The following is a 56,167-nucleotide window of genomic DNA, read 5'->3' on the forward strand; positions in this document are numbered from 1 at the left end:
TGAATATATCCAGTGCAGCCACTCTCACGCTCCAGCTAGTTTCTACAAATTGAGCTATTTGCTACCGTCAACGGTGCATTACCAGCTAAAAGCCCAGTATACATCAACACGATCCCCATCAAAGGGGCAGCAAATATTCCAGCAATTGAAACGCCCACCGCAAGCATTATCAAACCACCTAAACCGGCACAACGATGATCTATGGCCCGGTAATCAAGGAGCAAGTCGACTAGGAGCAATACCGTAATTATTGCTGCCACATAGAACAAAAAGCTCAGTGCTACCGTACTGATCGCGCCAGCTACAAATCCTAACCACGTTAAAGTTCCCGCCGCATCATCAGATAAGAAGCCCCCGTTGGCCCCCCCAGAAATTTTATACGCCCCAGCCCCAGAATCCTGATCATAAATCACATACCCAGAACCATGCCATGTGCCAACCTGAACAGGACGCTCATGCAATAGCACTGTTTTTCCTGCCTGAACAGCGATGAGAATTTCACTCCTTGCCTGACTATCAATTGTCACTTGTTGTAAAGAATCCAGGTTGGACTGGGTCAGGGTATAGATCTTTTGTCCTAAATTGGAAGCGATGTTTAACGCAGCAATTGCACTGACACCTTGTCCAGTATTTCCTCCCTTGGTCAATAAAATTTCCGGAATACGATTTTCCAGATAAGAAGAAATACCACCGATATGCTTATTAAAAGTATGCCATGTATCCCAGCAATTAGTACTGGATTCGGTGTTGTTGCTCAATTGATCTACATCCATCGTAAAACCAATTGGTTCAACACGAAAAGGAACTCCAAACCGGTAACTCACAGATAAATTGGTTGAAAATGTGCCATAACTTGGCTGACGGTAAGTCACCATCTCATCTACTACGCTAGCGATGACGTTTTGTGCTTGTGTGCTAGCAAAATAGGTATAAATCCCAGCCTGGAGAAAACTGCCTACGGCCTCGTGACGAGAGATATTACTCGTCTGCCCACTTTCCAGTCGCTCTTTTAAGCGTATGAACTGATTTTTCACATCTCCCATTATTTCTCTGCTAACACCATGCGCATCTATACCAATCCCATGGTATTCACCCGCAATGAGGGGACTGGCACTCAATTCCCAGCCAAATCGGGGGCTCCAAAAACCCATAGATGCCTGCAATTCATCGCCAATTGCAAAATTGCCCCCGGATACAACTGTATTGCCAGAAATACTAATTTCAGCTTTAACGTTCGCTAATCCATAAGGAAATGTCTTTGGTAATTGTGACACATCACTCAAATCTGAGGGCAAGTAGTTTCTTAAGACCTCACTGTCCGCTCTTGTTGCCGGGGTAAAGGACAGTGCTGTTTGATAGCCCAGAATCTCAGGTAAACTTTTCTCCAGCCTAATATGAGTTTGAGGCAGGCCAGAAGCACCCGATTGCAACTCATACTTGAACTTGTGACGTAAGTTATCAGGAATGTGTTTTAATGCCTGACTGGCCCGAATAGTATGGTAGGGCAGAGTGGGTAATACCACTCCATTTTGCTGAAGTATTACTTTTTCCCCCAACACCTCCTGAACAGTAGCACCGGGAAAAGACTGTTCTAAGGCATTTTCCAATTGTAACTTTGCGCTTTGCAACTTTGACTCAAGCCCTCCCCGGTTTAGGTGTTTAACCCAACCTTCAATCTCATTCTGCTCAGCTCCATCCAGTAACGAGTCTGTCAGGCTGCGCCCATCCAACTGTAGTGCAGCCTTTAAATCCACGCCCTCACTATACTCATACTGCTTAAAACTCGGATCCGCCGCATGCCACTGACCATCTTGGTAAAACTCCACCCAAACGTGTTCGAGACCGTAGGAAACCACAGAGTCTTCGGCACCTTTAATAATCACATTAGGGACACCGCCTTGCCCGAGCAGGTTTTGTGCGGCTTCAATAACCGCCACACCGCCTACCCAGTTTTTCACCTGTTCGGGATCTACCTCGACAGAGCCATATACATAACGGGCAGGCACACCCGACAGGCGCAGCAGCGATATCATCAGGCTGGCCTGATCAAACGCATTGCCTCGCTGGGTCTGACGCGTATAGTCCGCCCCCTGAATGGAACCAAAAGCCGGGACATATTCAATATGGTTGTATACATATTGGTAGATTTGCACGGGATCAGAGTTCAGGCTTGCTGCCAGCTGTTCAAGCTCAGCCGTACGTGCGGTATCCACATTCAATGCCAGATAGGCACTGAGGTCCTGAGACTCAGCCCGCTGCAATGCAGACATTGCCAGGCTCTGAGGTGCAATGCCTAACCGCGCCTGCAGTGCCTGGATACTGTCTGCCGGACGGTGTGCAACGTTTGGCAAAGGGCCAAAGGGAAGCTGGTCATTGTCGTATTGATGGTGCGAACGACCAAACTGAATATTACTCAGGTACCTCTCCAATGCCTGTGCATCCGCGAGGTTTGCACGCTCCGCCAGGGTCTGGCGCTTGAGGTTGTCGGCAATCACCGGCCAGTGCGCCTCATAGGCGGCCAAAATCCGCTTGTTCAATGTCATTGCAGTCTGATCCTGCTCAGCCATTGCCTCAGCCAGTTGCTCGTGGATCTCTTTGTGACTGAGCGCGGCCAATGTGCTCAGCTGTGCTCGCATCGCCTTCAGCGACTGGCGATATATGGTCAGCGCCTGCGCTCGCTGAGCGGGCTTATCGGCATACTTGTTCACGTAATAAAGCGCTTTTTCCGTGTTGTCTTTAAGCACCTCGAGCTGCGTCATGAGCTGATCGGTATATGCTACCTCGTGGTCCTGCTGCCCCATGGCATGGCGCATCGCCAATGCCGAAGGTGAATAAAACACAAACAGCATACATAACACCAGGCTGTAGGTGATGAGCGCCAGAATACTCCGCCGGGCGCGTATATCTTCTAACTGAATTGAATTATTTGTCATAATCTTTTCCCTGTTAACGACACTTGCGGCGATTGAACGGTCCTGGTGCCGTCACCGCGATATTAAACTGCTGTGAAACAGACTGGCCGGTAATATCACGCACGCTTACTGTCACGCTGTGGATCCCGACCTGTGTGGTCTGCGGCTGCCAGGTAATAACCCCCAACGCATCAACAGCCATACCTTGCGGTGCGCTTTGCAATTGATAAATCAGGCTATCGCCATCTGGGTCTTGCGCCGTCAAGGCGTATCGGTACACTTCATCCGTTTTTGCCCTTCCCGGTGGCTCACTAGTGATCACCGGCGGTTGACTGTCCCCCTGATACCGGATGGTCAGGTTAAATTGCTGCTCGGAATGGTTACCCACAGGATCTGATACCCGGACTTGCACTGTATGAACACCTAAATCCGCAACATCAGGTTGCCAGGTGAGCTGGTTTTGTGTATCCAGCTGCATACCGGCCGGTCCATCAAGTAACTCAAAAGTTAAGGAGTCACCATCCAAATCCTGTGCACTAAGAGGATAAAGGTAATCCAAACCAGAATAGCCACTCAACACTGGCTGGCTGGTAAATGCCGGTTTATCGCCGGCATTGACGGACACATTGAACTGCTGCTGTACATAGGCCCCATACTCATCAATCACTCTGACGGTAATGCTTTGTGCGCCAGCCTGAGCCAAAGTCGGCGTCCAGCTGAGCAAGCCCTGAGCACTCAGAGTAACGCCCTGAGGCACGTCTCCTAAGCGATACAGAAGCTGGTGACCGTCTTCATCGGTGGCACCGATCTGATACAGATAAGTTTGCCCAACAAAGGCACTAAAATCTGGCGATGTATGGATCACTGGCGGATGGTTATTGGCCAGCGCTCTGACTAACACAGAAAATCGCTGTGTAACGCCTGCACCAAGTGCATCCTCTGCAAGTATCTCAAATTGCTGGCTGCCCAGTGATGCGGCATCCGGTGTCCAGAGCAGCTCATTGTTTGCATCTAATACAGCCCCTTCGGGCGCACTTAGCAACGAAAAGTAAATGGGGTCACCGTCCGGGTCTGTAGCGCTGAGTTTATAACTGTACAAAACATCCACAGCCGCAATACCAACTGGCGTACTGGTAAACCCTGGCGCCTGATTAGACGGATAGTAACTAAAGGTAAAATGTTGTTCAGCAAAGATCCCCTGCTCGTCAATTGCCCGCACGCGTACGGTATGCAACCCATCGATTTGCGCACTTTGCGGCCACACCAGCAATCCCTGAGGTCCTACAGTCATGCCTTCAGGTGCCTCAGCCAGTTGGTAGGTGAGGGCACTCCCTTCCGGATCTGAAGCCTCTACCTGATACTGTAAGCTTCCATCATCGGCACCCACAAACTGAGCTGAGCTAGTAATCACCGGAGGTTGGTTGATGCTTTCAGAGACCTGAAGTTCAAATGCTTGTACAGTGGTCACACCACCTTCACTGGTTGCAGCTATCGCAACGGCGTAAACGCCAGACTGTATCGGTGTCCAGCTCACTGTACTGGTTTGGACATTCAGAACCATTTCCTGTGGCGCGCTTATCAGCGCCAATGTAGCTGGCACCCCATCTGATGTACTCACTTGTATCTGATAGCTAAAGGTATCGCCAAGTGCCATAAAGGTAGACGGAACAGACGTGAACTCTGGCGCCACACCGGTGCTTCTGACTACCAGATTGAATGACTGAATGGCAGCCAGATTCTTATCGTCAATCACTTCGATGATCACTTCATGCCCGGCCTCAGTACTGGCCATATCCGGACGCCAGACCACCTCTCCCGTTTGCGCATCAATCGTCATTCCTTCGGGTGCAAGTGCCAGCTTGTACGTCAGCGCTGCGCCACGATCACTGCCAGCGACAACCTGATAGTAGTAACTGGCACCTACTTGTGCATCCCTGACAGGTGTACTGCTGATAATTGGCGCGCGCAAGAAATCAAGTACGGTTACTTCAAATTGAGTGGTCACAACCTCCCCCGCGAGATCCTCTATCGCCGCCTCAATAAGGTGCGGGCCTACATCAGCCTGACCAGGTCGCCAGGTGATCACCCCACTGGAAGGGTTGATTTCCATCGCCTGTGGTTTATTCACTAAGCTAAACAGCAAACCTTCACCTAAATCTGGATCACTCACTGCTAATGTTTGGCTATAGCGCTCACCTACTTCCAGCGTGACCGGTGCGACTTGTGCGATTTCTGGTGCAGCATTAATGTCCTGAACATTTACAGCAAACCACTGACTATCGGTCAGGCCTTCACTGTCGGCAACCGTAACCTGCGCCACATACGCTTCCAGCACATTATTATTGCTGACACATTCATCACTGGCCGTTGCCACCACCACACGCACTTTGCCATTAATGGCTTGTGGTGCCAGATCGCTTAACTGCACCGAAGTCATTGCTCCGACTTCGACTACCCCGGGAGACACCTGACCGAGTAACTGATCATTGCTATAAAAAGCAACCACAGCATCATCTAAACTGACTGTTAATCCCCGGTTTCTAAGCGTTACGCTTAGCGTTAAAGCGCCTGATGGGTTTTGCTTCACCGATAGTAAGTTAGGCTGCAAATCAGACTGTAGGATCGGTGGTAGCTGATCAACGATTTCTTTGACTTTGATATCCACCAAAGCCTTCGAGAATGACGAGGCCCGCAGGCCACCAGCGCGCAAAAAGTTGAGATCCCAGGCTGCACCGCCTGTTAGAATAGCCAGATCAACATAGTCACTTACCGTCGTGCCATAACCGGAGGTTGCGGTGGCATTTTCACAGGTGTAGTAATCTCCCTGCCCATCGGCAACATATCCCACACCATTGGCGGCAATGCCAATTGCAGACGTGCCGTCACCGCATTGAAACGTCGCGTTGACCACTGCATTTAAAATCACGTTTGACTCTTGAAGACGAACCAACATACCATTTATGTCCAGCGCAAGCGTATTATCCCGGTCTTCATCAGTGACCAAAATCAAGTTATGTGCGGTTTCATCACGTAAAGGATACGTATCGAGGGTCTCGGACATAGCCCGATATCCATCTTCCGTACCACCATATAAACGCAATTGACGCGACAATTCGGTAAAACTATCCGCCTCAACCACATACTGCTCCAGATAGGTTTTGTACGAAGGACGAGCTTCATAGCCGACCAAACCATACAAATTACTATACGCATTGCCAACGCCCACATCGCGTAAACCTGCTTCTAGTGCGGGCACAAGGTCATCCATCCAACGATGCTCACCACTCATAGACCCTGACTCATCAACAACCAAGAAAATGTCGGCGGCTCCACTGACACGCGTTGTTTTATCCTGAACTATGCGGCAATAGGGATTGTCAGCTAAACGCCCTTGTGGCAATAACTCAGGCGCAGGCCAGGCTACCAGTCCGTTGTTTGGGTCGATACTCATCCCCGTTGGCGATTGAGTTAAAACATAGCTCAGCTGCTGGTCCCGGTCGTCCGTAGCACTGACCGGATAGTGGTAATCTTGAAACTCATCAACCAGTTCAACGGCTTGTGATGTAATCTCAGGTGCTCGATTGCCCTGAGTAGTAAGTCGGACAATAAATTGCTGAATGCCACTAAGCCCCGGTAAGTCCGTTACCTGGACAGTAACCGAGTGTTCTCCAAGTTGAGACTGCTCGCCTACCCAATCCAGCAGCCCGGTCTGAGGATGGATCTGCATTCCTTCAGGGCCGTCAATCAGTTCAAACTTGATAGGATCCTGATCAGGGTCCTGAGCTATCACGGCATATTGATAGTGGACACCTAATATCGCCTCGGTTATGGGTACTGAAGTGATCATCGGTGCCTGGTTGCCTGGTGCGCTCACTTGAATATTAAAGCTTTGAGTATCACTGGCCTGTCCGTCAGTCACCCGCACTACTATCAGATGAGTCCCAGTTTGCGCAGCCCCGACCGGCCAAGTTATTTCACCACTTTGTGCATTAATTTGCATACCCACAGGAGCCTGTATGAGTCGATAGCTCAACGTGTCTCCGTCGGCATCGGTCGCCATTACCGGATATTCATAACGTGTATTAATATCAGCCAGTGTAGGTGGCACCGAAGTGATCACGGGAGCATAGTTGTCCGGAGCGTTAACCGTAACAACGAACGACTGAACATCGAAAGCCGCTTTGTCATCTGCGGCTCGCACAGTAAATGAATAATGCCCAGGTGTGACCTGCTCGGTCTCCCAGCCGATCAAGCCTGTCCATTCATTGATTTGCGCCCCCTGTGGCGCTAGCTCCAATTGATAAGAAATAGGATCCCGATCAGCATCTTGCGCGACGACCGCATAGCGATAAGTGTCCGGCCATTGTACCGAGATATTAGGGTCTGAGACGATAATAGGGGCTTTGTTAAAGCTGACCAGGTCTGATAAATCCCCCTGAAAACGCACACTACCCAAGTGCATAGACCCGTGCCAGCTGTTAGCGATGACGGTTGCCTGCGCATCTCCGTGTGGCGCTTCTATGTCGGCATTTGGTGCCAGCACAACACCTTCAATACTAATTCCGGCGATACTCAGCGCTGTAGCCTGATAAAAATTAAAAATCGTTCTCGACCTGTGCGGCAACAAAGTCGCCAGACTTTTATTTTTAAAGACAACGCTGTCACCAGAAACGTTAAAAATAACCGTCGCGTTATCTGGAATACACTGGACATCAAAGGTGTGAGCTACATTGGTTTGACTGCCATCCAGAGTAAACACCTGGGTGTCACTGTGACAATCTCCTTTTAGGTATAAGCCACCCCACTTAAACTCCACTGTTCCATTCGCTGTGGCCTCACTAAGTTGCGTAGAGACAGCCTGAAAATGCGGCTTACTATCAATAATTGATGTATCCAGAGGCTGATTTTCAATCTCTGTTCCGGCTGGTAATCCAGACAACACGGGATAGGCAAAGTTGACTTCACCAGCTACTCTCACCTGGCCGTGGTAAAGGCGGCCATTATCAAAAGTGGCATTGCCTTCAACCAACAGCCCATAACCCGCTGTCAGCGTGGCTGCATGTGTCGCCAGACCATAACCATTCAGTGATAGATCTCCCCCCACGGCCAGGCCACCTTCGGCATGTCCGCTCCCCGCAGTAAAATCGCTAAAAATATAAGCACTATAATGACTGGCAGCGGTGAGAACGCTATCCTCCTTCGCCTGAAGTGGCGTGAGTATAGTCACCGACAACAACATAGTAAGCGACGAAATAAGCTTCCTTTTCATCCTTTTCCTCTGTTCAAATGTTTTTGAAAGGTCAAATACAACCGTGTCTAGAAAATGTACAGGCGGTACTGTAGCAACAAAAAGCACAATTTATAAACAAAAGGATGAGGAATTAAATCAACTTTGTTTTACATCAAGTCTGAGCATGACTTCGGCTCAGGGCATATAACGCTATATGTCCTGCGCTTTTAACCAGGTCATAAATGCCTGTAAGCGAGCCAGGCGAGCCGAATTAGGGTCGTACACCAGGTAGCGCTTCACCGGGTTTGGGTGGGGCAGTTTGAATGGAATAACCAGTTCGCCACTGTCGAGTTGACGACGACATAAGTAGGGCACCGCCAGAGTCACGCCATGACCGCTGGCCACTGCGCTGAGTGCCATATCCGTGCTGTCTACATAAGTCCAGTGAGGGTGGTCGACATACCCCGTTACCTGTTGCGCCTCAAACCAGCTTGGCCAGTCGTATGCGCCGGGCAGCGCCAAAGATACCAGCCAGGTTGCCAGCAGATCGGCCGGAGTATTGAGTGGTAATGACTGTGTTAGCTTTGCCGAGCATATCGGCAATACCGGTGAAGCACCAAAATACTCGCAGGCCAGCGCGCCTGGGGTGTGCTGTTCGACCTGTGTGCCAAAGCGGATCGCCAGGTCAATGCGGGCGTGTTGTAAATCTTCAAAGCTGGCGGATGAGTGCAGGCGAATGCGGATCTGCGGATACAAACTCGCGAATTCCTGCAATCTGGGCATCAGCCACAGGGTATTAAATGCCTGGGTAGAGCTGATGCTGAGCTCTCCCGCCAGCTCCTCCTGACGCAGGCAGTTTATGCCCTGATCTATCCTAGTTAAGGCAGGTCCGGTGTGCTCCAGCAAAGTTTCACCCGCACGGGTTAGCTGCATATTACGCCCGGCTCTGACAAACAGTCGCTGCCCCAGCTGTTGCTCCAGCAAGCGCATTTGCTGGCTGACCGCAGCCTGTGAAATACACAGTTCAGCCGCAGCCAGGCTATAACTCTGGTGTCTTGCCGCGCACTCAAACGTCACCAGCAAATTGATATTTTTAAACACGACTGAGGTAATTCCGGCTTCATGAAAAGCCGTATTATAAGCAGAGCTTATAGTACAAGTCGATTTTTATCGTTGGTCTTTAAGCGCCTATATCCGCACTATGAGGTCCGTAAAACAACAACCTTATCAGCGAGACAAGATGCAAGCATTCAAACAACTCCATCAACAAACAACCCCGTTTTTACTGGCTAATGTGTGGGACGCGGCCAGCGCCAAAGCAGCGCAGCAAGCAGGGTATCAGGCACTGGGTACTTCCAGCGCGGCTGTGGCCAGCGTACTGGGATACGAGGACGGTGAACAAATGGCTTTTGAGGAGCTACTGTTTATGGTTACTCGGATCAGCAAAGCGACCGACTTGCCCCTGAGTGTTGATATCGAGGCCGGTTACAGTCGTGACCCACAACAAATTGCACAATTTATTGAAAAACTGGCAGAGCTGGGCGTGGTGGGCATTAATTTCGAAGACAGTGTGGTCATCAATGCAACGCGCACTCTGACAGATAGCGATGAATTTGCAACGCGTTTAAAAGCCGTTCGCCATCACTTAGCAACACAACAGACCAATATGTTTATCAATGTGCGCTGCGATGCTTTCTTATTGGGCCTCGACAACGCCCGCGAGGAAGCACTGCACCGGGCCCAACAATATCAGCAAGCGGGCGCCGATGGCTTGTTCCTGCCCTGTATTACCGAAAATGCGGACATTCTGGCCATAACAAACGCCTGTTCACTCCCTTTGAATGTGATGGCAATGCCCGGATTATCAGACGTTAACACGCTTGCCGGCCTTGGGGTTAAACGGATCAGCATGGGCAACTTTGCGTTTGAAAAGGCGCATACTCACTTGACTGACATGCTCACGCAGATCCGCTCGCAGGGCAGTTTTACCGCCTTATTTGGCTGATCAGCTAAACTGAACTCGCGAAGGCCAGTGCTGCGCCCAGGTGTGGGTTGGGGTTTCTTGCTGTGCTTCCAAAGCCGCGACCAAAAAGTCGAGAAAAACCCGTACTCTGGCAGGCAAATATTCTCGCTTAGGGTAAATGGCGAACACGCCGCCCTCTGGCATGGGAGCCCTGAAAGCGGGATAGAGGGATACCAGCGCGCCGCTTTCCAACCCCGCTTTGGCCAAAAAGTGTGGTAACTGCGCAAACCCCAGGCCATCGGCACATAATTGCGCCATGGCCTCACCATCATCGGTAATATGCGTGCGGTTTAGCTCACTGAGCTGATATTCACCCTGCTCATCTGGCAAAAAAATGGGTTGCAGCTGCTGCGTCTCTTTGATTTTAAAGCCAATCCATGCGTGCTCAGTAAACTCGGCATAATTGGCTGGTGTGCCATATTGCTCAAGATAGGCAGGTGAGGCGCAGACCACAAAGTCCATCGGGCTCAGACAGCGGGCAACCAGTCGGCTGTCTTTGACGTAACCGGTACGTAATGCCACATCAATATCCTGCTCAATGATATCCACATGCATATCGTCAAGAGACAGCTCCAGTGTGATCTGGGGGTAACGCTGGCAAAATGTTTTGAGTAGCGGACGCAAATATAAATGGCCATAGCAAACAGCACTGTTGACCCGCAGCCGTCCTTTTGGCGCATCATTGTGCTGCCTGAGTTCTTCTTCGCAGCTGCTCAATGCCTGGATACTTGAGCGTACAGTTTGCGCGTAGTGCCGTCCGGCTGAGGTGATCTTCAGTTGCCGGGTAGAGCGCTGAAACAGGGTCACACCCAGCTCAGCTTCGAGCCGACTCACGGCTTTGCTGATAGTTGACGGATCGGTGTTGCAAACTCGTGCTGCTGCCGCAAAGCTCTGCTCGTCACAGGTGGCCAGAAACAAGGTCAGTGATCTCAGTTTATCCATATAATCAGTCCTGTGCGTTGGGTAAGCACCACACTATACCTCACTATATCAGCAATAATTCATGAATAGTATTCACGACTAAATGGCCAAATCGCTGGTTTTTCCACCTCACCTAACCGCCTAGAGTAATCACAAAGTGACTCAGGAGGCGACAGACTATGTTACAGCACACTGCGAACCATGCAGACAACTCAGGATTCAGTTATTTTTGCCTGGCATTCGTTGCCATGGCCGGACTAGCCTATCTCAACTTTTTACCCGCCGTAGTGGATGCGCTGGCAGGCGGGATTGGTTTTTCCGCACAGCAGGCCGGTACTCTGGTGGCCAGCAATGGTTATGGCGCATTAGTGGGCAGTATCTGCGCCATCTTTGTGGTTCGCCATGTTGGCTGGAAACCCACTTTACTGTTCACCTTCATCGCATTAGGCGCTATAGAACTTAGTACATCAGCCTGGAGCACTTACACAGGTTTGCTGGTCTGGCGATTTATCGCCGGGGTACTGGGTGGTTTTAGTGTCGGCATTTCATTTGCCATCCTGGCGCGTTTAACCAACCCGGACAGAGCCTTCGGCACCTTGCTGTTTATTCAGTTCAGTATCGGCTCTGTGGTGATCTATGCTGTGCCTGCACTTGAGCGCCAGCTCGGCGGCTACGCCGTGTTTTATATCATGGCCGCTGTGGTTTTTATTGCTTTGCTTTTCTTGCCCTTGCTGCCAGCCTTGCCAGCGACACATAACCCCAAACAGCATTCAAATCGTCCGCGTTTCACAGCCAAAAGTGCCCGGTTGCTGCTGGCGATGCTGCTCTATTTGGTTGCAGCCAGCGGGATTTGGGCGTTTGCGGGCCAGATGGGCCTAAGTGCAGGCCAGTCTCAAGCCCAGATCAGCCAGATCATTGCACTGACCGGTTTACTGGGACTGGCAGGCGCGTTACTCCCCATTCTGAAACCAGGTCAGACACACCGCACACTGTATTTATGTGGCGGTATATTGCTCTCTTTTATGGCAGCCTTACTGCTCATTTATGCGCATTTTGACCTCGTCTACATACTGGCGTTAGCGCTGTTATTTTTTTCCTGGCCCGCGGTGCACGCTTATCTGCTCGCCCTCATCGCTGAGCAGGATAGCTCAGGACAGCTTTCATCCGTCGCAGCCGTGATATCCAGCATTGGGGTGGCATCTGGCCCACTCCTTGGTGCGGCGCTATTAAGAAACGATATCTATACCATGATGCTGTGTGCCTTTGCAGCCCTGTTTACCCTTTGTCTGCTCTTGCTACAGCGCCCATTAAAAAGCCCCGCGCAGCGTCAATCACAGCTAAGTACAACCGCCAACCATAAATACCAAACTACCAGGAGTACCCGATGATCAAATACCTACTGAACAAAATGCTCATATCGATGCAAAAAAAATATGACTACGACGTCACGTATATGCAGGACATTCTGTCCGCGGACCTGAGCGCATTTTTTAAATACCTGAAATTTCAGTCCATGGCAGGCTATCGTGGAGGTCTGCCTGCGGCACCTTTATATGCCGCCAGGTTACGCGCCATCTTATGGGACGACTGCGGCCCTTGTACTCAGCTGCTGGTCAATATGGCACTGGAAGCGGGCGTGCCTGCAAACCAGGTCAGCGCAATCGTCAACAAAGACCTGGCTGCATTGCCTGATGAACTCGCTCAGATAGTGGAGTTTACCGATCTGGTGTTAGACCATAATCCCGGTGCTGATGACATTCGCCCGCATATCCGTGCCATGTGGGGAGAGCAGGGGCTGATTGCCATCGCGTTTAGTATCAGCTCCTGTCGAGTCTATCCGGCCCTTAAATATACCTTAGGATATGGTAAAGCGTGCAGCCGTGTGGTCGTGAATGAGCAAACGCTGACGCCGTCAGACAAAAACCGTTCAGTAACAGGATAATGCTATGCGAAGTCAAACCACCACAGTCGTCGCCGTCGTGCTTGGACTGGCGGCGCTGGCCAACGGCGTGTTTATGCTGCTTTACCCGCAACAGTGGTACTGGAGTGTGCCCGGAGTGCCTGACCGGGGGTTCTACAATCAGCACTTTATACGTGATATCGGTATGCTGTATATGCTGATTGGCGGCGCGTTTAGCTTTGGTGCTTTTTATGCCCGCTACCGTTTTCAGCTGTGGCTGTTTCCTGCTTTATGGTTGAGCAGCCACGCGCTATTTCATTTTTGGGAGGTGCTGGTCGGGATCTGCGGGCCGATTTTTCTGCTGATTGATTTTGCTGGCGTCACCTTACCTGCATTATTGGCGCTGGGGTTGTGCTGGCAAGCAAAGAGGGCAGATGAAGATGCATAACAAGTACGCGCTATTGCTCACCCTGCTTATCGGCTGCGGGCTCGGCGTGCTGATCCCCATTACGCAACCCGTGCAACCCGGCACCGCACAGGCCATGATACAAAAAGCCGAACGTACTCTGGCACCATTTGAGCTGCAAAGTGCATACGGCCAGTTTGATCAGCATGTACTGCGAGGGCAGTGGACAATCATGATGTTTGGATTCACACATTGTCCGGATATTTGCCCAACCGCCTTGTCCCGCTTAGCAGCACTGGAAACACAATTAACCGCACTTTCCATCCCATGGCAGCCCAAGTATGTGTTTGTATCCGTCGACCCACAAAGAGACACAGTCACAGAGCTCGACATCTATGTACGTCATTTCAGACCTTCATTTATTGGTGTTACCGGTCACCCAGACCAACTCAAGTTACTCGCTCGAAGCACAGGGGCACAATTTCAGGTAGATAATGCCCCCGACAACTATCAGGTTGCGCACTCCACTATGCTCTTTTTGCTGGATCCGAGCGCGACACTGCGGGGCCGATTTGATATTAACCAAGACCTGAGCGAACTCGCAGCTCAGTTGAAGCGCTTCATTTACATGGCAGGGAGTCAACAAAATTAAGGCCGAATATTCCGAAGTGAATGAGTCTGAAATAAAAAGACGCTTTAGAAAAATAAGGTGCTCGCACTGCTTAGTTTAAATGATATGAACAAAAGGCTTAACTTATTGTGTGCGGGTTCGCTGTAAAGGGGCTTTACACTCTGTGAATGGGAAGTCTAACAGATAAGAAAAAGGCAGCCGCTGGCTGCCTTTTTTCGCGATTAATTCGCTTTTTTGATCGCTTTTTTCAGCTTTTTGATTTTCGCTTCATGTTTTGCGATCTTACCAGTACGTTTTTGTACTTCTTTCTTTAGCTTTTTAACATCAACTTTCTTAGCCATCTTGATCTCCTTTGACCGGTTTCTCTTGTTCTGGCTTGTGCTTTTTCACAAACCGCTTAATAAACTTTCTGATCTCGCGGGAAGAAGATGAATCCAGCTCATTGCACAAGGCAACAAACTCATCTCTTTGCGCTTTATTAATACGCACAATCAACTGTGCATCTTTATTATTTGCCATGCTCTACTTCCTGCTGAGAAGACAACCTGTGTGGTCACCCTCTGTGTATATACAACGTATATACATAATCGAGCACTGTCAACCCGAATAACATTAAAGTGTCATACTGGTTTGTTGTCGGCGTGCGTAGAACATGGCCAGATATGTCTTATTTACGACTCTGTTTAGGCTCTTCTGGCGGTGAGAAACCCATTAAACTGAGTCTCGAAAACATGACGACATAGACAGGAAAATACATTATGAACAAAGCACTTCTTGTTATAGACACTCAGGACTCTTTCTATCATACGCCTTACTGGTCGGAACGCGACCTTGCAGACTTTCAGCACAATCTGACTCAGCTGATAGCGGCATTTCAGTGCAATCAGCACAAAGTGGTAAAAGTCCTTCATAGCCGTGACGATATGCCGGAAAGCCCTTTTAATCCGAGATCCGGGTTTGTTAAGCCTATGGCCTTTTTGGATACGCAGTTTGATAAAACATTTTATAAGTCTGTACACAATGCCTTTACCGATACAGGGTTGGCTATGTGGTTGAAAAGAAATAACATAGACTGTGTGGCTATCTCGGGGATCCGCACTGAGCAGTGTTGCGAGACCACCGCACGTGTCGCGAGCGACTTGGGTTTTCAGGTTGAGTTTGTCACCGATAGCAGCCAAGCCTGTCACCAATGTGGCATCAGTACAAACACTGATAGACGACATGCTGGAGACTTTGTATGCCACCAGCAACGGCATTGGGCTGGCAGCAACTCAGGTGGGTCGGGAAGAAGCCGTTGTGATCATTGATCTTTCGGACGAGCGTAACGATCCCCTGATCCTCATTAATCCAGAGATAGTGAGTGGCAGTAACAAAGCAATGGGGCAGGAGGGCTGCTTGTCTGTGCCAGATTACTTTGCCGATGTTGAGCGCTATACCGAGGTCACAGTGTCTGCACTGGACCGCAATGGCAAACCCATTGCAGTACAAAGCGATGAGTTTCTGGCCATCGTGATGCAACATGAAATCGACCATTTGTCAGGCAACCTGTTTATTGACTACCTGTCGCCACTCAAGCGTCAAATGGCGATGAAAAAAGTCAAAAAATACGTCAAGGCACACAGTAAATAAAGCGCCTGAATCAATGTACAGCTCAAATAACAGCCAACCAGGGTTAATTTAACATAAAGCCTGGCTGGCTATTGAGGCTCAGCCAATTGCACCTATCCACTGATCCACCTGAGCTTTCGCCTGTTCGGTCGCCACTTCACTGCCAATATCCGGCATACTGATCCCATATGCGGTGATCACATCAATGTTCGTAATGCCAATAAAGCCAAGCACCTGCTTCAGGTAGGGCACCTGAAAGTCGACTGAATGCATTTCAGGCTGCGACATATCGGCACCGGCACTGGCAATGATCACCGCCTGTTTACCTTCCAATAGCCCTTTCGGCCCTTGCTCTGAATATGAGAAAGTCAGCCCGAACCGACAGATCTGATCTATGTAGTTTTTCATCAAGCTCGTGACACTGAAATTGTGCATTGGAGACGCAAAAACAATAATGTCGGCCTGTTTCAGCTCATCAATATAAAGCAATGATGGCTGTGCTATCTCAGTTTGCTCAGCAGTGAGCGCATTCTGATCGCCATAGAAACTATTGAGAATTTGATTATCATAAACCGGCGCCGGGGTTTTGCTCAGGTCTCGTATTGTAAAAGCCAAGGTTTCGTTTGAATTTTGCAATTGTGCTTGCAAATAGTCCGCTATCTCACTGGATACAGAAAACTCATTTGCAGGACTAGACTTAATAATAAGCACTTGTTTTTTCATAAATATAACCAAACTAACTCGATATTTTCGGTTATTATTACTATTTCTCTGATGACCAGAAAGCGCCTAAATTACAAATCAGTTTTGTCTTTATGACAAAAATAAACTAGATTACCTGAGATGAATTGCACCTTGGAACATGATGGATAAACTCAGAGCGCTACGCTATTTTAAACGTGTTGTTGAATTAAACAGTTTCAGTGCGGTTGCCGAGGAGTGCTCGGTTCCGGCTTCCTCGGTATCAAGACGCATCCGTGATCTGGAAGCATCGCTCGGGATCGAACTGGTCAAAAGAACGACTCGCCATGTCAGCATTACCGATCTGGGTCAGCTCTATTACCAGCATATCAACGAGATCCTCAGCAGGCTAAACTACGCCGATGAACTGCTCTCGCAAAGCATGGATAACCCAAGTGGCACACTCAAGATAAGCGCACCGCCCGGCCTGGCTCAGGCACTACTGGTTCCTTTGTTTCGACACTTTAGGCAACAATTTCCAAACATTCTGCTCGACCTGGATTATACCAATAAATATGCGCTATTCGGCCAGGACTCCGTAGATCTGGCTATCAGGGGCGGGCCCATCGACGACGCCCGTCTGATAGCCAGGCCGCTTATTCGCAGTGGCTTTACACTGTGGGCACATACTCAACTGGCCAATGAGCTTAACACTCAATTCGGCTCAGCCTATTGGTCGCTTGATCAGCTATCACAGTGTCCGGCCATCATGTTTCGCAATAAAGCGGCCATTGTGCCTTGGTGGGTACAAACAGAGGACGACTGGCTGCCGGTATCGACACAACCCGTTCTGATCAGTAATGACAGCGCGACCTTACTGGATGCGCTCGCTCACGGCGAAGGTTTGTTGCTGGCACCCGACTGGCTACTCCCGGCGCACCTCAAGAAGCAAGTTACGCCGGTTGCCAGACACCTTAGCTTGTCGCCAGCCAAGACACCACAAGTAGAGATCAACCTGGTATATCAGCATGCCAAATATCAGCTCCCGAACATAAAACTCAGCGTTGACTTTATCTGTGACTATATGCGTACTCATATGGCCGATATGGTAAAATCCTGATCCACGCTAACCCACTGAATTATAGTGTTTAACTTTTACTTTTGAGGTGAGATGTCCGTGCTCACCACGGCCCTCGTCAGATCACTTTTTTACTAACTGAGCGTCTTAATCGTCAAGTTGATGGAAATCTCTGAACTGATCAACAAACCAGCCAATCTTGGGATCGTTCTTGCGCGTCCGATGCCAGTATAGTTTAAGCTGATAATTAGGTACCGAAAGCGGTGGCGGCTGTAACTGAAGGTTTAACCTGTCGCACACCTGTAGGGCATAATGCCTGGGCATGGTCAGCAACATATTGCTCTGCGGTAATAGCGTTGGCGCTACCAGCACATGTGGCGTGACCACAGCAATGGTTCTGACCTTTTTGAGCTTGGCTAAAGCTTTATCAACGACCCCCCGACGCTCATTCCATGGGGCTATCAAAATATGAGGATGAGCCACAAAAGTGCTCAATGTGAGCTCTTGTCTACATGGATGAGACTGACAGCGGGCAGTCACGTAAGCATCCTCAAACCAGCTGAGCTGCATCAGGCCTTCTGAAAACTCCTGTTGATGGGCAAAACCACACACCAGATCCAAGCTACCACTTTCAAGTGCCTGCTCTGCAATGCGCTCCTCCAATTGAACAAAACGGACATGCAGGTTTTTGAACTTGCCAATAAGTTGGCTGATAAAAGGTCGTAAGCACCAGGCGGTATAATCCGTTGTGGCTATTGTCAGAGTATGTGGTTCATTCGCATCGAAGGGCCTGGCTTCTTGCAACCCACGTTCCAGCATCTGCAATGCAGGTAGCACAGTTTGCGCCAGACGATGCGCATGTGCTGTCGCCAGCATTCGATTGTTCACCCGCACAAACAACTCATCACCCAGACGTTCTCGCAGCCGGGTCAGTGCATGACTACAGGCAGACTGGCTCAGGTTAAGCTGCTCAGCGGTCTGTGTCACTGAGCTATTCTCATACAAAGCCGCGAACAGTTTTAACAGGTTAAGATCCAGGTTTGGTAATTTGCTCATTAATTATATGCATTTAGCAAGTGCATTCTATGCACTTTATTCATTAATAAAATGAGCTTACACTGGGTAACAAACATGTCAACTTAGGAATTAAATTGTCGATGAGTATTACCATACGTCACGCTCAGAAGAGCGATGCAGCCACTATATTGCATTTTATCAATGAGCTAGCAGTCTATGAAAAAGAACCAGATGCTGTGCTTAATACCGTTTCTGACATCGAACAAAAACTGTTTGGCGATGATGTACGCGCTCACGCCCTGATCTGCGAGCAAGATGGCGAGGCCATTGGCTTTGCCGTGTATTTCTTTAATTATTCTACCTGGCTTGGCAAATATGGTCTGTATCTGGAAGATTTGTATGTTGCCCAGGATCAGCGCGGGCAGGGTGCAGGAAAAGCGCTAATGAAATTTCTTGCTCAGCTGGCCATTGAAAAAGACTGTGGCCGCTTTGAGTGGGTGGTGCTCGACTGGAACAAACCCGCAATCGATTTTTACAACAGCATAGGTGCAAAACCACAGGACGAGTGGATCATCTATCGCCTGACCGGTGATGAACTCAGGGCGTTTGCCAAGCAGCCTTAGTCGCTCCAGTTGTGCAGATAAGCCTGACAAATTTGGCTCTGCCATCACTATCTGAGGTGTAAAACCAAGCTCGCTTAGCTAAACATACTTGCCCTGCATTTCTTGTAATTCGCGGGGCAGTTCTACGCCTTCACGTTCAGCAATGGCAAACATGGCACGCTGGGTGAAGCCGCCATAGATATTGCCGTCCTTGTCTGTGATCTGCCAATCTTCAATGTCATCGAATTGGCAGGTGTAATTGTGCGCCAGCTTGCCCTGATGTGTCACAGGCGGGGTCACCAAAAAGACGCTGAGTTCATCGCCTTTGATCCCCTCAACGTGCGCGCCAAGGTGCTCGGACACGCCACAATCGCTTTCAAAGTAAAGTTTTACGAAGGCATCTTTGGGAAATTGTCGATACAGGGATTTGAATTCATCTAATGACGCCTTGGCATCTGCCACAGCCTGGAGCAGCAAGGGATCATTTGGATCGGTTTCCAGCGCGGGATAATCCTCAGAACTCGAGCTATAGCGATTGTGTAACCAAAAGGCCAGCACAATAAAAACGACAATTAAACCCCAATACATAGGCTCAAACTCCTTGTGATTGCAACATCTGCTGGTTTGAGCTTAGCAAACTAATTCGCCAGACAAAAGCCGGTATGCTGAATATACCGGCCCACTTTGACTTAGCTTAATTTGATTTAGGCGCTGCGCTGCTGCCCGCGAGGATCCCACCATCCACATTCAGTTCGATACCCGTTACATAGGCAGATTCATCAGAAGCCAGATACAACACAGCATAAGCAACATCACTGGCATTGCCCATATGACCAAGCGGGATATCGGCCGCAATACCGGCAATGGCCGCTTCGCGGGCTGCGCCTTCACCTAACATGGCATCCCACATGGGCGTGAGGATGGCTCCGGGGTGCACTGAATTACACCGGATCGGGTAGTTTTGCTGCGCACAATACAAAGCAACTGATTTACTATGATTGCGCACGGCCGCTTTACTCGCAGCGTAAGCGGCGGCTGCCGGGATCCCCACCAACCCTGAACGAGAAGAGATATTAACAATACTGGCCGCTGCCGATGCTTTCATTAGCCGGATCCCATATTTGCAGCCTAATGCTACACCGTCACTATTGGTGCGTTGCACTGTGTGCCAGCTCTCTAAATCCAGATGTTCAGGATCATGCGGACCTGCCGCTTCCAAAAACCCCGTTATCCCGGCGTTGTTAACCAAAATATCAAGCCGGCCAAATTGTGCTTTGACGAAGGCTTCTGCCTGCTGCCAATGCGACTCTTGCGACTCTTGCGACACATCCAGCAGATGAAAATGGGCATTTTCTCCAAGCTTTTCGCACAGCTGTGTTGCAGCTTCCGTGTTTTTGTCTGTGATAATGACGGTTGCGCCTTGCTCAACAAAGCATGTTGCCACTGCGGCACCAATGCCACGAGCTGCGCCTGTGATCAGGGCAATTTTGTTATTTAATCTGGCCATAATGTTCTCCGTTTATAGCAATCCGTTGGATTGCTGCAAATTGGTATTAAGGCAAAGTAACCAAGGCGCAGTCAAAATAAGAATGGCAGAACAAGCCATAGTGATATCATGCAAAGCAATAAAAGGAATGTAAGCTGAATTGATATCAAAGCATCAAAACTGGCGCGTGGCCACTTTGCTATACCACTATCAATGCGCGCTCTAATGAACGCCCAATTATAGGTTTTGTTCAGCAATGCATTATTGCTGATTCAAAGGGTTAGCAGTTGTGATAAACCACTGGCAGTCTTGCTTACTTCAATTTCTGTGATCTCGTAATTCGCCAGTCCGGCGAGGTAAAAAGGGTCGCTGTGTAGAATGGCTTCTAATTCAGCTTGGTTTTTTGCGGTGGCGAAAATCATTCCTCCGGTTCTGGGAACCTTTCTGCCGGATGCTAAAAACACACCTTGCTGATAATACTGCTGCAAAAACTGAATGTGCGCAGGCAAATGTGCATCAACTTCTTCCAGCGCTACGGTGTACGTGATATTTACGACAAACACGACTTATCGCTCCTGCGACTTTGCATTATCAGCTAAAACTGTTTTAAAAACCGCCACAAGTGTATAAGCCCGCGTTCACTTTGTAAACTAGCGTACGGCATTTAATCATCGCCGAACTCCATTGTTGCATGCGCTATCTTATACGTTACCGTATGCGTTACCGTATGCGTTACCGTGCGCGTTTAGCCTTGGGCGCCATATTCATTAAAAAGCTGTCTTTGTTGACCAAAAAACCGCAAATACTACTGATAACAATAAAGATACCGTACATAGATCCGATATATACCCAGTCATTATTCTCGGCCAGTAACATCACACACGTACCGTCATTGACAAAAAACACGTTTAACACAGAAAAAACGAAGACGCTGCGATAGTAAATCAAATTGCCGGTATGGCTGGCGAAAGAGGAGAGAAGCAGTGCGAATAAACCAAGATAGAACCCGATAACGGACAGTGCGCCCGTTTGATAGCTTGGGTAGAGTGCCAGCAGGGAAACAACGATAGCTGACCAACCCGAAATTCGATATAACATGTTCAAATCCTTTGAATGTAATTGTTAAAATTTGTAATTCTAACTCACCCCAAATTATGAGCTATACAGTACCAAATAGCAACCCATATGAGTTAATTCATTTTCCAAAAGTTTACATTTACGGACCAAAAAGCCTGTAAACACAGGGTTTAACCTATTCGAGATCTCCTAAAACATCATGAACTCTGGCCCTTAACGCGGGTAATACTTCGGCCTCAAACCACGGCCGTTTCCGTACCCATAATTGATTACGCGGACTGGGGTGAGGCAATGCGATTTGCCCGGGTAAACCCGCTTTCCAGTCGGTCACCGCCTGCGACACACTCACAAAATCGGCCAAATGATAGCTTTGCGCATATTGGCCAATCAAAACGGTCAATTCAATTTGATCAAATGCCGCCAGCAGCGGTGCACGCCATGTCTGCGCACAGATTTTGGGGGGCGGTAAATCGCCAGATTTTCCCTTACCCGGATAGCAAAAAGCCATAGGAACAATGGCAAACAAGGTCGGATTGTAAAACTGAGCCTCTGTCACGCCTAACCACTCTCTGAGTCGTCTGCCGCTGGCATCATTAAATGGTATTCCGGTTTTTTGTACGCTCAGGCTGGGTGCCTGTCCGGCGATCAGAATTTTTGCTGTGGGTAGTCCCTGGATCACGGGCCTGGGCTCAAAAGGCAGGTTTCCCCGGCACACAGTACATTGCCGCACACGCTCAATAATATCCAAGACTATTTCCTCGCAACCTCACAGGACCTTGCCAGTATATCAGGCTGCACTCGAATTAAAGAGGGCCAAAGTAAGCTCATAAAATATTCAGGCTCAAGCCGAGTGGAATTTGATATTCCTTTTGGCATTATTATTTGTACATTTAACGCATTTGCTAATGATAATTACTGTTATTTATAGCGCGATTCAGTGATAATTCGCCTCCCTATTTTTGATCAAAGAACAAGTATGCCGCTATCGTCTTACTTTGCTTACTTTACAGCTTACCGACTGAATGTCGTTGCCCGGTTTGCAATGGCTATTTTCGGAGGGTATGCACTCACTGCGCTATCTATCAGCCTGATGAGCTTGCTGCTTCCTGTTTCCAAAGTTAATGCTGTGTTATTCAGTGTGTGCCTGAGTGTGCTCATTCACTGCCTTATATTTATCGCCGTATTTGCAATAAAGTCACTTCGCTTCCTCTGCGGCGGATTCCTGCTGCTTGCTACTTTGCAATTTATGCTGCTCCTGATACTAAGAGGATAATAATGAAAGACAGTTTTTTCCGTTCCATGACCTGGCTACACACTTGGGTTGGGCTGTTGTTTTGCTGGTTGTTATGGCTGGTTTTCTTTGCAGGAACACTGAGCTTTTTCCGCCAGGAAATTAGCTTATGGAGCAAACCTGAGTTGCATCAACACAGCATGGTAGTGCAAAGCTCACAACAAGACTTGCTGGATTATGGCTTTAACCGCTTAAACAGTGAGGCGTCAGATGCTGCACGGTGGTGGATCAGTTTGCCGTCCGAGCGCAATCCTCTGCTGCGTGTTTCGCATCTGCCCTATGCCCAGCCAGGAGAAAAAGCCAGCTGGGTGAATCATAATCTGGCCGCTGACAGCAAAACCCCTATAACGACGAGGGAAACCAAAGGAGGCAGTTTCTTTTACCGACTGCACTTTGACCTGCACTATATGGACCGCACAACCGCACGCTGGATAGTCTGTCTGGCGAGTCTGTTTATGCTGGTTGCACTGATCTCCGGCATCGTGATCCACAAGCGTATTTTTAAGGATATGTTCCAGTTCAGAACCGGCAAAGGCAGCCGCAGTTGGCTGGATGGCCACAATCTGAGCTCAGTACTGGCCTTACCGTTTCACCTGATGATCACCTATACCGGTTTGATCACACTCATATTCACGCTTTTTCCCTATCCGGCACAAACCGTCTATGAAGAGGGAGTAAAGGAATTCAGAAAAGACTTCTACCCGGAGCGGCAGCGCCCCCAGCAAAGTCATGAAACGTTGAGCACACCAGCGTTCGCGCAATCCCTGGATCACTTTTTTACTAACTGGCCAGAGCAACCTATTTCGCGCATCATCATAGATCATCCCCAGGATGCAGCGGCGGTAATGAAAATCTACGGTGCTAACCGCAGCGAAATTAAAGACGAGCAGGCCGTGTGGCTCTACTCTGGTAAAACGGGCGAGCTGCTGAACACTGTGCACCTGGAAGACAGCGCTGCGGCGCAATTGTATGGCGGCATGATTGCCATGCATACCGGCCGTCTGGCCTCTACGGGCTTACGCTGGCTATACTTCCTCTGCGGTCTGGCAGGTTGCGCCATGATAGCCACAGGTTGCGTAATGTGGGCCAAACGGATCCGCGAGCGTCAAAAGCCCACTCAGTCAGCCAGTTTTGGCCTTAAGCTGGTCGAGTCTCTCAATCTGGCTGCCATCATGGGACTGCCGCTGGCTACCGCGGCTTTCTTTTATGCCAATCGATTACTGCCTGTCGGTCACAGCGGCCGTGCCGATCAGGAAGTACTGGCGTTTTTCCTAACCTGGGCTGGTGCTGCCGTATTCTCCGCCAAATGGCGCAGCCAACAAGACTGGCGCACCCTGGCACTCGTCAATGCACTAGCCTGGCTGCTGTTGCCGCTGTGTAATGCGCTGACCACGCAAGGCAATTTGATCAGTTACGCGAACAATGGTCAGTGGGCATTGTTCATGTTCGACATACTCGCTTTGTTGGCCGCAGCCGTGTTCTATTGGCAAAGCAACAAGCTTCAGCCTGCACAGCAAACCCGACCACAGCGCGCACGCGCGGAGCGTGCAGCATGATGTATCTGATTGCGACCTTGTTGTGCCTGAGCAGCTTTACGGCATTCGCGTTGGCAAAAACGCCACATTATAAGGCGGTATTTGGTACCCGGCCTGATCAGACACTTAGTCAGCGCTATCTGATCACAGCCTGGATCATGCTTTTACTAACACTTGGACTGAATATCAGCCAGGCTGTTGGCTATGGCAGTCTGATGTTCTGCGGCCAGATGGCACTTGCAGTGTTGCTACTGGGAGTGATGCTCGCTTTCCGGCCACGCTGGGTAAGATCATTATTTTACCTACTCCCTGCAACAACGCTGCTTGCAACAGTGTTATCCATCCTGTAAACGCACTTACTATAAAATGGGGCTGATTTAATGAAGCCCCATTTTTATATTTAATATCATAAACTTACCATTATTCAGCTGTTATCTCCTGCGCTCGACAGAGCAAAAAATTACCAAGTTGCTTATAAATCCCCCCGTGTTTTCGGCCTCTTTTGCACTTAGATAAACCCGTCCCTTAGTAAAAACCCCGATCTGAGCCGCACTGTACCTTGCTCAAGTTAGTAAAATGATGATCTCATAAGGGTGAACAGCCATATCAGTTGGTAAAAATACGATCTGAGTATAGGTAGAGTTAGTAAATTGCTGATCTCTGTTTCGATCATTTTGACAGGTAGGTTAGTAAAAATATGATCCAGCCCTCCTCGTGATGCTATCAGCTCGTTATTTGTGCGCGCAAAACCGAGCCGCACCATCAAAAATGGCGGCCTTTTCACCAGAACTTGCCTTCATGCTCTTATAGTTAGTAAAAATATGATCTGAACAGGGCTCAGTTAGTAATACGTTGATCTGGATAATGATACAGTTAGTTAATGCGCGATCCGAAATCTCATTTAAGTTAGTAAAATAGCGATCTGTTACGTTTGGGAGGCGATTCGATGGTGTCGCAGCACCAAGTTAGTAAAAATCCGATCTCATCCGGCAGATCCAACTACCTGGATGACCCGTTTAATAGAAGAATAAAAGCACAACCTAAGCAGAGGAAAGCAGGTGATCATTTTAATTGTAGGCGGCTCAGGCGGTATCGGGCAGGCACTTGTAAAACGTTTTGCCAGTGAACAACCCAAGGCCCAAATTTATGCAACATACCGCACCACAAAACCCAACATTGAGTCCAGCCATATTCACTGGGTTGAACTTGATGCAAGCCGGGAAGAAGACGTTCGCGCTTTAGCTAAACAACTGCCAAATGTCGATATGCTGATCAATGCAACAGGGCTGCTGCATACCCCAGACAAACTGCCGGAAAAATCCATTCAGGAATTTGATCCCGACTTTTTTAACGAAAACCTCAAAGCCAACACCCTGCCAACGCTGTTGCTGGCCAAACACTTTGCCAAGGCACTAAAAGCCAAACAGACGACTTATTTTGTTGCCCTGTCTGCACGCATTGGCAGTATCTCTGATAACCAGCTGGGTGGGTGGATAAGTTATCGCAGTGCAAAAGCCGCACTCAATATGGCGCTAAAAACCATCAGTATTGAATGGCGCTACAAACTGCCAAACTGCTGCGTACTGGCGTTTCACCCGGGCACCACCGACACCGCCTTGTCTGTGCCGTTTCAAAAAAATGTGCCGCCCGGCAAGCTATTTACTGCCGATTTTGTGGCACAGAGCCTGATTGACTTGATCCAGAGTAAACAGGCATCAGATAGCGGCGGGTTCTATAGTTATGATGGTTCAGCGATCACCTGGTAAACCATAAATAGCAAAAAACGCATGTTTAATCGCAAATCGCATGCTTGATGGTCAAAAGATCCATAGAATTAAATGAAAACTATTATCATTAGAGGCTTATATGCAGATTACCGCACGCGTTATCGCAAGCGTTATGCTGATCACCACTGTGTTGTTTTACAGCAACACGGGCACAGCGCAAACCACGCAAGTTGAGGTTTACACCCCCAGTGCGACAAAGCAACCCAGGGTGATGACTCTCAGCGGCTCAGTAGAGGCCAGGCACCATGCACAGCTGGCCAGCCAGGAGTCAGGGCTGGTGCAAACTCTACTTGTTGATGCCGGTGATACGGTCAACAAAGGGGCGCCTTTACTCAAACTCGACGCCACACTGGCCGAACTAAACCTGGCCCAGACCAAAGCCGGTGCTCAGGCAGCAAAAATCTCGGTTGATGAAGCGCAGCGACTGTTAGATGAGGTGGAAGCCCTGTCTAAAAAGCAGAGCGTGGCGCAAACGCTGATTGGCGAGCGCACCGCAGCGCTGGCCAACGCCAAAGCTGAGCTGATAAAACAACGCGCCCAGGTCGCTTTAGCCCAGGAAAAGCTCAATCGTCACACACTGTATGCCCCCTTTACAGGCGTCATCGGGCAACGCACCGTGGACATGGGCGAGTGGGTCACGCCGGGCAATTCGCTTTTTACCCTGGTTGCTGAGTCGGACTTGCGGATTGTGGTCAATGTGCCGCAGGAATACTTCCCTCTGTTGCGCTCAACGCCCAACCTGCCAGTTATGGTCACGCCTGATATCAATGCAGCTAAGCCCATCAAAGCACAGATCAGCCGCATCGTCGCTGTGACCGACCCATCCAGCCGCACCTTTACCGCCCACATAGATTTAACCGACTCCATGGCGGTGCATGCGCAATTTACCCCAGGTATGTCGGCCCAGGCCGATCTGCTGTTGAGCGCACAAGACGGGGCTGTGTGGATCCCTAAAAAGGCGGTAAAACAGCATCCGGATGGCGGCAGCAGCGTATTTATTGCCGATAACAACACAGCCAAACGTAAGATGGTAACCGTCACCGCTACACGACCAGACTATGTTGCCGTGACTGGTCTGACAGGAAATGAGCCGGTGATCACCACAGGTATTGAGCTGTTAAAGGAAGGCACACAACTTCAGATAAGCGCCAGGGCAGGTAACTTACAATGATAGAATCAGCGGTAAAACGCGGCACCTTAGTGGCCGTGGTGGTGCTGATCACCACCATTTTGGGCCTGGTATCAGCGCTGAACATTCCCGTACAGATGATCCCGGACCTGGAAGTCAGAACCATAACGGTGCAAACGGGCTGGCCCGGTGCCACGCCTCAGGATGTAGAAAAAGAGATCCTGATAGAGCAGGAGCGCTACCTGCGCAGTTTGCCAAACCTGCAACGTATGATCTCATTTGCCGAAATGGGCGAGGCCACCATAGAGCTGGAGTTCCCGTTCGGCGTAGAAGTCAACGATGCCCTGATCCGGGTCAACAATGCGCTCAGTCAGGTGCCAGCCTATCCGGAAAATGTCGACCAGCCGCGGCTGTTTTCCAGCTCCTTCTCCAGCAACGCCTTTATGTTTTTCCTGCTAAAACCTCAGCCGGGTAACCCATTACAACTGGACATGGACTTGCTGCGAGATTATGCCGAAGATTATATTCGCCCCCGTATGGAGAGCGTCTCCGGAGTCTCTGAGGTAGGCATTGGCGGTGGTGCACAACGGCAGATCCAAATCAAAGTCGACGCCGCACGCCTCGCCCAGCGCGGCATCAGCCTGAGCGATGTCAGAACCGTGATCCGCGACCGTAACCGTGATACCTCAGGGGGTGATATCGAAAGTGGTGAAAGCCGCTACCTGTTACGTGTGATTGGCCGTTTTGAGCAACTCAACGAACTGGAAAACCTTATCATCAAGCGGGATGGCAACGCCAATGTTCTGCTCAAAGATGTGGCCAGCGTCACTTTGGATCACTTCGAAACACGCGGCGTGTCTTATTCAAACGGGGAGCGCACTTTACGCCTGTCGGTACGTCGCGAAAGCGGCTCAAATGTACTCGATATCAAAGAACAAATGTTGCCTGTGGTTGAGGAGATTAATCAACAATTACTGGCACAAAACGGCCTGGAGCTGACCCTGCTCAGCGACGATGTGCGCTATGTAAAAAGCTCGCTGGAGAACGTCTGGACCAACCTGGCGCTGGGTGCCCTGCTGGCCACTTTGGTTATGTATTTCTTCCTGCGCTCAGGCCGTGCGACCCTGGTTGGTGTGATGGGGATCCCGTTATGTACCATAGCCGCATTCTTTGCGCTGATGAGCTTTGGCCGCACCATCAATGTGATTTCACTGGCCGGGGTTGCCTTTGCCATCGGCATGACAGTGGATAACACCATAGTGGTGCTGGAATCTATTGTTCAGGCCAAACGTGAAGGAGTCAGCCGGCGCTTAGCCGCCATCAATGGCGTGAAGGAAGTGTGGCCTGCGGTACTGGCATCCACTGCTACCACAGTTCTGGTGTTCGCCCCAATTTTATTTGTGCAGCAGGAAGCCGGCCAGCTCTACTCAGATATTGCCATTGCCATTTCTGGTGCCATTATCGCCTCTATGCTTGTCGCCATTTTTGTGGTGCCCGTAGCGCTGGCAAATTTTGGTAAAAAACAGGATCTGGAAGAAAAGCGTCAGGTTGAACTGGGCACCTACTGGCTGAAATTATCACAGTTGTTTACCCGCACCACCACTCAGGCACGCATTGCCAGTGCCGCGTTTATTGTGGTTATTATGGGTCTGGCCGCGACGTTAATGCCTGCCGCCGAATACCTGCCGGAAGGGGAGGAACCCAAAGCCTTCTCTATGATGATAGCGCCACCCAACTATAACCTGACCGAAATGGAAAAAATTGGCACCGAGTTGCGCGCCTATTTTGATGGCTATGTACAGGCCGATAATAGCGACTTTTTAGCTGGTAAAACGGCTATGCCACCGCTGGAATACTACGCCATGTCGGTGTCGGTAGGGCGGATCTGGTTCTTAAGTGCCCCGGTCGAGCCGGAGCATATTAATCAGATGATGAATGCCATCACAGACAAGTTCAGAAGCTATGAAGGTATGCGTGCATTCTCTGCGCGTGGTTCAATTATTTCCAGCAACGATGGCGGAACACGCGCCGTGGCTGTCGATATTGCCGGTGCGAATATCACCGATCTGTACAGTGCGGCGGAAGCTGTGTATGCAGAGGCTGATAAACTTTTTGACAAGCCCCAGATCAACTCAGACCCCAGATCACTGACACTCGACCAGCCACTGATTGAGATCCAGCCTCGCTGGGCACGACTGGCAGAGCTTAACCTCGACAACCGGGATTTCGGTTACGCGGTGGCTGCTATGAGTGATGGCGCGTACGTAGACGAGTTTATCCTGAACGATGACAAAATCGACATGTTCCTGTTCAGTGGCGCAGGCAATCGCCAGACCATAGAACAGCTGTCTACCACGCCTATCATCGCGCCCAACGGGCAAATACTGCCGCTCAATGCGCTGGCCGATCTGGTTGAAAGTAAAAACAGTAACTCAGTACGCCGCGTTGATGGCAACCGAACGGTTACTGTTTATATCATTCCACCCAGAGACGTTGCACTGGAAACCGCCGAGCAGATAGTCCGCCAGCAGCTGTTACCTAATCTCTGGCAGCAAGGCAAAATTGCCCAGGGCATTAAGGTCAACATCAGTGGCGCGGCAGATCAGCTGGAGGCCACTAAGTCGTCGCTGTCTGGCAACTTTGTGATAGCACTGGTGCTGAGCTACCTGCTGTTGGTGGCGATTTTTACCCACTGGCGTTACCCGTTGTTTATTCTGGCAACCGTGCCGCTGGGCATGGCCGGTGGCTTGCTAGGACTGGTGACCGTGAATGGCATCAACAGTGCCTTATCGGCAATGGGGCTAAGTAGCTTCCATCAGCCCTTTGACATGATCACTATGCTGGGCTTTTTGATCCTACTGGGTACTGTGGTCAATAACCCAATTCTGATTGTGGATCAGACTCGCCGTTACGTGATGGAGCAGGGGCTAAAGGTCAAAGAAGCAGTTCAGCAGGCTGTGGCAAAACGCCTGCGACCAATACTGATGTCAACCACCACCACCATTTTTGGTCTGGCGCCTCTGGTGCTGATCCCCGGAGAGGGCACAGAATTGTACCGTGGCGTAGGTATTATCGTACTTAGCGGTATTCTGGTCTCAACGCTGCTCAGCCTGACCTTTTTACCGGCATTGCTGGTCGCTGTTATTAAGGATGAAAAACCGGCCTAAAAACAGCAAAGCCCGAAGCGTGACGCTTCGGGCTTTGCTTAATCCGCGATAAAAATCGTGCCCTGCAAATACAACACCGCAAACCCGGAAACCAGCACTCGCTCTTCCCCCACCAGACAGTGCAACACCCCACCGCGCTGCGACGCCTGATAGGCCACCAGCTCATTGCGACCCAGGCGCTCAGCCCAATAAGGGGCCAGTCCGGCGTGAATGGAACCGGTGACCGGATCTTCATCACCACCGTTGGCAGGCCAGAAATAGCGGGAAGTAAAATCGTATTGTTCTGAAGGCGCAGTTGCCACCACGTCAAACGGGGCGAGTTGTTTAAGTACATCGCTGTGGTAAGTCAGCTGCTCGACCACAGCCGCATTATCAAACACCGCAAAGTATGCTTGTCGATTCCTGAGTACCTGCACAGGCTGCTCAGACAACCCTTCCAGTAAAGCGCCGGGGAGCTCGGCTATGAGCTCAGGTTTTTGATTGGGAAAACTCATCTCAATCCGCTGATCGGTCAGCTGATTAACCGTTAAACGGCCCACCTCACGGGTGATAAAGGTAATTTCTCCCTGCACGCCTAAGTGATTAAAAATCACAAACGACGCCGCAAGTGTTGCATGACCACAAAAATCAATTTCTGTCAGCGGAGAAAACCAGCGGATCTCAAAGTGAAAGCCCTGAGCGGTCTCTACCGAGCGGACAAACGCAGTTTCGGAGAGGTTGTTTTCAGCCGCAATGTGCTGCATTGTTGTGTCTTTTGGCCATTGCGTAAGCGGGACCACCGCAGCTGAATTGCCTTTAAATTGTGCCTGGGTAAAGGCATCTACAATGTACATGTCGTACTGCATCGTATCTCCTTAAAGCAAACCTGCTGACACCTCAACAGCTGTGCCAGCACATTCGATCAAATCACTTTAATAGTAAACACAATGATGCCAGACACAATCACTTTTCTTGTCGGGTGACTAACCAGACTAAGCCTATAATTGCCGTCATTGCCAGGCCCGACAGCAGGAAAGGGTCAATGATCAGGGTATCATTGAATGCAAACTTACCAGCCGAAATCTTTTTCCAGCCCATAAAGTGCTGATTGGCGGCCACAACTGCGCCAAAGAATCCCATGACCAGCGCGGCATACTTACCCAGCCAGTGGCGTGCCGCCCCTGAGAACAAAATCAGGCCGAGCAAGCCAATCACTGTGCGCTGTACACGGCAGTAAGGACAAACATAAACGGCTCCCATTAACTCCACCGTCCAGGCAAGCACAGAGACACCAATGGCGGCCAGGCCCAGCCACTTAGCGTGGCGGGTATAGGTTTCTAACTCAAATAACATCTATTTACCTTTCTTAATCAACAAGCTGCGTACACCACTATCTTTACTGGCAACAGCTCACACAACACAATTGGGATATATTATCACATATTCAAAATAAGAATAAGTAAGACTATTTAGATATAAAGAGGATGATTAGAGCGTGGCCGAGCGGCCACATTAAAAATCAAAACAGGGCTATTGCTGACGCTTTTTCACGGTAAGCAGGGCAACGATAAACACCAAAGCAAGCACATCGATGTGAACAGCATTTTCTGAAAGCGCGTCTGCATGCCCCGTAACGCGCACAGTCGAAGAGAACAAAATGCCAAAAGACAATTTGGACTCTGTTAGCCAGGTAAAGCCAATTTGGATCGCGCCCAGCCCCGTGTATTTATAGTTAAGTACTCCAAAAGAGAAGCTGACAAGCTGTAATCCCTGATTCAGTATGGATAGCCAGTACCACCTTACCTGCTCACTGATAGCGGTGTAGCCAGCCGCCGCACTAAGCACAATAAAGGGCAGGCTAATGAGTGACCACCACGACACAAAGGGGCCAACAAACAGGCCAACCGTCATCACCAGCGCAGCCAGTAACTGCATGTACCCTATAAATTTCACCCGCATTTCGGCACTATTAAATACCGAATTTTCCTGCAGCTGTTCGCACGGGCTTGTCTTTTCCTGTCGGGCACTGAGCTCTGCCATCAGGGCAGGGTAATTTTGCGAATCGGGGGTTGTTTGCAGCTTAGCTTCCTCAAGCTCTGCCAGAGTATACTGAGCGTAATCGACTTTTATCATTGTTATATGACCCCAAAAGATATGACACTGGACAAGTCCTTGAGTGTACTCTATTTAGGAAAATTCAGCAGTAAGTATCGTTTGCTCACCCCGACCTCGCCATGTAACTATTGATGCTAGCAGCCCCTGCGAGACATCGGGTGGTCATCGCAGTACTGGATCAGATCCCACAAATTCCCATACACGTCCTCAAATACGGCCACCGTGCCATAGTCTTGTGTCGCGGGTTCACGTACAAACTGAACCCCCTCGGCTTTCATCGCTTCATAGTCCCGCCAAAAATCATCGGTGCTTAAAAACAAGAACACACGACCGCCCGCCTGGTTGCCCACAAAGCGTTCTTGTTCGGGTTTAGAGGCTTTTGCCAGCAATAGAGCAATCCCCTGAGAATTGGGCGGTGCCACGACTACCCAGCGTTTATCCTGCTCCGCCTGATAGGTATCCTCTATTAACTCAAACTTGAGTTTACCGACATAAAAATCGAGCGCTTCGTCGTAGTCATTAACCACCAGTGCCACGTGCGCAATATTCTGTTTCATAGTCACCCTTAGCTTATTTTTGAGGTTGGAACTTCTTGGTCATACCCTGGCTCTTTGGGGCAACCAATCGGTATCCCAATTTTTCGTAAAATACCGGCTCATCGGCAATCATAGACGCACAGTAAATCACAAAATACTGTATATAAAACAGTTAAATATTCATGTTTTTCATCCACTACAAGAAAACGTGAGATAAGCGCATTATGCCTGGCCCGAGAACGCGCTGACTTTGGCGTAAACCCCCTTTACAATCTGCAGCCCAGAGCCCTTTGCATTGCACTAATGCGTTTATATAGGCAAACTAAGGGCTTGAAAATAAGACAATTTCAAAACTCGCCCAGCTCAAGGAACCAGCTAATGAAAACAATAATAACAAAGCTCTCAGCCGCACTCGCCATGCTTTCGGTGGCACAGTTCAGCCATGCGAGTGAAACGCCAGCCGCTTCACCAGACGCACTGCTGCTCACTCAGGTGCAGATTACCAGAGCGAAGAAACCATGAAGAAGTGGGGCAACCGGGAGGCCAAATGGCGTAAACAGGATGCACAAAGAACCGCTAACCTGGCCGCACTGGTAACAGCCGGTGTAACCGTTTTAGCAGGCACTGACGCCGGTAACTACGGCACTATTCAGGGTTACTCTGTGCACAGAGAAATACTGAAATTCACTCAGGCTGGCATGACAAACTGGCAAGCACTGGCAGCAGCCACCACACGCTCAGGTTCCTTTCTGGGCATTGATAACACACTGCAAACCGGTGCTCAGGCAAGCTTTGTGATCCTCGATGCCTCACCGATAAAAGATATTCAGAATACCCAAAAAATTCACGCCGTGATCCATCAGGGCAAAGTGGTGAACCGGGAGCAGACTCTTAAAAACGGATTTTAATCTCGGGCGCCGCCTCCATGAAGCGGCACCTTTCATCAACAGGTACCCTTTTTATGCGTAGTACTCTTATTGGCATGCTGACAGGCCTGTGTCTTTTTATTTGTGCACAGCTCTTTTACCCAAAAGAACAGAATGACAGCGAGAATATCAAAGGTGCAGATTCCATTGTCACACAAGTTCAGCATCCGGACCTGACGAATAAAATGGTCAGCACGACACGCCAGCAACCCGAGCAGGTGCAGGCCAAGTCAGCTGACACACAGTTTAAACAAGCCATGCAAATACGCCAGTGTCGCAACGTTCCGCGTAACGACGAAGCATTCAATCAATGGCTTGAAGAGGCATTATCTCGCGATGAAGTGCACGAGATAATCGAAACCATGAAAACCAGATATCAACGCTGCCTGAACAATACAAGCCGCGATGAAAACTATGTTCAGCAGCTAATAAACGCAGCCCAAATGGGCTCTGATAAAGCAGCCGATACACTGTGGCGACTAGCCCCGACAGAAGTGCATCAGGCACTGAATTTCAGCACACTCACCAGAGATGAGCAGGTTGCTCGCATGAAAGCATTCACAGCACAAAAATATCAGGTGACTGAACAAGTCGCATTGCTGGGTGGGGAGAAAGCAGCCTTGCAGTTGATCCGTGGGTATCAGTACCTGGACCCTGACACAGGCGGACAAAACTATATTCAGGCGCTGGCATACAGTCATTACTTTTTGCAAACCCGCCAGGACAGCGAGGTATATAGTCGCGTTGAGTGGACCAGAAATTACCTGGAACAACGCATGACGCTGGATGAAATCACGCAGGCACAGCAACTGGCCGGTGAGTTACAGCATCGCGAATAAGATCATTAAGCCATACAAGTGAATACCATGTGGCAGCACTTGGTTTACTCGGCCAGACAAAGATCGACAATAAAGCCACCACCGTATACCGACCGCATAATTTGTACATTTTTGCGTGGCAGGATTATCATCCAGCTCCCTGAACGAATAAAGAGGTCTTCATGAAACCCGGTTTGACTGTTTCTGCGTTAACGTTTGCCTTGCTACAGGCGTATTCAGCACAGGTTGCTGCTGACACAGCAGGTATCGACCAGATAGAAAAAATCACGGTTACATCAACCCGTACAGCCAAAGCCAATACCGATCTGGCACTGAGTGTGGGTCAGGTATCCGAACAAACCATTGCTGACGACAATGCGCAGCATATCTCCGAGTCATTGCAAACCATACCGGGGGTTTTGATCAATCAGCTATCGGGTGGACAAGGGCACAATGCCGCTGTGCGCATGCCGATTAACTTTGACGGCTACACCTTATATTTGCAGGATAATATCCCGCTGCAATCCGCGGCCTTTTATACCCATAACGCGCTGTGGTGGACCACCAGTAATATTGGTTTGTCACGCCTCGAAGTGCTCCGTGGTGCGGGGACCAGCCTGCATGGCGCAGGCGCTGTTGCAGCCACAGTCAACGTACTGTCAAAACCCGTCACAGCAGATAAGAATACGCTGGGTCTGACGCTGGGTGAGCACGGTTATTCACGGATAAATGGCAGTACCACCTGGCTGGATGATAACCAGGGTGGATTGCGCGTATCGGCGGCCTACCTGGATAACGACGGCTGGCGAGATCACAATGCCGTTGAGAAAGCCGAGCTGGATGTACGCCACGAATATCAGTTGGACGACAAACAAAGCCTGACAACCTCACTGATCGCTTCATCCCTTGATCAGCAGATCCTGACAACACTCAGCATAGACCAATTTGAGCTGGATCCCTCTCAGTCAGGCCTGCCCGACGAGGTGATCGCTTTAGATCCGCGCAGAACCACGGATTATATGCGACTCAGCACTGAATACTTGTATGAAGACAAAGACCTGAGTGTGTCACTCATTCCTTATGCGAGGCATCGCACATTAGAGCACCTCGCTACTTGGCAGCCCAATTTCCCGATAGAAGAAACGGAAGTCACCACATTCGGCCTGCTGGCACTGGCCAGCTGGTCTCACCAAAACAGTGCTCAAACGACATTAGGCGTTGATCTGGAGCATACGTCCGGAGACACCTATTCGTTTCAGCCCACTACCCGGATCACCACGGGGCGCGGAGCGGCGACTTACCCACAAGGGCATGTGTTCTACGACGACACCACCACCTTTAAAAGCGTGTCACCTTACATCCAGCATATCGGCTATTTTAGCGATGCACTCAGTTACACGCTGGGCGCACGGTTTGACCACAGTGAATACGAGTTCGACAATGCCTTGGTGAAATACAAAGACGACGGCTTTGGTAATCGCTCCATCGCCTCGCGTAAAGACACCTTTAGTCACCTCAGCCCTAAGCTGAGCCTGAACTATCTGCTGAATGCACACTCCAGCGTTTACGCACGCTTCGCCAACGCAATGCGATTGCCCACGGCACCTGAAATGTATCACCTGAAAAGTCGCCAGAGCAGCGCACAGCTTGGCAGCCTGAAAGAAGAAACGTCCGATACTTATGAGCTGGGCTACAAGGCCAACCTGGATGCGTTGTCGATTGAACTGGCTTACTATCTGATGGATGTGGACGACGCCATTGTTACGGCATTCAGTGATCTGGGCGCCTCTTACCGGGTTAATGCTTCCAGTGTCAGACATAAAGGTTTTGAGCTTGGCCTGAATTACCAGTTTAACCGCGCATTTTCTGCCGCGCTGGCATACAGCCAGTCTGACCATGAATTCCGTCATTACATTCGCGATGAGGGGCGGATTCACCGCGAGACGGGCGAGTCGATGGAACAAGATTTGTCGGGTAACAGCCTGCACATGGCACCGGAATATGTTGCCAATTTCCGGCTCAACTACCGCAGTCAGGCCATTAAAGGGCTCAGGCTAACTGCGGAAGCCAAAAGCATCGGCGACTACTACCTGAGCGTTGAAAATACCGATAGTTACTCGGGTTATACGGTGTTTAACCTCAAGGCCAACTACCGGCTCAATAAGCGCGTAAAACTCCACGCCCGGATAGCCAACCTCACCGACAAAACCTATGCACTACAAAACGAGGAGCGCTTTGGCCGAACCCGTATCCAACCGGGCATGCCGCGCACAGCGTATGTCGGGATTAGCTACAATTTTTAACCATAGGTGCACCTTCCTTACTTAGGCCCAGATGCTACTTATATCTGGGCCTACGTAAATCTTGTTTAATCTGTTGGCACTTAACATCCGCTGTAGTACTTTAATCTTTGTGCATAAAACAAACTAACTGTGGCGATGTTTTAACCCTATCCACAACACTTACATTATCCCGTAGCTTTAGTGTTGTTTACTCAAACAGATACAGGTGTAACATGATGAAAAGTAAAAGGATTGTGCTTTTCCCGGTAGCAATTTTCGGTTTCATTGGCTTATCTTGCTCTGCTGAAACAATCAGCATTCTGGACACCAAATATAGAACGTCCACTTTTCAGGTTGGTGCCGGGCAACCAACAATCCTAGTGCATGATCTCAATTCAGATGACAATCCTGACTTAGTTTTTGCCAATACCGCAGATAACAATGTGATTGCGTACCTTGGCGATGGCGCAGGAGGTATTCATAAAAGCGGGACGTTTGACGCAGGAGAAAACCCCTCCGGCATTACTGCGTCTGATTTAAATCGTGATGGTCATGCAGATTTAGTGATAGCCAACCACGAGACCTCTTATGTGACTATGCTGTATGGAAATGGCAAAGGCCGGTTTATGCCGGCACCTTACTCTCCAATAAACTTGAACGTAAAGCCCCACCCACATGTTGTTAAACTGGCCGACCTGAACGGTGATAGCAGAACAGATCTTATAGTCGACAGCCGCACTCATAAAGGGGTTCTGGTTTTAAAAGGTCTGGCAAATGGTAAGTTTCAAACACCGGGCAAAGTCGTGCGCACTGGCGGCGACCCATACAGGGGGTTTGCCATCAAGGATATCAATGGTGATGGTTATCCAGATCTGGTTACACCAAACCAAAACAACATAGGAATAGCCACTAACGCAGGGACAGATAATTTCGCTTTTTCTTTGCATACCTTGCCACAAGCTATCTCTCCATTCGCCGTAGAGCTGGCAGACCTGAACGGGGATAACAAGCCAGACTTAATTGCTGCTAATAATGGTAATGCGGTAACCGTTTTTTTTGGTGATGGAAAAGGTAATTTCAGCGTTGATACAAAGGCCACTATCCAGGCATCTTCGGGTGCAAAGCAAATTGTGACGGGTGACATTAACCATGATGGGATTGAAGATGCTTTAATCAGTAGCTGGTCTGGTGAATTACTCATTATTTACAGCAATCAAGGCAAGCTAAAGGGCACTCGCTTCAAGCACAGCAGTATCCAAAACCCCTGGGGGCTTGCACTGGCAGACCTTAATAAAGATGGCAAAAGTGATATTGTCATTGCAGACGGCACGAGTAACAAAGCGGTGATATACGTAAGTCAGCGGCTCTAGTACGACGCTTAACCGTATCGAGCCGGTGAGCAAGCCCAATACTGGGCCACTTACCGAGCTCGCTTCGCAACTGTTACGATATCATTGAGCCAAACTACCATAATTCCCTGATCAGGCTAATTTTGCCATCTTTAAAACCAAATACGGCCAGCATCGGCTCTTGCTGTTGCCAGCTGCCATCAGCCTGGTTAACACCATAGGCATACTCCACAGCGATGTGGCTTTTACCCGGGATCGTACGTAATACCCGGATCTCACGGCTGGTTGCACTATCGTAGCGGCCGCTTTCAAGGTTGCGTAAAAAAGCGCGTCGCCAGGCGGGCTTATCAAAATTAGCCTGATACTCAATATGCTCGTACTTAACCTCGTCGTGCATAAGGTTAATCAGGGCATCAATATCCGCAGCGGTAGAGCCTTTATACGAGACCGTATCCAGCGCATCAAAATACTGGTTTACTTTGCTCAGCTGACAATCGGTTGTGCAGTCAGCTTTCGCCTGTGCTCCCAGTGAAAGCAAACCTAAAAAGGCGCTGGTCATTATTTTTCTTGTTGTTTTCATTCCACTTCCTTCATTTACCGAGGACATCATTCATGTCTGGTTTACTTATTCAATCCAGAGCTAATCACCATTGTTCGATTGTTCATAGCCGTCAGTTATCGATGGCTCAGTGCCCTGCTGTTCACGGTATACTTGCTTAGCGACACGCAGTCCCGCCAGATATCCGATACTGGCACCACCAAGCCCAACTCCAAGCAACCAGACCAGAGCACTTTCAGTATCAGCCATACTTGCAAACAGGACCAAGTAATATACCGCTGCAGACAATAGCCCGATAACCAACGCAAAGATAAGCGGGAGCCGTTCAGCCCAAATAAACATCATAATTTTTTGTTTTTCTTTTTTTGCATATGACTTTCCTGTGGCGGCTTACCATATCCACTACCGCAAATACCTTAGCATGCGAATACCTTACTTATCACCGAACCGACTGTTTCGGTTGTATTGAATTGTGACAGATTGGCAATCCTAATTGGATAGTTATTCGTTCTAACTATCTAAAAAATATGTAGTTGTAAGTTAACCAGTGAAATTTCTACTACATAAGCTATTCATCATTGCTTACATTTTTACTGGAGTTCGGTGAGGTTATATAAAGCTCTTTTGTTGGTGCCGTACTCAACAGTAATTTTTCAATTCACATCAAATCCAGAGCAAAGATAGCTTGATAACTTATATTAGTGAGCTTTCACCTTGCGCAAAGGCCGCGCTAAAGCACGACTTTGCACGATACATCCATGAAAAGCGTTCGCAGCACGGGGACGCCGAGCCTGCGATGATTATTAATCGTCGTTCGCATGAGGTACTAGTGGAAATACTGATTGCTGCACAATCTAAATCCAGCTAAAACGGCTCATTTCACCTTGCGCAAAGGCCGCGCTAAAGCACGACTTTGCACGATACATCCATGAAAAGCGTTCGCAGCGCGGGGACGCCAAGTCTGCGATGATTATTAATCATCGGTCAGTTAAGGTACGAGTGGAAATACGTCCCTGTAGGGGGCTTCCGGCTTTTCATCCATGAAAAGCGTTCGCAGTGCGGGGACGCCGAGTCTGCGATGATTATTACTCATCGGTCGCATAAGGTACGAGTGGGCACACGTCCATGTGGAGGGCTCCCGGCTTTTCATCCATGAAAAGCGTTCGCAGTGCGGGGACGCCGAGTCTGCGATGATTATTAATCATCGGTCGCATGAGGTACGAGTGGAAATACGTCCATGTGGAGGGCTCCCGGCTCGGCGTCCATGCCTCGCGTTCACAATATTCGATGATAATTAATCATCGGTCGATTAAGGTACGAGTGGACATACGTCCCTGTAGGGGGCTCCCGGCTTTTCATCCATGAAAAGCGTTCGCAGCGCTGCGATGATTATTAATCATCGGTCGCTGCTCACCCAATCAAGTTGCATGTCCCATTGGTGTTGGTTTTCCTTTTTTAACGGGGCCTGGGAGTCGTCTACTTGTTGCAGTACGTTGCTTGCTTCAACCAGCGTTGCGTCGCGGCCGAACAGGTAGCTTTGCTCTTCCACTATGGTTTTGTAGGCTTTGTTGAGTGCCAGTGCACGCTCTTTTGACGGGGTGATCAGCTCGTACAGGCTATCTGCCGACTCAACTTTTTCTTTGTCTACCGTGCCGTCTGCTTTAAACCACTTTTGCAGCATTTCACGGTTCTGGCGGAACTCGTCGCCACCGCCAACACGGTTCATATAAGTCAGGAACTCGCCAAGTGTTTCACCTTTGTTGGGCACATCTTTCATTTCTTTGAGGTTGATATAACCCCAGCCGCGCGCGCCTTCTACTTTGCGGGCAAATGAGAAGGTCTGGTCGTAAGTTGAGCCTATGGTTTTGTGGCAGCCATTACAAAATGCCAGCTCCTGCTTATGCTGTGGTCTCAGGTTACCTTGCTTGTCTTCAATGTAACCATTAATGGTCCAGCCAAAAGTGTTGTTGATACCCTGATCGCCCAGATACAGGGTTTGTGGCAGGTTTCCGAATTCTTTTTCTTTTTCTTCGCGATGATATGAAGAGTTCAGTGACTGGCGGGTCTTAAATCTGTGCTTTTTCATGTAACGCACTTCTTTCATGCGCGGTGCGTTATAAATGCCACCATGTTCGTCCACACCAATGTAACGTACGGTATGCAGGAACTCGGTTTCCTGAGGGTAGAGCATATGCGCCAGCGCATCGGTGGCATCCCCTACATAATGTGATTGCCTGCTTACCTCGCTGATTTTTGTGAGTTGATTGTCGCCGTTTAAATCCTGGCCAATGCGCTGCTCAGAAATTGTAGGAGTAGAGATCTTATCTAAGCCTTTTAACGTCAGCTCAACCAGACTCAGGTTTGCCAGATACACGTCCTGATTGTACACACCCCCTTTTGAGCGAAACGCTTCGGGCAAACGGATCATCACATCGCCCGTAGAGCCGTTAGTGGGCCAAAACGTCGACGGGAAGGGCTTGTAGTTAAACGCCACCCAGCCGCTGCCATCTTTGGCAAAGCCCATTTCATCAAAGGCTTTTTCCGGATAGGCCAGGTTTTCCAGCGGCGTTATTTCACCGCGCCATTGCTTATCTTGTTTCAGCTTTTCGATAAACGGGGTGTAATTATCCTGATTGATCCAGTCTATGATCTCTTTGTCTGGCATACCCGCAATCAAATCTGTCCTGTCAACAAAGAGGTTTTTCCAGTGGTTTTTCAGGCCCAGATCAGAGAATTCATACACGCCCTGCAAGTTGCCATCGCGCATCGCATTCGGTCTTTCTGGCTCTTGCTGATAAGACTGATGACAGGCATAACAAGGGTTATTTACACCATCGGTTTTGGTGTAACACTGGGGCGGGATAACCGACTCTGGGTTATAGACCTCATCGTGCTCCATGTAAGCGGTTGCCGGAATGTCATCACCGGGTTTGTAAGGAGCAGCTTTATGTGCTGACGGCGAGGCGATTAGTTCGGCAGCTTGATTATGATGTTGTGATTCTTCGCAGCCGGTCAGTGCCAGGCCAGTGAGTACCGCCAGGCCGATTACTTGGTATTTCATTTTTATGACGCCCATTTTTGGATAAAAAAATGCGGTGCCACGAACGGGCACCGCGAGTCTTACAGTTACTTAGCGTTAGGATCGTACAACCACAGGGTGTTGTTTTCCTGGATACCGTCTTCACCAATGATGATGCGGCCGTCCTGCATAACAATCACGTTATCAGGCTGAGACAACTGATTGACATCACACTCCTCTGCGCCAGTCATGCTGGAGCGGAATGTCCCCCCCATCACCACAGGCTCAATGCGAGTCAGGTTATAGTTGTTATCGATGTGCGCGCGGTAAACACCACCACAGTCAAGAACACGTGCCGACAACCGGATATCACCCTCATCACCGATCATAGTGTCGTCAATGTCAGCAACACCGATATACATATAAGCCTGCTCAACCACTTCGCCCGGCACTCTGTCCTGACCAGTTACGGCTTCGACTACGCGGTCGTAGTTGATGCTGATCCCTTCCAGCTTGCGCCACTCAGCCGTTGCACCTAATTGCTTGGCCGCCTGGCGAGACTCAAGGAATGCAGCACGGTTATCCATTGGCTTACCCGCCGTAACCAGGCCACCACCCTCGGCAAGCGTTGGGTAGGTTGCTTTACCTGTTGCCCAGGCTTTTACGTCAGCCACAGACAGGTAACTTGTTTGACCTTGAACAAAGTCTGCAGTGCTGATTTCATCGTACTCGGCAATCCAGGCTTCAATTTCGGCATTGGTGCCCGATGCAATTTCAACCCAGGTCACATCAAAGCCAGTCACAGCCGGATCGTTCAGGCCTTTGTCCTGAGTCAGCTTCGCCCCATAAAGCGTACCTGAGCTTAGGTCTTTAGGTTGATCCGCAATGAACTTAAACAGTACACCTCCAGTATCATCCTGAGAGGAGTAAACAGTGCGCTCATCTGGCATGACTACGGAGTTTTCGTGCTCGTAACGACCAATAGTGAAGTGCTTCACAACATCTGGCGTATCAGAAAGCGGATTTTGCACCTCTGCAATATAACCGTAGCGGTAAGGGTTAGGGAACTCAGGTGCAACCAGCTCTTTCATTCTTTCTATCTTCACAAAGGCCGGATCATTCCAACTAGCATGTTGAGTGGTGTCAACGTCAGACCTTACAATCCACTCTTCAGACGTCAGTGGCGTGCCCCAGGGAGATACAGATCCAAAACAGTTCGCAGCGGTGCCTTTAACGGCATCAAAATCGAGCATCATAGCTTCTTCAATTTTCCACTTACCCGTGTCGCTCTTGCTCATTTTAAGGCGGCTCATACCACCCGGGTATGCTTCCCAGTTAGTAAATAAATAACCTGTATTTTCATCGTCAGCACTTGGGATAAAACCATTGAAGTCCGGGTTATCATTTTCAAGGATTTTATCACCTGAAGTGATGCCGTAGTGCACACCTAAGCCATCAGCCAGGCCTTTCTCACCCAAATCCGCATACACATCACCGGTCTGACCCAGGATCTGGTATTCACCAATCGCAGTCACAACTGTTTGTCTCTCAAGCTCTGTCACTGGAACCGGTGAGCTCACAATATTGCGTGGCAACTCGTTGAAGTTAACACCGGTTAGTACACCCACAGTACCGCCGTCATAAGGGCGCTGATTACCATCTACCAATGTATTCGCATCGCTTGGGTGCTGTACATTGAAGAACAGGTCGCCTTGCTCGCTCAGGAACAAACCTGTGACCTCAGCACCTGCTGGCACAGTGGCGATACGGATCAGGCCTGAACCACCGTTTTGACCATCTTTACCGGCAACACCGTCAACACCATTTGTACCATTTGTACCATTAGTACCATTAGTACCGTTCGTGCCATTTGTGCCACTATTACCTTGTTCTCCCTGAACACCTTGCTCACCCTGAACACCCTGAGGGCCTTGTTTACCATCATCACCATCACAGGCGGTTAATGCCACTGTGACGGCAGCGGCGATCAACGAATATGCTATGCGCTTCATTAGTTACTCCGAGTTAGTTGCTACAATTGCTACAGTTATTGTTATCAAGCGCACAACAGGTTGGGATGAACCGGTTACAGATACATTGCTTAAACATTAAATTTTTCAGTCAGTTATAAGTCAGATACAAGACCCCCCAGATAAATCGGTAGCTACATTCTGTGTAAAGGGGGTTTACAGAACACACAGTGGTAAAAACAGATATAATGGTCAGAGTATTAGCACGCACTATTTACAGAGATCATGAATTTACCAACTTACGGATTTGGCGCAGAGCAGGGGTTGCTGGCCATTTATGTTGAGCACCCGCCAAAACTCGCAGAATTTCAAAATTTGAATAAAGTCATAGCGTTACAGACAGGAGAGATAGACTACATTAACCAGCAATGCGGTAACGGCTGGCGCAAAGTGTTTAATGTGTATGCTAAATTTGTGGCTGAGCTCAGCCATCCAGATCATGATTTTACTAACCATCCGGAGCAGTACCCAAGCTGGCAGCAGTATCGGGATAAACGGCTGTTACAGCAAGGCTGTCAGGAGGCTTTGCTGTTTTCTGCGCCAGATCTGGCGGCAAATCGCTATGACTGGCACATCATAGCGGGCCGCACCTATGGCAAAACACTACTCAGAGATCATCTTTTTACTAACTCTATGCACTGGATAGATGAAGAGTTTGCTATCGACCCCGTCAATAAGTTATTGATTTGCCCGTACTTGGACTATCGCCAACTTAGTAATATCAAGATCTCAAAGTTAGTCGCGTTAGTTCGTGCAGGTGCCGCCTGATTTATTGCCTGATACAAGCTAAGCCACTGAATCCTAAAGCTTTAAAAAACATCTGCGCGGTCGAAAAGCCACTTTCATCCAGCAATTCGGCCAGCCGCATTCGATCGAGTGGGTAAAATTCGTGCTCCAGATTATGGCGCATCCGTTCTTCACCGATGTGGGTCAGGCCCATCGCACGGCAGTGCTTAAGCTGAGACTCGCGCTCAAACTGGGTTTCGGGCTTCATCAGATCTGCCAGTAGCAAGTGCTTACCAGGCTTGAGGTTACTATGAATTGACTCCAGCAGTGCCAGCTTGGCGCCATCGTCTGCCACAAAATGCATCACCAGCAGGCATAGCGCTATATCAGCCTGATACTGCCCCGGGCTCAGCGGCCCAGAATGTATGGTTACCCGTGACGACAACCCCAGGTTAGTAAAATTTTGATCTGCGATGGCCAGCATGTCGTCCGATACATCCTGCACAATGAATGTCCAGTTCGGATTACTCTCTGCCAGCTGTAATACTTCTTTGCCCGTACCGGCTCCCACAATCAGAATTTGTGCCTGCTCGGGGAGCAAGGTTTGCAACTGCGCCTGCACCAGTTCATGGAGCAGCTGATAACCGGGCACCAGGCGTTCAATGCGGCTGTCGTAATGGGTTGCTTCGTCCTGTGTAAAACTGGGCATGGTATGTCCTTATCGTTCGCTGATGGTGACCGACGAATAGCCGCCGGCCTGTTTTTGTACTTTTATCTGGGTGGCAACCCGCTCGGTCATTTCCGCCACATGAGAGATCACGCCCACTTTACGCCCCTGAGATTGCAAGGCATCGAGTGCATCCAGCGCCACACTGAGGGTTTGCGGATCTAAGGTGCCGAACCCTTCGTCGATAAACAACGAGTTTATCTGCACCTGGTTGGAAGACAATGAAGCCAGGCCCAGCGCCAGCGCTAAAGAAACCAGGAACGACTCGCCCCCAGACAAGGTATTCACACTGCGCTGCTCATCGGCCATATCGCGGTCAATAATAGCGATCTCCAGCGACTGACCAATCACAGTCAGGCGGTAACGCTTACTCAGGCTGCAAAGATGATGGTTGGCATATTGCAATAAGATCCTGAGCGTCTGGGTCTGCGCCAGGTTGCGCATGGTTTTGCCCGTCGCATCGCCCAGCAGGCGGTTTAATAAATGCCAGTGCTCATATTCGGCTTGTTGCGCCTCAAGTGCCTCATACTGCTCTGCCAGATAGGCTTTGTTGTCATCGTGCTGTTTCAGTAAAGCATTGACGCTGATTAGCTTCGCCTGGCTGCCATCACGCTCCTGCTGTAACTGTGCCAGTCGCTCTGTAAGCTGCGCCTGGCTTTGTTCTGTCACAGGCTCGGCGCGCAACATCTGCAGCTCCTGTTGCAAATGCGTGTGTTTGTTCTGTGCACTGTGCAGCGCTTTACTCAGTGCATCATGCTCGTCCAGCAGTGCCTGCCACTGGTTTTTATCCCATTGCAGCAGTGCCTCAACCTCGTCTTCTGTCATGCTGTCAAACTGAGTTTGCAGCTCCGCCAGCCAGCTCTGATAGCGCGCCTGAACCTTATCAAGCGCTTCTTGTAACTGCTGTTGAGATTGCTGCTTATGTGCCAGCGTGAGGGCCTGAGACTCCTGTGCCTGACGCAGCTGGGCCAGGCCCTGAGTCGCCTGAGTTTGCAGGGCTTCAGCCTGTTGTTGTTCATCCAGCAAAGACTGATGCCAGTTGTCTGCGCTGATCTCAAGTGGCTGAATGGCTACCCGCTCACGCGTCAGCGCATCGCCTTTGTCAGTCAACGCCTGTCGGGACTGAGCCGCTTTGTCGAGCTGCGCCTGCTTATCCTGATACTGCTGGCGCAGTAGCTGAGCGGTGTGTTCGTCTTCACTGATCTTGTGTTGTAACTGACTGATCTGCTGCAGTTGCTGCTGTCTAACCCGCACCTGCTCGCCAAGTGTAGTAATGGCCTGCTCAGGCGCCTGCTCAAAGGCCTGCCACCATTGCGGCGCACTGTATAGCTGCTGAACCTGAGCCAGTGCCTCTTGTTGCTCCGTCTCCAGCTCCGTTTGTCTGGCTTGCCCATAGGCTCTGGCCTGCTCAGCGCGTTCAAGCTGGCTTTGTAGCTGCTGGTTTTGCTGCTCCAGCTGCTGTATTTCATGCTGGCAAGCTTGCTGTTGCTGCCATAGCTGTTGCTGTGTTTTGCTGAGCTGGCTATAGGTTTGCAGCTTTTTATCCAGCTGTTCAAGATGTGCCTGAGGATCGTCGGTGTCACGCAACTGAGCGGGCAGCTGCGCCAGCGCCTCGGCAATTTGCGTCAGCTTACGATTAAGCTGCGCTTCGTGTTGCAGTGCCGCCTGTAACTGACCGTTGCATTGCTCAGCCTGGCCAACCAGCGCATGATATCGCTGTTGTGTCTGCTCGCGGGCTTGCTCGGCTGCCTGATATTGCGATTCAAAGTCCGCAATCAGCGTTTGCCAGTGGCTGTCGATATGCTCCACGCCATAAGGATGCTCCGTCGAGCCACACACCATACATTCCTGTCCGGCAACCAGTTGCGCCCTCAGTGTGCTGATGTTGTCACTGGCACGAAATCGCACTTGCTGCAGATTTTCCTGGGTCAGCAATACTCGTTGTCTGGTCAGCTCATCCTGCTGCTCGGTGTCTTTGAGTTGCTGTTGCAGGCTGTGATGTTGATGCCGCAGGCGGTCAATGTGCAGCCGGTGCTCGCCCTGCTCCTGTTGTAACTGGGCACGCTGTGACTGGTTTTGTTGCGCCTGAGCCAACTGAGTACGCTGAAACTGCAATGTTTCATAATCAAGCTCATTGAGCTCAGACTGAGTGGCACTCAGCCTGGCCTGAATATCTGCCAGCTGCCGGTTCTGCTCGGTTAATCTGGGTTGCAGTGCCTGCTGTGCTTGTTTGTCTTTATCGGCATTAAGCTGTGCCTGTTGTTGTTCTTCCGCCAGCTTATTGAGCTGACCCTGACACGCCTGCCACTGCTTTAGTGAACCGCTTATCTGCCCCCATTGCTCGCTCGCTTGCGTCAACGCAGGGTCGGCCTCACAGACTTGTTGTAACTGGGTAAGCTGTTGACAGTCGGCGTTCAGCTGAGTATCAAGCGCCTCGCTTCGCTGTTGCAACACCTCATGTTGCTCACGCAAGGCGTTATACTCCGCGCTGCTTTGTGCCAGCAGTTGTTTATTGGCTTCACGTTGCTGATCCAGTTCACGCAATGATTGCAGGGCAGGGGTGCACACCTGCAACTGGTTTTTCGCCTCGCTGAGTCGCCCCTGAGCTGCTTGCAGCTCTTCCTCCGCTGCGCGGATCTGTGGTGCATAATCTTGCTGCTGCAATTGGCCAATATCCAGACCTAATTGCTTGAGCCGGGCAGTGGTATCGCGAGCCTGAGCGCGGTTGTCAGCAATCACCTCAACGGCTTTTGCACGCCGGGCGCGGTCGAAATCATCGGCTTGTGCACTCAGGCGCTGCTGACACTGTGCTTGCTCCTGCTCTGCCTGAGCACATTGCTGAGCCAGCTTGTCACAGGCCTGATACCAGTTAATGCCTTGCTCCAGCTGTTTTTCTTCCTCACGGGCCTGTGCGATAGCCGCTGTCAGCTGAGCTGCGGTTTGCTGGTTGTCAGCCAGCGCCTCGTCGCTGAGTAAGGTGACATGATCCAGCGACTGTTTGCGCTGCGCCAGTGCGTCTTGCTTGGCTTTGTGATGCTCAAAAATCGCTTTGCCTATGACACTGAATTTGGCCGTGCCGGTGAGTGTTTCGAGCAGTTGCGCCCGCTCATCACTGTTGGCTTTCAAAAACGCCGCAAATTCATGTTGTGCAAGCAGAACTGCACGAGAAAACTGCTCAAAGTTCAGGCCCAGTAACTGTTCCAGCAGCTGTTTGGCTTCGGTGGTTTTGCTGGCTAGTACCGTATCATCAGCAAGGCGCACCACCTGATGCTCCGCTTCTTTGATACGGCCATCGAGTTTGTTACGGGCGCGTCCCACCCGCCAGCTGGCGCGGTATTGGTTGCCATCCTGACCACAAAAAGTGACTTCGGCGCGGCCACTAACACAGCCCCGGCGCAGTAAATTACGGGGGTCGTTGAGTTTGAGCTCATCGCCATTGAGCATCACTTTGTTTTTTGCATCGGCCTTCAGTCGGGCCGTTTTGCCGTACAGCGCCAGGCATATCGCATCCAGCAAGGTACTTTTACCTGCCCCGGTGTCGCCAGTGATGGCAAACAAGCCGGTGTCTTTTAACGGTGGCTGGGTAAAGTCAATGTCGGCATCCGCCAGCGACGCCAGGTTTTGCACCTGGATCCCAAGTAATTTCATGCTTCCTGCTCCTGTACACTCGCCAGCACCTGCATCAGGCAATCCTGTAAGGCTTGTGGCACGGCCTGCTCACTGTCTATTTGTGCCCGGTATGCCAGCTCCAGCAAACTCACCGGCTCTAGCTTTTCGACCTGACCCAGGTCTTCAAAATGTGGCTCGTCTGTGGCTTGTTGTGCATTGCTGACACGCTCAATGCCGCAAAAGTGCACCTGTTTGTCTGTCAGCGCCTGCTCAATCTTGTGGCGAAACTGACTATCCGTTTCACTGGCATTGAGCCGCAACCTCAGATAGGGCGTTGCAGTGTCCTGGTATTGCGATAAATCGAGTTCACTGAGTAAGTTCATTAACTCATCCAAAGTCGCACCACCGCGCTCGGGGAGTAAAATAACTTGCTTAAGGCGGGGAACGTCAAGGGGCTTTACACTGCTCAGCGCGTTATTGGTAAATTCCACCAGCAACGTTTGATGGCGATAATTACGCTCTGAAAACGACATGGGCAGAGGTGTGCCGCAATAGCGAATAGCCTCACTACCAGCGACTTTTTGCGCCTTGTGTAAATGCCCAAGCGCAACATAGTCGGGGCGCTCACCAAACACATCCGCCGTAATGGCATCAAACCCGCCAATGGTGATATTGCGCTCTGAATCGCCGGAAATACTGCCGCCTTTCGCATGTAAGTGGCCCATGGCCAGAACAGGGAATTGCGCATCCAACGCCTGGTAGGCAGCCTGATAAGCACGTGCAACACCGCGCTGATAGGCCTGCGGATCGTCAGCCTGAGCATCCAGGTCGGCGCTGCGTAAAAATGGCATGGCCACAACCTGCAAAGTACCATTGGCAGTGCTCAGGGTTTTCACCACATCGTGAGGAGTGTGCTTATCAAAGCGACCCACAACATGGGTATCAAACTGACTGAGCAGGGGTTTAGCCGTTTCTATTCGGTTTGCTGAGTCGTGATTACCAGCCGTGATCACAATATGCAGATTGGGGTTGTCGGTTTTCGCGCGCCTGATGAAGGCATAGAGCTGCTGCTCCGCCATAGCTGAGGGCGTGGCACTGTGATAAATGTCGCCACTGACAATCAGTACATCGATTTGATGAGAAGTGAGTGTGTTGCACAGCCAGTCGAGAAAAAACTGATGCTCAGCATGACGGCTGTGCTCGTAAAACTGTTGACCCAGATGCCAGTCGGATGTGTGTAAAACCTTCATGCAGCGTTCCTTAACCTTAATGACGGTTAATATACACTGCTTAGGCGAATAGGTTAATGGCTGAGTTGACGCCAGGCGTAAATCACCACCGGGATCACCAGCAACCACAATGCTCTGAGGTAACGGTTATGCCTGCCGTGTAAACGCTTCAAGGCCGACTTTTCGTTACATGCGGCCACTTTATCAACATAAAAATAGCCATCATCTAGATACTCTTTACAGTTCTGTTCGTCCGCCGGAATGGCAACGAGTTTCTCATGTTTTTTTAGTATGTAGAAATCCATACTGCTCACCACATTTTAAGCTAAACGGGTACTTAGTACAGAGCAAAACCAACGCCAGTTTTACTCGCCGATTGAAAAGTCCGCGATTTTACTGGGAATTTAGTTTCGATTTCAACCATTGAATTTGGCTTTTTTAATTTATTTGTAAAATAGAGACAATAAATTTGCAAAATGGGAACTTGGCACGAAAATTATTGTTATTTTGACACACAGACTCTGTCATTTTTACACACTCAAGATCTTAGCGTCTTGCGTGCTGGCAGTGGCGATGGATCCATTTCATCACATTCATAACCGGTGCACACAATGCAAAAACCTATTGTACTCACTGCATACCGATTATTTTAATCTGGATAACAAGCTCAGCAGTAAAATAACAATATTCCAGGGCGATACGCGCTATGATAGAAGCCTTAAGCAACCAAGAGGTACCCCATGAAGGATCGGCTGATTGCCGCACTGGCATTAATTTGGGTGAACACAGCCACAGCGCACCAGATTAAGGCAGCAATGACGACCGTGCTGATAGACCCGGGCAGTGCGCAGCTCGAAGTGATGCACCGGTTTCATTTGCACGACACGGAGCATGCTGCTGAAGAATTGTTTGGCGAAGACGCCGACCTGTTTAACAATGAGTCTGACAGAGCGCGCTTTGCGCAGTATGTTGATAATAAGGTGGCGTTTAAAGATGAAAGCGGTAAAACCATCCCGCTGACTTTAACCAGTGGCAGCATCGACGGGCAATTTTTCTGGGTTATTCAGCGCGCGCCTGTGCCCGCAACGCTCAACCGGCTGCAAATGCGTCACGACGCACTCAGAGACATTTGGCCTGCCCAGGTCAATATGGTCAATTTCAAAACCCATAATACGGTTCACACTCTGCACTTTAACGCAGACGATGGCTGGCTGTGGGTGGATTTTTCAAAATAACCATTTAACAGAGACGCAGTGCCCGGACAGGTCAGGTTAACAGAATAATGGTCGCCACCTTTGTTCAGGTGGCGACTTGTCGGCTTAGCGCGCTATCTGGCACAGGGCTTTACCTTGTTCAGCCTGCTTACTGCCACACTCAAGAAACACCTGGCCCTGAGTATTGTAAAATTGCCCCTGCCATTGCTGGTCTTTTGCCAGTTCAATGGAAATATAACCAAACTCACCTTGCGTATTGCCCTGTGCACGCTTGCCATCAATCTGGGCGCTGAATCCGCTGTTTGCGCCGGTTGAACTCAGGCTGACCCCACTGTTGCCCACCACCAGTTGAGGGGGACGACCACTATTCTTACCGAAAGCCAGCGATTGGTAAATATGCATATGCCCGGATAAAGACAAGCTGACCTCGGGCGGTAATTGCTGCGACTGAGTGGTTTTCAGTGCGGTTTGCAGCATATCCGTGATTGAGGGCGTGCCAACCGGCCCGCTTTGCCCCCACAGCGGCCTGTGCGTCATCATCCATAACGGGGTTTTCACCCGCGATGCAACTTGCTGCAAGCGGGAATACTGGTCGCGATACTGGCGTGTCAGGGTTTGTGGCGCACGCGAATCGCAGGCATTGGCCGAATCCATCACCCACAATGCCAGCGAGTCTAGCTCAAGCAAGTAAGGGTCTATCATGACAATATGACCGCTGGCCTCGCTGGGCGGCTGGCTGAACTCCCCCTGATAGGGGCAAGACTGCTGCGCGATACCACCGGGCAGGTCTGAGCCTGGCCCCAGGAAATAAAACCAGCCAGGGCCTGCGCGACTGCACAGTTCATGATTGCCTCTGGCAAATACCCAGGGGGCGCTTGCCAGCAAAGACTTAGCCGGGGCGAATAAATCGGCCTGCCAGCTCTGCCAGGTGTCGGGTTTGGGACTGCCGCTGGCATTTTGTGAGTAATAGGTTTCGGTTAATCCACATGAAGGGCCGCCATAGCCGCCATCTCCCGCATCATAAGCGTAAATGTCTTTGCTGATACTGCCCGACGTGCCGCGATAGTTAAAGTCGCCCATATGCAGGATCAGCTGCTTGGTTTGCTTTGCCCCCAGGTCTGCCAGCTGAGCAAAGGGCTGCGCAGCACTTGCGCCTTCGCACACCGAACTCTTACAGCCCGAATCACCAAAGACCTGAATATGCTCAGGAGCCAGCGTGACCGGAGCCAGCTCTATTCCACCGTGAGAGAGCCGATAACGGGTATCCGGATTTATCACAGCTTCACAGACCGTGACCGGAAAGTTATCCGGATCCGGGTTTAATCGTCTGGCCTGCGTTTTTATCGCCTCACCACTTGAGGGCAGCAATTGCGGGCATTGCTGGTCGCTGATATGCGCACCATCGACAATGGCTCTGGCATAAACCTGTACGCCGCCTTTTTGCGTGGGCGCCAGCATAGTAAAAGCGGCATAAACTTGTGGATCGTTGGCAGCACTGTCTGCGGTGCCCATGCACCCGGAGAGTAAAACAAACAGAGGGAGAATGTGATTGCGCATTGTTGTTTCCTTTATTGCGGCTCCATTAGCTTCCTCAGTGTAGACCACAATAAAGCGATATCTATATTACCGCTTATTTCAGTGAGCCCCGCGCGGCACGGTGTGATGGGTATAATGCTCAACCAGTTTGTCTATGTCCGGGCGCAGGCGCTTTATCACACCATTAAAACGCGCCAGCTGCGCTGCGTCGAACAACTCTTTGCGCAATAAAAAGTGCACCTGATTGTTATGGACCGGATAGTCCCAGATATGGAAGTTTTTGATCCCCAGTTTGCGGCCCATAAAGCGGCCAAGAATTTCGTCTTCAATAATAAAGTCGACGCGCTTTTTAGCCAGCATTTCGACGCGCTGCGTACTGCCCGAGATCCCCACCAGCAAATGTCCAAAATCGGGGTTATCGGCAAGGTTTTTGAGCTCCTCACCATAGTAAGAGCCAATGCTCAGCCCAATACGATAACCCAGTCGCAGCAATGCTTTTAAGTCCATTGCCATACGCGGCTGGCGCAGAGAAAACAGGCGCATTTTTTCCCACCGGTAAGGGTCAGAAAACACCCCCAGCTCAGCGCGCTCCTGCACATAGCTGACCATCAGCAACACATCTACAGCCCCTTTACCCAGCTGATCTAAACTTCGGGCAGACGTGGGCAGGCGTAAAAAGCGCGGGCAAATATTCAGCTCACTAAACACCTTGCGGGCAATCTCTACATCCAGCCCGTACGCACCACGTTCATCTACCGCTGTCAGCGGTGGCCAGTCGGCAACAACACCAATTTTAACTTCGCTGGCACACGGCTGCTGCGCCAGAGCCTTTGGCCCGTAAAACAAAAGCCCCACAATAAAAAAGCACCACACTCTGAGATACCACCTGACACCAACCACTCTCACCTGCTTATTATCTGACCTAATTCCTTTAGTTATAGCCATTATCGCGTCAGTTTTAAATCAAAGCAGCCTGTTTGGCCGCAAAGTATGTTCAATGTAATATTTTTGTTATATAAAATTAACACAAACGCGTTTAAATACCGCCCAAAAATGATAATTAGAGTATTTACTTATGAGCCTATCCCGTCGCGAATTCTTTAAAACCAGCCTGATGCTGTCCACCGTTCCCCTCACACTGGGGCTGAGCGGCTGTACCTTTTCACAAAACCCGTTCAGCCATGGTGTTGCCAGCGGTGACCCATTAGATGACCGGGTGATCTTATGGACCCGCATTACCATTCCGCCCGAGGTGCAGGAGCGGGTAGATATGGCCACGCTCAGCGTCAAAGTGCTCTGGCAGGTCTCAGAAGATCCGCAATTTTCTGCACTTGTTGCAGAGGGCTTTGAGATCACCGACGGACAGCGCGATTTCACCGTTAAGGTTGATGCCAGCGGGCTTGCACCCGATACCCGCTATTATTATCGCTTTATCATTGATGAGCTGGATAAGCCCATCACCTCGCCGACAGGGCGCACCAAAACTCTGCCAGCTTACGATGTTAGCCAGGTTAAGCTGGCCATGACGTCGTGCTCGCACTTTAGTTATGGTTATTTTAATGTGTACGCCCGTATCGCGGAAATTGACGACCTGGATGCCGTACTACACCTGGGTGACTACCTGTACGAGTACGGTAACAAAGATGTCTACCGCAATCCGTTCCTTTGGAACCGCAAAGTTCAGCCAGCTCACGAAATGGTGACCCTGGACGACTACCGGGTGCGCCATGCCTGTTATAAAACCGACGAAGACTTGCAAACCCTGCATCAGACCCATCCGATGATCTGTATCTGGGATGATCATGAATTTACCAACGACACCTGGTCGGGCGGGGCAGAGAACCACAATGACGGCGAGGGTGACTGGCAAACCCGTAAGGCCGCTGCAATTAAAGCCTATTATGAGTGGATGCCGATCCGTGAGCCGAGCGACAACAACCGGGAGCGATCTTATCGCCACTTCCAGTTTGGATCTTTGCTGGATCTGAATATGCTCGACACCCGTTTGATCGGCCGCGATCAGCAAGTTGAGATCAAAGATCCGGCGCGCCTGGATGAATCACGCACTTTACTGGGCTATACGCAGGAACAATGGCTGTACGACAACCTGTTTGAGGCCAAGCAAAACGGCGTACAATGGAAGCTGCTGGGCCAGCAGGTGCAGATGATGCAAATTCAGATGCTGGGCAAACCCGTTAATGGCGATGCCTGGGACGGTTACCCGGCTGCACGCCATCGCCTCCTTGATTTTATTGAACAAAACCAGATAGATAACGTGGTGTTCTTAACCGGTGATGTACACTCGTCATGGGCCGCGAATATCTGTAAAAACCCCTATGACTGGCACGAATACAACCGCTTTACCCACGAAGGAGCCATTGCGGTAGAGATCGTCACCTCGTCGGTCACATCACCGTCAATTCCGGTGCCGGGCCTGCAACAGTTGGTAGGCGATGTTGGTAAAATTCTGATCCCGGAGAATCCTCACATCCGCTATATCGACCTGGCCAATCGCGGTTTTGTAACCCTGGACATCACTCAGGACGAGCTGAATGCCAGCTGGCACCATGTGCCGTTCGTCGGCTTTAAGAATGATCAGTCGCACATTGGCAAGCGCTTTACCGTGAAGGCTGGCAAAGCCAAACTGGTTTAATCGCAGCACAAGTGGCACTTTTGCGCTACCAGGTCGCATCAGTGCCACTTTGTGGCCTTATCCGGCTCTGCGGTTGAGTCATATACTACCAAGCGACACATGCTTCATGGTCCACCTGCTGGTATGGCAGTGTATTCAAGTAGATCCCGCATCAAGTGCGTGATGACTGGTTGTGTATGCTAGTTTGTGCGCTACTTGTTTAATCCCCATGCGCGATAAATGGCGGTAGTGTCTTAAGTAAGGCTTTATTAAACCTTTGGCACATTCATATTTTCACTCAACTTTACCCATCACACCCGCCATCCCATCACACCCGCCATCCCATCACACCCGCCATCCCAGCTTCGCCCTCGTCATCCCAGCTTCGCCTTCGTCATCC

The 56,167-nt window shown here is 50.0% G+C and carries 47 protein-coding genes and 2 pseudogenes; 22 read left to right on the forward strand and 27 right to left on the reverse strand.

The window, feature by feature from the left end; genetic code table 11:
• Positions 1-35: 35 nt before the first annotated feature.
• From TW77_RS17540 to TW77_RS17550, 3 genes are all read right to left on the reverse strand, one after another.
• Positions 36-2,933 carry a transglutaminase-like domain-containing protein gene (locus TW77_RS17540; RefSeq protein ID WP_046006282.1) on the reverse strand — a complete coding sequence of 966 codons (2,898 nt, stop codon included), beginning with the start codon at positions 2,931-2,933 and terminating at the stop codon, positions 36-38.
• Positions 2,934-2,946: 13 nt separating this feature from the next.
• Positions 2,947-8,181, reverse strand: coding sequence for a putative Ig domain-containing protein (locus TW77_RS17545; protein ID WP_082078965.1), 5,235 nt, complete (start codon positions 8,179-8,181; stop codon positions 2,947-2,949).
• A 171-nt stretch (positions 8,182-8,352) separates the two neighbouring features.
• Positions 8,353-9,243 (reverse strand): LysR substrate-binding domain-containing protein, encoded by an 891-nt coding sequence (locus TW77_RS17550; RefSeq protein WP_046006284.1) that lies wholly within the window; start codon positions 9,241-9,243, stop codon positions 8,353-8,355.
• A 139-nt stretch (positions 9,244-9,382) separates the two neighbouring features.
• Here TW77_RS17550 and TW77_RS17555 point away from each other — a divergent pair, with 139 nt between their 5' ends.
• Complete coding sequence (locus TW77_RS17555; RefSeq protein ID WP_046006285.1) at positions 9,383-10,147, forward strand: isocitrate lyase/PEP mutase family protein; 765 nt, start codon at positions 9,383-9,385, stop codon at positions 10,145-10,147.
• On the opposite strand, the gene TW77_RS17560 is transcribed toward TW77_RS17555, so the two are convergent.
• Positions 10,148-11,107 carry a LysR family transcriptional regulator gene (locus TW77_RS17560; protein WP_046006286.1) on the reverse strand — a complete coding sequence of 320 codons (960 nt, stop codon included), beginning with the start codon at positions 11,105-11,107 and terminating at the stop codon, positions 10,148-10,150.
• 158 nt (positions 11,108-11,265) lie between these two features.
• On the opposite strand from TW77_RS17560, the gene TW77_RS17565 reads away from it, so the two are divergent.
• Genes TW77_RS17565 through TW77_RS17580 form a run of 4 tightly spaced genes read left to right on the forward strand, consistent with a single transcriptional unit; the run spans position 11,266 to position 14,044 of the window.
• Positions 11,266-12,474 (forward strand): MFS transporter, encoded by a 1,209-nt coding sequence (locus TW77_RS17565; protein ID WP_046006287.1) that lies wholly within the window; start codon positions 11,266-11,268, stop codon positions 12,472-12,474.
• Positions 12,471-13,028 carry a hypothetical protein gene (locus TW77_RS17570; RefSeq protein WP_046006288.1) on the forward strand — a complete coding sequence of 186 codons (558 nt, stop codon included), beginning with the start codon at positions 12,471-12,473 and terminating at the stop codon, positions 13,026-13,028. The genes TW77_RS17565 and TW77_RS17570 overlap by 4 nt, the downstream gene beginning before the upstream one ends.
• Before the next feature lie 4 nt (positions 13,029-13,032).
• Positions 13,033-13,434, forward strand: coding sequence for a hypothetical protein (locus tag TW77_RS17575; protein WP_046006289.1), 402 nt, complete (start codon positions 13,033-13,035; stop codon positions 13,432-13,434).
• Complete coding sequence (locus tag TW77_RS17580) at positions 13,421-14,044, forward strand: SCO family protein (RefSeq protein WP_046006290.1); 624 nt, start codon at positions 13,421-13,423, stop codon at positions 14,042-14,044. Before TW77_RS17575 ends, TW77_RS17580 begins: the two co-directional genes overlap by 14 nt.
• Before the next feature lie 312 nt (positions 14,045-14,356).
• Here TW77_RS17580 and TW77_RS17585 read toward each other — a convergent pair whose 3' ends face one another.
• Positions 14,357-14,542, reverse strand: a complete 186-nt coding sequence (locus TW77_RS17585) for a hypothetical protein (RefSeq protein WP_046006291.1) — start codon at positions 14,540-14,542, stop codon at positions 14,357-14,359.
• A gap of 239 nt (positions 14,543-14,781) precedes the next feature.
• Here TW77_RS17585 and TW77_RS24855 point away from each other — a divergent pair.
• Both TW77_RS24855 and def read left to right on the forward strand, forming a co-directional pair.
• A pseudogene (locus tag TW77_RS24855) lies at positions 14,782-15,150 on the forward strand (cysteine hydrolase family protein); the annotation flags it as partial.
• The gene (def, locus tag TW77_RS17590; RefSeq protein WP_046006292.1) at positions 15,149-15,652 is read left to right on the forward strand and encodes a peptide deformylase; all 504 of its coding nucleotides are present in this window, start codon (positions 15,149-15,151) and stop codon (positions 15,650-15,652) included. The pseudogene TW77_RS24855 and the gene def, both read left to right, overlap by 2 nt.
• A gap of 78 nt (positions 15,653-15,730) precedes the next feature.
• On the opposite strand, the gene TW77_RS17595 is transcribed toward def, so the two are convergent.
• Complete coding sequence (locus tag TW77_RS17595; RefSeq protein ID WP_046006293.1) at positions 15,731-16,354, reverse strand: FMN-dependent NADH-azoreductase; 624 nt, start codon at positions 16,352-16,354, stop codon at positions 15,731-15,733.
• Between the two features lie 139 nt (positions 16,355-16,493).
• Between TW77_RS17595 and TW77_RS17600 the strand changes: the two genes are divergently transcribed.
• Positions 16,494-17,432, forward strand: coding sequence for a LysR family transcriptional regulator (locus tag TW77_RS17600; protein ID WP_082078966.1), 939 nt, complete (start codon positions 16,494-16,496; stop codon positions 17,430-17,432).
• Positions 17,433-17,537: 105 nt separating this feature from the next.
• Here the strand turns inward: TW77_RS17600 and TW77_RS17605 are convergent, their stop codons facing one another.
• The gene (locus tag TW77_RS17605) at positions 17,538-18,446 is read right to left on the reverse strand and encodes a LysR family transcriptional regulator (protein ID WP_046006295.1); all 909 of its coding nucleotides are present in this window, start codon (positions 18,444-18,446) and stop codon (positions 17,538-17,540) included.
• 101 nt (positions 18,447-18,547) lie between these two features.
• Between TW77_RS17605 and TW77_RS17610 the strand changes: the two genes are divergently transcribed.
• Positions 18,548-19,030, forward strand: coding sequence for a GNAT family N-acetyltransferase (locus TW77_RS17610; protein WP_046006296.1), 483 nt, complete (start codon positions 18,548-18,550; stop codon positions 19,028-19,030).
• 78 nt (positions 19,031-19,108) lie between these two features.
• Here the strand turns inward: TW77_RS17610 and TW77_RS17615 are convergent, their stop codons facing one another.
• From TW77_RS17615 to TW77_RS17635, 5 genes are all read right to left on the reverse strand, one after another.
• Positions 19,109-19,597 (reverse strand): DUF2314 domain-containing protein, encoded by a 489-nt coding sequence (locus tag TW77_RS17615; RefSeq protein ID WP_046006297.1) that lies wholly within the window; start codon positions 19,595-19,597, stop codon positions 19,109-19,111.
• 106 nt (positions 19,598-19,703) lie between these two features.
• Positions 19,704-20,516, reverse strand: coding sequence for an SDR family oxidoreductase (locus tag TW77_RS17620; RefSeq protein ID WP_046006298.1), 813 nt, complete (start codon positions 20,514-20,516; stop codon positions 19,704-19,706).
• A gap of 251 nt (positions 20,517-20,767) precedes the next feature.
• A complete protein-coding gene (locus TW77_RS17625; protein ID WP_046006299.1) occupies positions 20,768-21,058 on the reverse strand; it encodes a YciI family protein in 291 nt (96 codons plus the stop codon).
• Between the two features lie 169 nt (positions 21,059-21,227).
• Positions 21,228-21,593, reverse strand: coding sequence for a hypothetical protein (locus TW77_RS17630; protein WP_046006300.1), 366 nt, complete (start codon positions 21,591-21,593; stop codon positions 21,228-21,230).
• A gap of 154 nt (positions 21,594-21,747) precedes the next feature.
• Positions 21,748-22,320, reverse strand: coding sequence for a uracil-DNA glycosylase family protein (locus TW77_RS17635; protein WP_046006301.1), 573 nt, complete (start codon positions 22,318-22,320; stop codon positions 21,748-21,750).
• Between the two features lie 527 nt (positions 22,321-22,847).
• Between TW77_RS17635 and TW77_RS17645 the strand changes: the two genes are divergently transcribed.
• The 5 genes from TW77_RS17645 to TW77_RS17665 all read left to right on the forward strand — a co-directional run bounded on the left by TW77_RS17645 (position 22,848) and on the right by TW77_RS17665 (position 30,481).
• Entirely contained in the window at positions 22,848-24,419 is a 1,572-nt protein-coding gene (locus TW77_RS17645; RefSeq protein ID WP_046006303.1) for a PepSY-associated TM helix domain-containing protein, read from the forward strand.
• Positions 24,416-24,748, forward strand: a complete 333-nt coding sequence (locus TW77_RS17650; RefSeq protein WP_052713250.1) for a DUF3325 domain-containing protein — start codon at positions 24,416-24,418, stop codon at positions 24,746-24,748. Before TW77_RS17645 ends, TW77_RS17650 begins: the two co-directional genes overlap by 4 nt.
• A gap of 708 nt (positions 24,749-25,456) precedes the next feature.
• Complete coding sequence (locus TW77_RS17655; protein ID WP_046006304.1) at positions 25,457-26,164, forward strand: SDR family NAD(P)-dependent oxidoreductase; 708 nt, start codon at positions 25,457-25,459, stop codon at positions 26,162-26,164.
• 100 nt (positions 26,165-26,264) lie between these two features.
• Complete coding sequence (locus tag TW77_RS17660) at positions 26,265-27,356, forward strand: efflux RND transporter periplasmic adaptor subunit (RefSeq protein ID WP_046006305.1); 1,092 nt, start codon at positions 26,265-26,267, stop codon at positions 27,354-27,356.
• Entirely contained in the window at positions 27,353-30,481 is a 3,129-nt protein-coding gene (locus TW77_RS17665; RefSeq protein WP_046006306.1) for an efflux RND transporter permease subunit, read from the forward strand. The genes TW77_RS17660 and TW77_RS17665 overlap by 4 nt, the downstream gene beginning before the upstream one ends.
• Before the next feature lie 38 nt (positions 30,482-30,519).
• Here the strand turns inward: TW77_RS17665 and TW77_RS17670 are convergent, their stop codons facing one another.
• From TW77_RS17670 to TW77_RS26015, 5 genes and pseudogenes are all read right to left on the reverse strand, one after another.
• Positions 30,520-31,326, reverse strand: coding sequence for a PhzF family phenazine biosynthesis protein (locus TW77_RS17670; protein WP_046006307.1), 807 nt, complete (start codon positions 31,324-31,326; stop codon positions 30,520-30,522).
• 97 nt (positions 31,327-31,423) lie between these two features.
• The gene (locus TW77_RS17675) at positions 31,424-31,813 is read right to left on the reverse strand and encodes a disulfide bond formation protein B (RefSeq protein WP_046006308.1); all 390 of its coding nucleotides are present in this window, start codon (positions 31,811-31,813) and stop codon (positions 31,424-31,426) included.
• A gap of 177 nt (positions 31,814-31,990) precedes the next feature.
• Positions 31,991-32,593: a hypothetical protein gene (locus tag TW77_RS17680; RefSeq protein ID WP_046006309.1), complete on the reverse strand. Its 603-nt coding sequence runs from the start codon at positions 32,591-32,593 to the stop codon at positions 31,991-31,993.
• 116 nt (positions 32,594-32,709) lie between these two features.
• Positions 32,710-33,132 carry a VOC family protein gene (locus tag TW77_RS17685; protein ID WP_046006310.1) on the reverse strand — a complete coding sequence of 141 codons (423 nt, stop codon included), beginning with the start codon at positions 33,130-33,132 and terminating at the stop codon, positions 32,710-32,712.
• A gap of 13 nt (positions 33,133-33,145) precedes the next feature.
• A pseudogene (locus tag TW77_RS26015) lies at positions 33,146-33,247 on the reverse strand (GNAT family N-acetyltransferase); the annotation flags it as partial.
• 242 nt (positions 33,248-33,489) lie between these two features.
• On the opposite strand from TW77_RS26015, the gene TW77_RS25240 reads away from it, so the two are divergent.
• From TW77_RS25240 to TW77_RS17705, 5 genes are all read left to right on the forward strand, one after another.
• Complete coding sequence (locus TW77_RS25240; protein WP_156158703.1) at positions 33,490-33,633, forward strand: hypothetical protein; 144 nt, start codon at positions 33,490-33,492, stop codon at positions 33,631-33,633.
• Positions 33,630-34,019 carry an amidohydrolase family protein gene (locus TW77_RS17690; RefSeq protein WP_046006311.1) on the forward strand — a complete coding sequence of 130 codons (390 nt, stop codon included), beginning with the start codon at positions 33,630-33,632 and terminating at the stop codon, positions 34,017-34,019. Before TW77_RS25240 ends, TW77_RS17690 begins: the two co-directional genes overlap by 4 nt.
• Positions 34,020-34,072: 53 nt before the next feature.
• Positions 34,073-34,876: a hypothetical protein gene (locus TW77_RS17695; protein WP_046006312.1), complete on the forward strand. Its 804-nt coding sequence runs from the start codon at positions 34,073-34,075 to the stop codon at positions 34,874-34,876.
• Positions 34,877-35,037: 161 nt separating this feature from the next.
• On the forward strand, positions 35,038-37,158 hold the full coding sequence (locus tag TW77_RS17700) for a TonB-dependent receptor (RefSeq protein WP_046006313.1): 2,121 nt from the start codon (positions 35,038-35,040) through the stop codon (positions 37,156-37,158).
• A 212-nt stretch (positions 37,159-37,370) separates the two neighbouring features.
• Positions 37,371-38,507, forward strand: coding sequence for an FG-GAP repeat domain-containing protein (locus TW77_RS17705; RefSeq protein WP_052713251.1), 1,137 nt, complete (start codon positions 37,371-37,373; stop codon positions 38,505-38,507).
• A 94-nt stretch (positions 38,508-38,601) separates the two neighbouring features.
• Here TW77_RS17705 and TW77_RS17710 read toward each other — a convergent pair whose 3' ends face one another.
• The 4 genes from TW77_RS17710 to TW77_RS17725 all read right to left on the reverse strand — a co-directional run bounded on the left by TW77_RS17710 (position 38,602) and on the right by TW77_RS17725 (position 44,076).
• Positions 38,602-39,066, reverse strand: coding sequence for a nuclear transport factor 2 family protein (locus TW77_RS17710; RefSeq protein ID WP_046006315.1), 465 nt, complete (start codon positions 39,064-39,066; stop codon positions 38,602-38,604).
• Between the two features lie 60 nt (positions 39,067-39,126).
• Positions 39,127-39,390, reverse strand: a complete 264-nt coding sequence (locus TW77_RS17715) for a hypothetical protein (RefSeq protein WP_046006316.1) — start codon at positions 39,388-39,390, stop codon at positions 39,127-39,129.
• A gap of 1,051 nt (positions 39,391-40,441) precedes the next feature.
• Entirely contained in the window at positions 40,442-42,106 is a 1,665-nt protein-coding gene (locus TW77_RS17720; protein WP_046006317.1) for a hypothetical protein, read from the reverse strand.
• Between the two features lie 65 nt (positions 42,107-42,171).
• A complete protein-coding gene (locus TW77_RS17725) occupies positions 42,172-44,076 on the reverse strand; it encodes an alkaline phosphatase PhoX (RefSeq protein WP_046006318.1) in 1,905 nt (634 codons plus the stop codon).
• A gap of 243 nt (positions 44,077-44,319) precedes the next feature.
• Here TW77_RS17725 and TW77_RS17730 point away from each other — a divergent pair, with 243 nt between their 5' ends.
• Entirely contained in the window at positions 44,320-44,862 is a 543-nt protein-coding gene (locus tag TW77_RS17730; RefSeq protein ID WP_046006319.1) for a DUF6942 family protein, read from the forward strand.
• A 1-nt stretch (position 44,863) separates the two neighbouring features.
• On the opposite strand, the gene TW77_RS17735 is transcribed toward TW77_RS17730, so the two are convergent.
• Genes TW77_RS17735 through TW77_RS17750 form a run of 4 tightly spaced genes read right to left on the reverse strand, consistent with a single transcriptional unit; the run spans position 44,864 to position 50,690 of the window.
• Positions 44,864-45,529, reverse strand: coding sequence for a class I SAM-dependent methyltransferase (locus TW77_RS17735; RefSeq protein WP_046006320.1), 666 nt, complete (start codon positions 45,527-45,529; stop codon positions 44,864-44,866).
• Positions 45,530-45,538: 9 nt separating this feature from the next.
• Positions 45,539-49,195 carry an AAA family ATPase gene (locus TW77_RS17740; RefSeq protein WP_046006321.1) on the reverse strand — a complete coding sequence of 1,219 codons (3,657 nt, stop codon included), beginning with the start codon at positions 49,193-49,195 and terminating at the stop codon, positions 45,539-45,541.
• Complete coding sequence (locus tag TW77_RS17745; protein WP_046006322.1) at positions 49,192-50,406, reverse strand: exonuclease SbcCD subunit D C-terminal domain-containing protein; 1,215 nt, start codon at positions 50,404-50,406, stop codon at positions 49,192-49,194. The genes TW77_RS17740 and TW77_RS17745 overlap by 4 nt, the downstream gene beginning before the upstream one ends.
• A 53-nt stretch (positions 50,407-50,459) precedes the next feature.
• Positions 50,460-50,690, reverse strand: a complete 231-nt coding sequence (locus TW77_RS17750; protein WP_046006323.1) for a hypothetical protein — start codon at positions 50,688-50,690, stop codon at positions 50,460-50,462.
• Between the two features lie 435 nt (positions 50,691-51,125).
• Here TW77_RS17750 and TW77_RS17755 point away from each other — a divergent pair, with 435 nt between their 5' ends.
• Positions 51,126-51,620, forward strand: coding sequence for a DUF6702 family protein (locus TW77_RS17755; RefSeq protein WP_046006324.1), 495 nt, complete (start codon positions 51,126-51,128; stop codon positions 51,618-51,620).
• Positions 51,621-51,704: 84 nt separating this feature from the next.
• On the opposite strand, the gene TW77_RS17760 is transcribed toward TW77_RS17755, so the two are convergent.
• The gene (locus TW77_RS17760; protein WP_052713252.1) at positions 51,705-53,156 is read right to left on the reverse strand and encodes a metallophosphoesterase; all 1,452 of its coding nucleotides are present in this window, start codon (positions 53,154-53,156) and stop codon (positions 51,705-51,707) included.
• A gap of 78 nt (positions 53,157-53,234) precedes the next feature.
• The gene (locus TW77_RS17765) at positions 53,235-54,008 is read right to left on the reverse strand and encodes a substrate-binding periplasmic protein (RefSeq protein WP_052713253.1); all 774 of its coding nucleotides are present in this window, start codon (positions 54,006-54,008) and stop codon (positions 53,235-53,237) included.
• 202 nt (positions 54,009-54,210) lie between these two features.
• Here TW77_RS17765 and TW77_RS17770 point away from each other — a divergent pair, with 202 nt between their 5' ends.
• Positions 54,211-55,788 (forward strand): alkaline phosphatase D family protein, encoded by a 1,578-nt coding sequence (locus TW77_RS17770; RefSeq protein ID WP_046006325.1) that lies wholly within the window; start codon positions 54,211-54,213, stop codon positions 55,786-55,788.
• The last annotated feature ends 379 nt before the right edge of the window (positions 55,789-56,167 follow it).

The sequence above is a fragment of the Pseudoalteromonas rubra genome, assembly GCF_000967655.1.
Taxonomy (GTDB): domain Bacteria; phylum Pseudomonadota; class Gammaproteobacteria; order Enterobacterales; family Alteromonadaceae; genus Pseudoalteromonas; species Pseudoalteromonas rubra_A.

Bases quoted from the DNA above. Each gene is read 5' to 3' on its own strand.
- TW77_RS17760 (WP_052713252.1), bottom strand. From the start codon at position 53,156: ATGCGCAATCACATTCTCCCTCTGTTTGTTTTACTCTCCGGGTGCATG.
- TW77_RS17595 (WP_046006293.1), bottom strand. From the start codon at position 16,354: ATGAAAAAACAAGTGCTTATTATTAAGTCTAGTCCTGCAAATGAGTTT.
- TW77_RS17675 (WP_046006308.1), bottom strand. From the start codon at position 31,813: ATGTTATTTGAGTTAGAAACCTATACCCGCCACGCTAAGTGGCTGGGC.
- TW77_RS17565 (WP_046006287.1), top strand. From the start codon at position 11,266: ATGTTACAGCACACTGCGAACCATGCAGACAACTCAGGATTCAGTTAT.
- TW77_RS17755 (WP_046006324.1), top strand. From the start codon at position 51,126: ATGAAGGATCGGCTGATTGCCGCACTGGCATTAATTTGGGTGAACACA.
- TW77_RS17670 (WP_046006307.1), bottom strand. From the start codon at position 31,326: ATGCAGTACGACATGTACATTGTAGATGCCTTTACCCAGGCACAATTT.
- TW77_RS17610 (WP_046006296.1), top strand. From the start codon at position 18,548: ATGAGTATTACCATACGTCACGCTCAGAAGAGCGATGCAGCCACTATA.
- TW77_RS25240 (WP_156158703.1), top strand. From the start codon at position 33,490: ATGAAAACAATAATAACAAAGCTCTCAGCCGCACTCGCCATGCTTTCG.
- TW77_RS17725 (WP_046006318.1), bottom strand. From the start codon at position 44,076: ATGAAGCGCATAGCATATTCGTTGATCGCCGCTGCCGTCACAGTGGCA.
- TW77_RS17660 (WP_046006305.1), top strand. From the start codon at position 26,265: ATGCAGATTACCGCACGCGTTATCGCAAGCGTTATGCTGATCACCACT.
- TW77_RS17615 (WP_046006297.1), bottom strand. From the start codon at position 19,597: ATGTATTGGGGTTTAATTGTCGTTTTTATTGTGCTGGCCTTTTGGTTA.
- TW77_RS17715 (WP_046006316.1), bottom strand. From the start codon at position 39,390: ATGATGTTTATTTGGGCTGAACGGCTCCCGCTTATCTTTGCGTTGGTT.
- TW77_RS17720 (WP_046006317.1), bottom strand. From the start codon at position 42,106: ATGAAATACCAAGTAATCGGCCTGGCGGTACTCACTGGCCTGGCACTG.
- TW77_RS17750 (WP_046006323.1), bottom strand. From the start codon at position 50,690: ATGGATTTCTACATACTAAAAAAACATGAGAAACTCGTTGCCATTCCG.
- TW77_RS17665 (WP_046006306.1), top strand. From the start codon at position 27,353: ATGATAGAATCAGCGGTAAAACGCGGCACCTTAGTGGCCGTGGTGGTG.
- TW77_RS17540 (WP_046006282.1), bottom strand. From the start codon at position 2,933: ATGACAAATAATTCAATTCAGTTAGAAGATATACGCGCCCGGCGGAGT.
- TW77_RS17740 (WP_046006321.1), bottom strand. From the start codon at position 49,195: ATGAAATTACTTGGGATCCAGGTGCAAAACCTGGCGTCGCTGGCGGAT.
- TW77_RS17630 (WP_046006300.1), bottom strand. From the start codon at position 21,593: ATGTTATATCGAATTTCGGGTTGGTCAGCTATCGTTGTTTCCCTGCTG.
- TW77_RS17745 (WP_046006322.1), bottom strand. From the start codon at position 50,406: ATGAAGGTTTTACACACATCCGACTGGCATCTGGGTCAACAGTTTTAC.
- TW77_RS17570 (WP_046006288.1), top strand. From the start codon at position 12,471: ATGATCAAATACCTACTGAACAAAATGCTCATATCGATGCAAAAAAAA.
- TW77_RS17710 (WP_046006315.1), bottom strand. From the start codon at position 39,066: ATGAAAACAACAAGAAAAATAATGACCAGCGCCTTTTTAGGTTTGCTT.
- TW77_RS17700 (WP_046006313.1), top strand. From the start codon at position 35,038: ATGAAACCCGGTTTGACTGTTTCTGCGTTAACGTTTGCCTTGCTACAG.
- TW77_RS17555 (WP_046006285.1), top strand. From the start codon at position 9,383: ATGCAAGCATTCAAACAACTCCATCAACAAACAACCCCGTTTTTACTG.
- TW77_RS17605 (WP_046006295.1), bottom strand. From the start codon at position 18,446: ATGAGCAAATTACCAAACCTGGATCTTAACCTGTTAAAACTGTTCGCG.
- TW77_RS17730 (WP_046006319.1), top strand. From the start codon at position 44,320: ATGAATTTACCAACTTACGGATTTGGCGCAGAGCAGGGGTTGCTGGCC.
- TW77_RS17695 (WP_046006312.1), top strand. From the start codon at position 34,073: ATGCGTAGTACTCTTATTGGCATGCTGACAGGCCTGTGTCTTTTTATT.
- TW77_RS17560 (WP_046006286.1), bottom strand. From the start codon at position 11,107: ATGGATAAACTGAGATCACTGACCTTGTTTCTGGCCACCTGTGACGAG.
- TW77_RS17770 (WP_046006325.1), top strand. From the start codon at position 54,211: ATGAGCCTATCCCGTCGCGAATTCTTTAAAACCAGCCTGATGCTGTCC.
- TW77_RS17620 (WP_046006298.1), bottom strand. From the start codon at position 20,516: ATGGCCAGATTAAATAACAAAATTGCCCTGATCACAGGCGCAGCTCGT.
- TW77_RS17735 (WP_046006320.1), bottom strand. From the start codon at position 45,529: ATGCCCAGTTTTACACAGGACGAAGCAACCCATTACGACAGCCGCATT.
- TW77_RS17690 (WP_046006311.1), top strand. From the start codon at position 33,630: ATGAAGAAGTGGGGCAACCGGGAGGCCAAATGGCGTAAACAGGATGCA.
- TW77_RS17705 (WP_052713251.1), top strand. From the start codon at position 37,371: ATGATGAAAAGTAAAAGGATTGTGCTTTTCCCGGTAGCAATTTTCGGT.
- TW77_RS17645 (WP_046006303.1), top strand. From the start codon at position 22,848: ATGAAAGACAGTTTTTTCCGTTCCATGACCTGGCTACACACTTGGGTT.
- TW77_RS17685 (WP_046006310.1), bottom strand. From the start codon at position 33,132: ATGAAACAGAATATTGCGCACGTGGCACTGGTGGTTAATGACTACGAC.
- TW77_RS17680 (WP_046006309.1), bottom strand. From the start codon at position 32,593: ATGATAAAAGTCGATTACGCTCAGTATACTCTGGCAGAGCTTGAGGAA.
- TW77_RS17650 (WP_052713250.1), top strand. From the start codon at position 24,416: ATGATGTATCTGATTGCGACCTTGTTGTGCCTGAGCAGCTTTACGGCA.
- TW77_RS17575 (WP_046006289.1), top strand. From the start codon at position 13,033: ATGCGAAGTCAAACCACCACAGTCGTCGCCGTCGTGCTTGGACTGGCG.
- TW77_RS17585 (WP_046006291.1), bottom strand. From the start codon at position 14,542: ATGGCAAATAATAAAGATGCACAGTTGATTGTGCGTATTAATAAAGCG.
- TW77_RS17580 (WP_046006290.1), top strand. From the start codon at position 13,421: ATGAAGATGCATAACAAGTACGCGCTATTGCTCACCCTGCTTATCGGC.
- TW77_RS17600 (WP_082078966.1), top strand. From the start codon at position 16,494: ATGATGGATAAACTCAGAGCGCTACGCTATTTTAAACGTGTTGTTGAA.
- TW77_RS17545 (WP_082078965.1), bottom strand. From the start codon at position 8,181: ATGAAAAGGAAGCTTATTTCGTCGCTTACTATGTTGTTGTCGGTGACT.